The sequence below is a fragment of the Hymenobacter fodinae genome, assembly GCF_004745825.1.
GTDB lineage: Bacteria > Bacteroidota > Bacteroidia > Cytophagales > Hymenobacteraceae > Hymenobacter > Hymenobacter fodinae.
In genome coordinates, this window is the sequence record NZ_SRLA01000008.1 from 1 (window position 1) to 57,671 (window position 57,671).

47 protein-coding genes (1 of these 47 running past the window's edge) are annotated in these 57,671 nt (G+C 62.3%); 22 read left to right on the forward strand and 25 right to left on the reverse strand.

Features of this window, described 5'->3' with window-relative positions; all coding sequences use genetic code 11:
• The first annotated feature begins 274 nt into the window (after positions 1–274).
• The 18 genes from EU556_RS24950 to EU556_RS26385 all read left to right on the forward strand — a co-directional run bounded on the left by EU556_RS24950 (position 275) and on the right by EU556_RS26385 (position 21,137).
• The gene (locus EU556_RS24950; RefSeq protein WP_135436985.1) at positions 275–4,753 is read left to right on the forward strand and encodes a CusA/CzcA family heavy metal efflux RND transporter; all 4,479 of its coding nucleotides are present in this window, start codon (positions 275–277) and stop codon (positions 4,751–4,753) included.
• A gap of 31 nt (positions 4,754–4,784) precedes the next feature.
• Entirely contained in the window at positions 4,785–5,990 is a 1,206-nt protein-coding gene (locus EU556_RS24955) for an efflux RND transporter periplasmic adaptor subunit (RefSeq protein WP_125433377.1), read from the forward strand.
• A 57-nt stretch (positions 5,991–6,047) separates the two neighbouring features.
• A complete protein-coding gene (locus EU556_RS24960) occupies positions 6,048–6,653 on the forward strand; it encodes a hypothetical protein (protein WP_044019269.1) in 606 nt (201 codons plus the stop codon).
• Between the two features lie 47 nt (positions 6,654–6,700).
• A complete protein-coding gene (locus EU556_RS24965; RefSeq protein ID WP_210116380.1) occupies positions 6,701–8,956 on the forward strand; it encodes a heavy metal translocating P-type ATPase in 2,256 nt (751 codons plus the stop codon).
• Complete coding sequence (locus tag EU556_RS24970) at positions 8,953–9,849, forward strand: cation diffusion facilitator family transporter (protein ID WP_135436986.1); 897 nt, start codon at positions 8,953–8,955, stop codon at positions 9,847–9,849. Before EU556_RS24965 ends, EU556_RS24970 begins: the two co-directional genes overlap by 4 nt.
• A gap of 45 nt (positions 9,850–9,894) precedes the next feature.
• Positions 9,895–10,746 carry a cation transporter gene (locus EU556_RS24975; protein WP_073285483.1) on the forward strand — a complete coding sequence of 284 codons (852 nt, stop codon included), beginning with the start codon at positions 9,895–9,897 and terminating at the stop codon, positions 10,744–10,746.
• A 36-nt stretch (positions 10,747–10,782) separates the two neighbouring features.
• On the forward strand, positions 10,783–12,195 hold the full coding sequence (gene lpdA, locus EU556_RS24980; protein WP_135436987.1) for a dihydrolipoyl dehydrogenase: 1,413 nt from the start codon (positions 10,783–10,785) through the stop codon (positions 12,193–12,195).
• 6 nt (positions 12,196–12,201) lie between these two features.
• Positions 12,202–13,032 carry a ZIP family metal transporter gene (locus EU556_RS24985; RefSeq protein WP_245327904.1) on the forward strand — a complete coding sequence of 277 codons (831 nt, stop codon included), beginning with the start codon at positions 12,202–12,204 and terminating at the stop codon, positions 13,030–13,032.
• 23 nt (positions 13,033–13,055) lie between these two features.
• The gene (locus tag EU556_RS24990) at positions 13,056–13,325 is read left to right on the forward strand and encodes a hypothetical protein (RefSeq protein WP_073285489.1); all 270 of its coding nucleotides are present in this window, start codon (positions 13,056–13,058) and stop codon (positions 13,323–13,325) included.
• 79 nt (positions 13,326–13,404) lie between these two features.
• Complete coding sequence (locus EU556_RS24995; protein ID WP_135436988.1) at positions 13,405–14,073, forward strand: DUF305 domain-containing protein; 669 nt, start codon at positions 13,405–13,407, stop codon at positions 14,071–14,073.
• 4 nt (positions 14,074–14,077) lie between these two features.
• Complete coding sequence (locus EU556_RS25000) at positions 14,078–14,806, forward strand: SDR family NAD(P)-dependent oxidoreductase (protein WP_135436989.1); 729 nt, start codon at positions 14,078–14,080, stop codon at positions 14,804–14,806.
• Positions 14,807–14,858: 52 nt separating this feature from the next.
• Entirely contained in the window at positions 14,859–16,058 is a 1,200-nt protein-coding gene (locus EU556_RS25005) for a family 1 glycosylhydrolase (protein ID WP_135437063.1), read from the forward strand.
• A gap of 12 nt (positions 16,059–16,070) precedes the next feature.
• On the forward strand, positions 16,071–16,748 hold the full coding sequence (locus EU556_RS25010; RefSeq protein WP_135436990.1) for a hypothetical protein: 678 nt from the start codon (positions 16,071–16,073) through the stop codon (positions 16,746–16,748).
• A 31-nt stretch (positions 16,749–16,779) separates the two neighbouring features.
• Positions 16,780–17,481 carry a DUF1345 domain-containing protein gene (locus EU556_RS25015; protein WP_135436991.1) on the forward strand — a complete coding sequence of 234 codons (702 nt, stop codon included), beginning with the start codon at positions 16,780–16,782 and terminating at the stop codon, positions 17,479–17,481.
• Positions 17,482–17,562: 81 nt separating this feature from the next.
• On the forward strand, positions 17,563–18,498 hold the full coding sequence (locus tag EU556_RS25020; protein ID WP_044019258.1) for a bestrophin family protein: 936 nt from the start codon (positions 17,563–17,565) through the stop codon (positions 18,496–18,498).
• The gene (locus tag EU556_RS25025; protein WP_135436992.1) at positions 18,485–19,468 is read left to right on the forward strand and encodes a DUF2279 domain-containing protein; all 984 of its coding nucleotides are present in this window, start codon (positions 18,485–18,487) and stop codon (positions 19,466–19,468) included. Before EU556_RS25020 ends, EU556_RS25025 begins: the two co-directional genes overlap by 14 nt.
• Positions 19,469–19,569: 101 nt before the next feature.
• Positions 19,570–19,953 (forward strand): hypothetical protein, encoded by a 384-nt coding sequence (locus EU556_RS25030; RefSeq protein WP_044019257.1) that lies wholly within the window; start codon positions 19,570–19,572, stop codon positions 19,951–19,953.
• A 449-nt stretch (positions 19,954–20,402) separates the two neighbouring features.
• Positions 20,403–21,137 carry a phosphatase PAP2 family protein gene (locus EU556_RS26385; protein WP_135436993.1) on the forward strand — a complete coding sequence of 245 codons (735 nt, stop codon included), beginning with the start codon at positions 20,403–20,405 and terminating at the stop codon, positions 21,135–21,137.
• A gap of 44 nt (positions 21,138–21,181) precedes the next feature.
• On the opposite strand, the gene EU556_RS25040 is transcribed toward EU556_RS26385, so the two are convergent.
• The 8 genes from EU556_RS25040 to EU556_RS25075 form a co-directional block, all read right to left on the reverse strand.
• Positions 21,182–21,706 (reverse strand): hypothetical protein, encoded by a 525-nt coding sequence (locus tag EU556_RS25040; protein WP_135436994.1) that lies wholly within the window; start codon positions 21,704–21,706, stop codon positions 21,182–21,184.
• Positions 21,707–22,444, reverse strand: a complete 738-nt coding sequence (locus tag EU556_RS25045; protein ID WP_135436995.1) for an adenylate/guanylate cyclase domain-containing protein — start codon at positions 22,442–22,444, stop codon at positions 21,707–21,709.
• Positions 22,445–22,536: 92 nt separating this feature from the next.
• Entirely contained in the window at positions 22,537–23,298 is a 762-nt protein-coding gene (locus tag EU556_RS25050; protein ID WP_135436996.1) for an SMODS-associated NUDIX domain-containing protein, read from the reverse strand.
• 27 nt (positions 23,299–23,325) lie between these two features.
• Positions 23,326–24,210 carry an AAA family ATPase gene (locus tag EU556_RS25055; protein WP_135436997.1) on the reverse strand — a complete coding sequence of 295 codons (885 nt, stop codon included), beginning with the start codon at positions 24,208–24,210 and terminating at the stop codon, positions 23,326–23,328.
• Positions 24,210–24,710, reverse strand: a complete 501-nt coding sequence (locus tag EU556_RS25060) for an HORMA-1 domain-containing protein (protein ID WP_135436998.1) — start codon at positions 24,708–24,710, stop codon at positions 24,210–24,212. The genes EU556_RS25055 and EU556_RS25060 overlap by 1 nt, the downstream gene beginning before the upstream one ends.
• Before the next feature lie 8 nt (positions 24,711–24,718).
• A complete protein-coding gene (locus EU556_RS25065) occupies positions 24,719–25,684 on the reverse strand; it encodes a CBASS oligonucleotide cyclase (RefSeq protein ID WP_135436999.1) in 966 nt (321 codons plus the stop codon).
• A 54-nt stretch (positions 25,685–25,738) separates the two neighbouring features.
• Positions 25,739–28,123 carry a S8 family peptidase gene (locus EU556_RS25070; RefSeq protein ID WP_135437000.1) on the reverse strand — a complete coding sequence of 795 codons (2,385 nt, stop codon included), beginning with the start codon at positions 28,121–28,123 and terminating at the stop codon, positions 25,739–25,741.
• Positions 28,124–28,125: 2 nt separating this feature from the next.
• Positions 28,126–29,223, reverse strand: coding sequence for an AAA family ATPase (locus tag EU556_RS25075; protein ID WP_135437001.1), 1,098 nt, complete (start codon positions 29,221–29,223; stop codon positions 28,126–28,128).
• 610 nt (positions 29,224–29,833) lie between these two features.
• Between EU556_RS25075 and EU556_RS26730 the strand changes: the two genes are divergently transcribed.
• The 3 genes from EU556_RS26730 to EU556_RS25090 all read left to right on the forward strand — a co-directional run bounded on the left by EU556_RS26730 (position 29,834) and on the right by EU556_RS25090 (position 34,488).
• Positions 29,834–30,700, forward strand: coding sequence for a DUF6122 family protein (locus EU556_RS26730; protein ID WP_262709686.1), 867 nt, complete (start codon positions 29,834–29,836; stop codon positions 30,698–30,700).
• Positions 30,701–31,150: 450 nt separating this feature from the next.
• Positions 31,151–33,424, forward strand: coding sequence for a TonB-dependent receptor family protein (locus tag EU556_RS25085; protein WP_135437002.1), 2,274 nt, complete (start codon positions 31,151–31,153; stop codon positions 33,422–33,424).
• 137 nt (positions 33,425–33,561) lie between these two features.
• The gene (locus EU556_RS25090; protein ID WP_135437003.1) at positions 33,562–34,488 is read left to right on the forward strand and encodes a toxin-antitoxin system YwqK family antitoxin; all 927 of its coding nucleotides are present in this window, start codon (positions 33,562–33,564) and stop codon (positions 34,486–34,488) included.
• A gap of 623 nt (positions 34,489–35,111) precedes the next feature.
• Here EU556_RS25090 and EU556_RS25095 read toward each other — a convergent pair.
• From EU556_RS25095 to EU556_RS25170, 17 genes are all read right to left on the reverse strand, one after another.
• Complete coding sequence (locus EU556_RS25095) at positions 35,112–36,050, reverse strand: bestrophin family protein (protein WP_135437004.1); 939 nt, start codon at positions 36,048–36,050, stop codon at positions 35,112–35,114.
• An 89-nt stretch (positions 36,051–36,139) separates the two neighbouring features.
• Positions 36,140–38,599 carry a multicopper oxidase domain-containing protein gene (locus EU556_RS25100; protein WP_135437005.1) on the reverse strand — a complete coding sequence of 820 codons (2,460 nt, stop codon included), beginning with the start codon at positions 38,597–38,599 and terminating at the stop codon, positions 36,140–36,142.
• Between the two features lie 7 nt (positions 38,600–38,606).
• Entirely contained in the window at positions 38,607–39,749 is a 1,143-nt protein-coding gene (locus tag EU556_RS25105; protein ID WP_052381922.1) for a DUF2231 domain-containing protein, read from the reverse strand.
• Between the two features lie 320 nt (positions 39,750–40,069).
• A complete protein-coding gene (locus EU556_RS25110; protein ID WP_135437006.1) occupies positions 40,070–40,279 on the reverse strand; it encodes a heavy-metal-associated domain-containing protein in 210 nt (69 codons plus the stop codon).
• A gap of 255 nt (positions 40,280–40,534) precedes the next feature.
• Entirely contained in the window at positions 40,535–43,372 is a 2,838-nt protein-coding gene (locus EU556_RS25115) for an alpha-amylase family glycosyl hydrolase (protein WP_135437007.1), read from the reverse strand.
• A 619-nt stretch (positions 43,373–43,991) separates the two neighbouring features.
• Positions 43,992–44,327: a four-helix bundle copper-binding protein gene (locus EU556_RS25120; protein WP_071884653.1), complete on the reverse strand. Its 336-nt coding sequence runs from the start codon at positions 44,325–44,327 to the stop codon at positions 43,992–43,994.
• A 176-nt stretch (positions 44,328–44,503) separates the two neighbouring features.
• On the reverse strand, positions 44,504–45,100 hold the full coding sequence (locus tag EU556_RS25125; RefSeq protein ID WP_071884652.1) for an AraC family transcriptional regulator: 597 nt from the start codon (positions 45,098–45,100) through the stop codon (positions 44,504–44,506).
• A 10-nt stretch (positions 45,101–45,110) separates the two neighbouring features.
• Positions 45,111–48,332 carry an efflux RND transporter permease subunit gene (locus tag EU556_RS25130; RefSeq protein WP_135437008.1) on the reverse strand — a complete coding sequence of 1,074 codons (3,222 nt, stop codon included), beginning with the start codon at positions 48,330–48,332 and terminating at the stop codon, positions 45,111–45,113.
• A 102-nt stretch (positions 48,333–48,434) separates the two neighbouring features.
• Positions 48,435–48,947: a YybH family protein gene (locus EU556_RS25135; protein ID WP_135437009.1), complete on the reverse strand. Its 513-nt coding sequence runs from the start codon at positions 48,945–48,947 to the stop codon at positions 48,435–48,437.
• A gap of 39 nt (positions 48,948–48,986) precedes the next feature.
• Positions 48,987–50,132 (reverse strand): efflux RND transporter periplasmic adaptor subunit, encoded by a 1,146-nt coding sequence (locus tag EU556_RS25140; protein ID WP_135437010.1) that lies wholly within the window; start codon positions 50,130–50,132, stop codon positions 48,987–48,989.
• A gap of 11 nt (positions 50,133–50,143) precedes the next feature.
• The gene (locus EU556_RS25145; RefSeq protein ID WP_135437011.1) at positions 50,144–50,773 is read right to left on the reverse strand and encodes a hypothetical protein; all 630 of its coding nucleotides are present in this window, start codon (positions 50,771–50,773) and stop codon (positions 50,144–50,146) included.
• Positions 50,774–50,785: 12 nt separating this feature from the next.
• The gene (locus EU556_RS25150; RefSeq protein ID WP_044019241.1) at positions 50,786–52,027 is read right to left on the reverse strand and encodes a TolC family protein; all 1,242 of its coding nucleotides are present in this window, start codon (positions 52,025–52,027) and stop codon (positions 50,786–50,788) included.
• 103 nt (positions 52,028–52,130) lie between these two features.
• Positions 52,131–52,688 carry a heavy metal-binding domain-containing protein gene (locus tag EU556_RS25155; RefSeq protein ID WP_052381920.1) on the reverse strand — a complete coding sequence of 186 codons (558 nt, stop codon included), beginning with the start codon at positions 52,686–52,688 and terminating at the stop codon, positions 52,131–52,133.
• An 86-nt stretch (positions 52,689–52,774) separates the two neighbouring features.
• On the reverse strand, positions 52,775–53,503 hold the full coding sequence (locus EU556_RS25160) for a DUF305 domain-containing protein (RefSeq protein WP_052381919.1): 729 nt from the start codon (positions 53,501–53,503) through the stop codon (positions 52,775–52,777).
• 42 nt (positions 53,504–53,545) lie between these two features.
• Positions 53,546–54,508: a heavy metal-binding domain-containing protein gene (locus EU556_RS25165; RefSeq protein ID WP_052381918.1), complete on the reverse strand. Its 963-nt coding sequence runs from the start codon at positions 54,506–54,508 to the stop codon at positions 53,546–53,548.
• A gap of 69 nt (positions 54,509–54,577) precedes the next feature.
• Positions 54,578–54,709 carry a hypothetical protein gene (locus EU556_RS26735; protein ID WP_262709687.1) on the reverse strand — a complete coding sequence of 44 codons (132 nt, stop codon included), beginning with the start codon at positions 54,707–54,709 and terminating at the stop codon, positions 54,578–54,580.
• Between the two features lie 130 nt (positions 54,710–54,839).
• Entirely contained in the window at positions 54,840–55,337 is a 498-nt protein-coding gene (locus EU556_RS25170) for a hypothetical protein (RefSeq protein WP_135437012.1), read from the reverse strand.
• A gap of 396 nt (positions 55,338–55,733) precedes the next feature.
• On the opposite strand from EU556_RS25170, the gene EU556_RS25175 reads away from it, so the two are divergent.
• Positions 55,734–57,671 carry the 5' portion of a heavy metal translocating P-type ATPase gene (locus EU556_RS25175; protein WP_317128735.1) on the forward strand. 393 nt of this gene lie beyond the right edge of the window, so only the first 1,938 of its 2,331 coding nucleotides appear in the window; the start codon lies at positions 55,734–55,736; the stop codon falls past the right edge of the window.

Sequence of the window (57,671 nt, forward strand, 5' to 3'; positions counted from 1 at the left end):
TTCTTCCGGCCACCCACCCGGTAGGCGATGCTGCCCGGCCGTTTGCAACGTTGACGAGCCCGGCCCCGCAGCCGCGGGCCTTTGCCGTCTGGCAGCCTCCGCAAGCCTAGTTTCCTGTTTTTTCGGTTCCGTCCGCGGGACCGGGCACGCTGCCGTGCCCGGTCCCGTCGGCGCATACGCACCTTGCTGTGCGCTGTCGAACCCTGCCGTCGTCGAGCCCCGCGGGCTCCGACCGCCCTTTTCTCAGGATTTCTAGTCTTACCCCTCAGCCAGTATGTTCGACCGGCTCATTCACTTTTCCATTCACAACAAGCTCATCATCGGGCTGCTGACCCTGGCTTTGATTGCCTGGGGCAGCTACTCGCTGAGTCGGCTGCCCATTGACGCGGTGCCCGACATTACCAACAACCAGGTTGTGGTCTACACGGTGGCACCCTCGCTATCGGCCGGCGACATCGAGCGGCTGGTGTCCTTTCCCATCGAGCAGAGCGTGGCCACGATTCCGGGGCGCGAAGAAGTACGCTCCTTTTCCCGCTTCGGCCTCTCGGTCGTGACCATCGTCCTGGAAGACGGCATCGACATCTACTGGGCCCGCCAGCAGGTGGCCGAGCGCCTGCGCGAGGCCGAAAGCCAGATTCCGGCCGGCGTGGGCCGGCCGGAACTAGCCCCGGTCAGCACCGGCCTGGGCGAAATCTACCAGTACCTGGTACGGGCCAAGCCCGGCTACGAGAAAAAATACACGGCGCGGGAGCTGCGCACGATTCAGGACTGGATTGTGCGCCGCCAGCTGCTGGGCACGCCCGGCGTGGCCGACGTCAGCTCTTTCGGGGGCCAGCTCAAGCAGTACGAGGTGGCCCTGGACCCGGAGCGGCTCCGTTCCCTGAACGTGACCGTGGACCAGGTGTACCAGGCCGTCAGCCGCAACAACCAGAACACGGGCGGAGCCTACCTGGATCAAAACCCGACGGCCTACTTCATCCGCACCGAGGGCCTGGCCCAAAACGCCCAGGACATCGGCAACATCGTGGTGCGCTCTACCAGCACCGGCTTGCCGGTGCTGGTGCGCGACGTGGCCGAGGTGCGCCTGGGCTCGGCCGTGCGCTACGGGGCCATGACCCGTAACGCGGAGGGCGAGGTCACCGGCGGCATCGTGCTCATGCTCAAAGGCGCCAACGCCAACGAGGTTATCAAGGCCGTCAAGGAGCGCATGGAAACCGTGCGCAAGTCCCTGCCCGAAGGCGTGACCGTGGACGTGTACCTGGACCGCTCGGAACTGGTGGGCCGGGCCATTCATACGGTAACCAAAAACCTGATTGAGGGAGCGCTCATCGTGATTTTTGTGCTGGTGCTGTTCCTAGGCAACCTGCGCGCGGGGCTGGTGGTGGCCTCGGTGATTCCGCTGGCCATGCTCTTTGCCATCAGCCTGATGCGCGTGTTCGGCGTGTCGGGTAACCTGCTCTCGCTCGGGGCTATTGATTTCGGACTGGTAGTGGATGGGGCGGTGATTATCGTGGAGGCCATCGTGCACCGCCTGCACACCCACTCGGGAATTGCCGCCCACCCCGACGGGGCCCACGGCAAGCTAACCCAGGACCAGATGAACGAGGCCACCTACGAGGCAGCCTCCAAAATCCGCGCCTCAGCCGCGTTCGGGGAAATCATCATCCTCATCGTGTACCTGCCCCTGCTGGCCCTGGCCGGCATTGAGGGCAAGATGTTTAAGCCCATGGCCGAGACGGTGGCCTTCGCCATTATCGGCGCTTTCATTCTCTCGCTCACCTACGTGCCCATGATGGCGGCACTGGGGTTGAGCCGCAACACGGAGCACAAGCGCAACTTCTCGGACCGCATGATGAGCTGGCTGGAGGCCCGCTACCGGCCCCTGCTGGAATGGGGTCTGCGCCGCAAAGCCCTGGTGCTGGCTTCGGCCGTGGGGCTGTTCGTCGGGGCCTTGCTCGTGTTCCGCACTCTGGGCGGGGAGTTTATCCCCCAGCTTTCGGAAGGCGACTTCGCCATTGAGATGCGCGTGCTCACGGGCTCGTCGCTAAGCTACACCATCGAAAAAAGCCAGCAGGCCGGGGCCATCCTGAAACAGCAGTTTCCGGAGGTCAAGGAAGTGGTGGCCAAAATTGGCGCGGCCGAAATTCCCACCGACCCCATGCCGGTGGAAGCTGGGGACGTGATGGTAATTCTGGAAAAGGACCAGAGCAAGTGGACTTCGGCCAAGTCCCGCGAGGAGCTGGCCGAGAAAATGGCCCACGCCCTGAGCGTAATTCCGGGCGTCACCTTCGGGTTCCAGCAGCCCATTCAGATGCGCTTCAACGAGCTCATCAGCGGGGCCAAGCAGGACGTGGTGATGAAAATCTACGGCGAAGACCTGCAGCAGCTGGCCGACTACGCCCAGCGGGCCGCGGCCCAGGTGCGGCAGGTGCAGGGAGCCGAAGATGTGTACGTGGAGCAGGTGACGGGCCTGCCCCAGATTGTGGTCCAGCTGGACCGCAACAAGCTGGCCCAGTTCGGTCTGAACGTCGAGGACGTGAACCGCACGGTGCAGACTGCCTTTGCCGGCCAGGCCGCCGGGCAGATATTTGAGCAGGAGCGCCGCTTTGATTTGGTGCTGCGCCTGCGCCCGGACCTGCGCCAGGACATCAACGCCGTGCGCCAGCTCTTCATTGCCACCCCGCGGGGCGAGCAGGTGCCGCTGGAGCAGGTGGCCACCGTGGCCCTGCAGGAGGGTCCGAACCAGGTGCAGCGCGACGACGCCAAGCGCCGCATTACGGTGGCCTTCAACGTGCGCGGGCGCGACGTGGAAAGTGTGGTGGAAGAGCTGCAGGGCAAAGTGGACCAGCGCCTGAAGTTCGCCCCCGGCTACTACGCCACCTACGGCGGGCAGTTCGAGAACCTGCGCGAGGCCTCGCAGCGCCTGAGCGTGGCCGTGCCGGTGGCCCTGACCCTGATTTTTGTGCTGCTCTTCTTCACCTTCGGCTCCCTGAAGCAGTCCGTGCTGATTTTCACGGCCATCCCCTTATCGGCCATTGGCGGGGTGGCGGCTCTGTGGCTGCGGGGCATGCCGTTCAGCATCTCAGCGGGCGTGGGCTTTATTGCCCTGTTCGGCGTGGCCGTGCTCAACGGCATCGTGCTCATCGGCTATTTCAACCAGCTCAAGGACGAGGGCTGGGCCAACCTGCACGAGCGAATTCTGGAAGGCACGCAGGTACGCCTGCGGCCGGTGCTGATGACGGCTACGGTGGCCTCGCTGGGCTTTTTGCCGATGGCCCTGAGCACCTCGGCCGGGGCCGAGGTGCAGCGCCCGCTGGCTACGGTCGTCATCGGCGGGCTGGTCACGGCCACGCTGCTAACCCTGCTGGTGCTGCCGGTGCTCTACGCCCTGTCGGAACGCACCCCGGCAGCCGGGCCGGACCAGCAGCCCGAGGATCCAACCCACCACGGCACCCGGTCGGCACCCCTGCTGGCCGGCGGCGCAGCCGTGCTGTTGCTGACACTGCTGGTGCCCGGCACCGGCCGGGCCCAGCAAGTGCAGCTGACGGCCGGTGGCACGCCCTTCACGGCCCAGCAGGCCGTGACCCAGGCCTTGCAGGCCAACACCACGGTAACGGCTGCCCAGCGCAGTTTGGAGGCCCAGCAGGCCCTGCGGCGCACCGCTACCGACGTGGGCCGCACCACCGTGGGCGTTACCTACGGGCAGTACAATTCCTACCGCAAGGACAACCAATTCAACGTCAGCCAGAGCTTTTCGCTGCCGCGGGTGTACCGCAGCCAGCGCCAATTGCTGGAGGCGCAGGTCGGCGGGCAGCAGCTCACGCTGGCCCAGGTGCAGGCCGAGCTGCGGCGGCAGGTGCGCCTGAATTATGAGCAGGCCGTGTACGCCCGCCACCGGGTGCAGGTGCTGCGCGGGCAGGACAGCCTCTACAGCGAGTTTTTGCGGGCCGCTCAGCTGCGCTTTAAAACCGGGGAAGTAGCCCGCCTGGAGCCGGCCACCGCCCTGGTGCAGCAAGGCGAAACCCGCGCCCTGATTGCCCAGGCCCGCACCGGCTACCAGGTGGCCCAGCGCCAGCTGCAAGCCCTGCTGCAACAAAGCCAGGCGGTGGGCGTGGCCGACAGCCTGCTTCGCCCGCTGGAACCCGTGGTGCTGCCCGCCACCGGTGACACGGCGCGCCTGACCCAGAACCCGGAGCTGCAAGTGCAGCGCCAACTCATCGCCCAGCGCCAGGCGGCCACCCGCACCGAGCAGGCCCTGGGACTACCCAACGTGACGCTGGGCTACTTCAACCAGTCGCTGATTGGCCCCCAGACCATGGGCGGCGTGGGCGGCGCGGAGCGGTACTACGCCGGGTCGGACCGCTTCCAGGGCGTGCAGGCTTCGGTGGGCATTCCCCTCCTGCGCGGGCCGCAGAAGGGTCGGGTGCAGGCCGCCCGCCTGCAGGAGCAGGTGGCCGACGCCGGCTACCAGCGCCTGCGGGCCGAGCTCTCGGGCCGGCTGGACGAGCTAGTGGCCCGGCACGCCGAGCAGCAGCAGCGCCTGGCTTTCTACCAGCAGACGGCCCTGCCCCAGGCCGACGTCATCGTGCGCCTGAGCACGCGGGCCTTCAAGGCCGGTGAAACCGGCTACGCCGAATACCTGCTCAACCTGGAGCGGGCCCTGACCCTGCGCACCGCCTACCTGGACGTGCTGCTGGAACACAACCAGACCGTCATCGAGCTGGACTACCTGCTGGGCAGCACCCCCCAGTAATCATCCCTGACTTTTCTTGCCTCCCCCTTTCATGACAAAATACGCATTGCTGGCCCTGCTGGGCCTGACGCTGGCCGGTTGCGGTCAGGAGAAAACGGATACGGCGGCACCGGAAGCGGCCGGGGCCACCACGGAAACAGCGGCTGGCGGCGCCAAGGCCGCGGGCAACGAAGCCGCCGCCGAAGAAAACGCCACCGAAACCACCCTGTCGGCTGCCGAGCAGCGGGCGGCCGGCATCCGGCTGGGCCGGGTGGAAGACCGGGTGCTCAGCGGCACGCTCAAAGTCAACGGCACGCTCGACGCGCCCCCGGAAAACGCGGTGGCCGTCAGCGCCCTGCTTGGGGGCATCGTGGAGCGGACGACCCTGCTACAGGGCAGCCGCGTGCAGGCCGGGCAGGTGCTGGCGACGGTGCGCAACCCCGAGTTTGTGCAGCTCCAGCAGGATTACCTGGAAACCAGCAGCCAGCTGGAGTTTGCCCGCGCCGAGTACGAGCGCCAGCAGGAGCTCTACCGCCAGGAAGTAGCCCCGCAGAAAAATTTCCAGAGGGCCCGTGCCGAATACCGAGCCATGCAGACCCAGGTGGCGGCGCAAGCCGCCCGCCTGCGCCTGGCGGGCCTGCCGGTGGGCGGCAAGATTACCACGACGGCCCCGGTGCGGGCCCCGCGCGGCGGCTTCCTGAAAACCGTGAATGCCAGCGCCGGGCAAAGCGTGACCTCGACCGACGTGCTGTTTGAAATCGTGGACCCGGCCCACCTGGACGTGGTGCTCACTGTGTTCGAGAAGGACGTGCCGCAGGTGCGCGTGGGCCAGACCGTGCGCTACACCCTGGCCAATGATTCGGCCGGGGCCGAGCACCGGGCGAAGGTGTATGTGATTGGCCGCGCCGTGAGCGAGGACCGCACGGTGCGCGTGTACGCCCACCTGAGCCGGGAAGACGCCAGCCGCCTGCCCGGCACCTACGTGCGGGCCACTATCGAAACCAACTCGGCCACGTTGCCCTCCCTGCCCGACAAGGCCCTGGTGCAGTTTGGGGGAAAGAGCTACGTGTTCGTGGCCGAAGGTCCGGCAGGAAAAAACCAGGAAACGCACTACCGCATGGTGCCCGTGACGGCGGGGGTAAGCGAAAACGGCTACACCGAAGTCCGTCTGCCGCAAGGCACTGCGGCGGCGCAGGTCGTGGTGGAGGGCGCGTACTCGCTGCTGGCCAAGCTCAAAAACGCGGAAGAAGAAGAATAGCCGCGCATTTTCTCCCCTAATCCGGCCGCGTTCCTGTCGCGGCTCTTCGCCCTGCCCATGTTCCATCTGCTCACCGGTTGCCTGCTGTTAAGCCTGCTGCACGCCGCGATTCCCAACCACTGGGCGCCGGTGCTGGCCGTGGCGCGCGCCGAGCGCTGGCCCCTGCGCCGGGCCGTGGGCGTGACGCTGGTAGCCGGCCTGGCCCACGTGCTGAGCACGGTGCTGCTGGGCCTGGGGCTGGGGCTGCTGGGCTGGCGCTTGTCGGCGCAGTTCTCCCACCTGGCCCGCGGGGCGGCCCCGGCCCTGCTCGTGCTCATTGGCGTGCTGTACGCCTTGTCGGGGCCGGGACACGCCCACCCGGACCCGGCCCCGACCCGGCCCCGCGGCCGGGTGGTACTGGGGCTGGCGGCGACCATGTTTCTGGCGCCCTGCCTGGAAATTCAAACGTTTTTTCTGGCCGCCGGCACCCACGGCCCGGCGGCGCTGGCCCTGCTCATGGGGGTGTACCTGCTGGCTTCGGTCTCGGCCATGTGCGCGCTGGTCGCGCTGGCTCACCGGGGGCTGGGTCGCCTGAACCTGGACGGGCTGGCGCACCACGAGCGTCGCCTGACCGGGGCCGTGCTCGTGCTGGTAGGCCTGGCCGGCTTTTTCGTGGACTGGTAGCGGCCCGCCGGCTGCTGTCTTCATTTTTCACCGGATGCATCTTTCCTATGCCTGATCCAACCCCTTCCAATACCGACGAAGAGCTCAACACCGCCAAGCAGGTGCAGCTCGACAACGTGGGCGCCCTGAGCCGGGACCAGCTCACGCCTGAGGCCGCCGCCGCGCCCGAGGGCCACGACGTGCCCGGCCACGACCACGCCACCCACGACCACACGGGCCACCACCATCCCCCCGGCAAACAGGTCGTGGACCTGGCCGGCCAACCGGCCGACGAGCACGCCGGCCACTCCCACGGGGACGGCGACGACCACGACCACGGTCCGGCCGGGGACAACCCCTACCTCTGGCCCGGGGTGAGCCTGGCCCTGCTGCTGGCCGGCATTGCGCTCGACTACTATACGGTGGGCTTTTTTACCGGCTACGTGCGCCTGCTCTGGTACGGGGTGGCCTTCCTGCTGGTGGGCTGGAAAGTCATCCGCTCCGCCGTGCAAAGCATTCCGTCGGGCAACGTGTTCAACGAGTTTCTGCTCATGAGCATCGCCACGCTGGGGGCGTTTGCCATCGGCGAGTACCCGGAAGGGGTGGCCGTGATGCTGTTCTACACAGTCGGCGAATTATTCCAGGACGCGGCCGTGAACCGGGCCAAGCGCAGCATCAAGGCCCTGCTGGAAATCCAGGCCACGGAAGTCACGGTGCTGCGAGGCGGGCAGTCCCTGGTGCTGGATCCCAAACAGGTACAGGTAGGCGATACCATTGAAGTGAAGCCCGGCGAGAAGGTAGCCCTGGATGGGACGCTGACCAAGGGACCGGCTTCCTTCAATACGGCGGCCCTGACGGGGGAATCCGTGCCCCAGACCAAACAAACGGGGGAGCCGGTGCTGGCCGGCATGGTCAACCTGGAAAGCCTGATTCAGGTGGCCGTCACGGCAGGCTACCAGGACACGAAGCTGGCCAAGATCCTGGCCATGGTGCAGGACGCGGTGGGCCGCAAGGCTAAAACCCAGCAGTTCATCACCAAGTTCGCCAAAATCTACACCCCCATCGTCGTGCTACTGGCCACGCTGCTCATCGTGGTGCCCTACTTCGTGGTCGACGATTACGTGTTTCGCACCTGGTTGTACCGGGCCCTGGTGTTCCTGGTCATTTCCTGCCCCTGCGCGCTGGTCATCAGCATTCCGCTGGGTTACTTCGGCGGCATCGGCGCGGCCTCCAAAGCGGGCATCCTGTTCAAGGGCTCCAACTTCCTGGATGCCATGCGCGAATTGGATACGGTGGTGATGGACAAAACCGGCACCCTCACGGAGGGGGTGTTTGCCGTGCAGCAGGTGCAGGCGGTGGGACTGGAGAAAGCCCAGCTGCTGCGGCTGCTCGGGGCGCTGGAAACCAAATCGACGCACCCGATTGCCAAAGCCGTCGTGGCCCACGTCGGCGCGGCTACCGCCGGCGTGGCAGTAGAGAACGTGGAGGAAATAGCCGGCCACGGCCTACGGGGCCGGGTGGACGGGCGCGACGTGCTGGCCGGCAACACCAAGTTGCTGCGCAAGTTTAACGTGGCCTACCCGGCCGAAGTAGACCAGGTGGTGGACAGCATCGTGGTGGGGGCCGTGGACGGGCAGTACGCAGGCTACCTGACTGTGGCCGACGCCCCGAAAGAGGACGCGGCCCGCGCCGTGCAGGAGCTGCGCGCCGACGGCATCAGCAAGCTGGTCATGCTCTCGGGCGACAAGGACAGCATCGTGCAGCGCGTCGCCCGGGAGCTGGGCATCGACGAGGCCCACGGCGGCCTGCTGCCCGAGGACAAGGCCCGCTACGTGCAGCAGTACAAAACCGAAGGGCGGAAGCTGGCCTTCGTGGGCGACGGGGTAAACGATGCTCCGGTGGTGGCCCTGGCCGACGTGGGCATTGCCATGGGCGGGCTGGGCTCGGATGCGACCATTGAAACCGCCGACGTGGTTATCCAAACCGACCACCCCAGCAAGATTGCCACCGCCCGGCGCATTGCCCGCGCCACCCACCGCGTGGTATGGCAAAATATCTGGCTGGCCTTCGTCGTGAAGGGTATCGTGCTGGTGCTGGGCGCGGGCGGCCTGGCGACCATGTGGGAGGCCGTATTTGCCGACGTGGGCGTGGCCCTACTGGCTATTTTGAATGCCGTGCGCATTCAGCGCATGGACTATTCCTCACCGGGTACCGGTAGCCCGTCGCCCGCTGCCCCGCCAGTTACAGAAAACCTGTCGGTGGTTGAGCCCATGCCCCGCGAACTGCGTGAAGGCCCGCACCACTCTAACGACCAAACGAAATGAGCGGGTCCCACGGCATGAGCGGCAGCGCCGCTTCGCGCAATAAGCGCGCGTTAACCATCGTCTTCTTCACGACGCTGACTTACCTGGTGGCCGAAGTCATCGGCGGCTGGTGGACCGGCAGCCTGGCCTTGCTGGCCGATGCGGGCCACATGCTCACCGACGTGGCCGGCGTCGGGCTGGCGCTGCTGGCCATCCGCTTCGGCGAGAAACCGGCTACGCCGGCCCGCACCTACGGCTACTACCGCTTTGAGATTCTGGCCGCCCTTACCAACGCGGTGGTGCTGATTCTGATTTCGATTTATATTCTCTACGAGGCCTATCTGCGGTTTTTGAACCCGCCCAAGGTGGAAAGCACGACCATGATGTGGGTAGCCGGCGTGGGCCTGCTGGTCAACCTCTACGGGGTGTACCTGCTGCGCAAAAGTTCGGGCGAGAGCCTGAACATGAAGGGCGCCTATTTCGAGGTGCTGTCGGATATGCTCACCTCCGTGGGCGTCATGGTCGCGGGGGCTATCATGATTACCACCAAGTGGTACTACGCCGACCCGCTGCTCTCGACCGGTATTGGCTTGTTCATCCTGCCCCGCACCTGGGCCCTGCTCAAGGAGTCGGTGAACGTGCTGCTGGAAGGTACCCCGGCCGATGTGAACCTGGAGACGTTGCGGCAGGGCCTGCTGCAGGTGCCCGGCGTGGCGGCCGTGCACGACCTGCACGCCTGGGTGCTGACCTCTGGCGTGAATGCCCTGAGTGTGCACGTGGTGCTGACCGACGAGGCCCGGCACGAGGACGTGCTGACCCGCGCCCAGGACTACGTGACCACCAAGCATCCCATTCAGCACGCCACCATTCAGGTGGAGCGCGGCGACTTTGCCCAGCACGAAACCCATCTGTAGTGACTCTCGGGTCACTATTGCGTGGCGATAACACCTTCACTCGCTATGTCCTTCACTTTCGTTGAGTTGCAGCCGAACCAGCGTACTCCACTGCCAGCGTGGGTAACGGCTGCGGCTCTGGCGTTGCTGGTTTTTAGCAAGTGGGCCGTTGGGGTGCAAGCAGCCTCGCACGCACTGCTGGCCGATGCCCTGGCATCCGCGGCCCAGCTAGGGCTTCTTCTGATGAGCCGCACCGGCCGGTGGTCAGTCGCTGACTCTCCACAGGGGCTGGCCGCCCGGCAACGCGTGTGGACAACCGTCGGCGCCGGGGCATTGGTTACCGCAGCATTCGGTGCCGCCTGGTACTGCATTCGGGTGATGAACGTTCCGCACCCGCCGCCGACCATTGTATCAGCGTGCGTGGCCGGGGTAGCCATCGTGCTGGAAAAAGGCGCGTACCGGCAGCTGTTTGGCCCCCCTAACTTGGGTGAGTTCCGGGCGTGGTATCACCCCAGCAATGCGTTGCCGTCCAACCTCGCGCTCGTCGGCATCAGCCTGTCCATTCTGGGCGGCCCTGGCTACGAATGGGCCGATGACTGGGCGGCCCTGGGCATTTGCGCGCTGCTCGTGGGCAATGCCTACCGCCTATTGCAGCCAGCCTCGGTTGCCGGGCCAACGGTACGCCGGCAAGAATGGAAAGCCCGGCTGCAGTGCTGTACTCAGACGATTCCGGGCATCACCCTCGCCGAGGCCCATCTTGAGCCGTCCGAAACCGGTTCCGTTCTGCATGTATGGGTACGCGTATCCAGCCCCCTGACGGTTGCGCAAGAGCACGCCATAGCCCAACAGGTGCAGACTGTTCTGGCACCCGTCCAACCGCCTTCATCAACGCTGCTCGTGCGCATAGTCCCTTCGTAAGCCTGCACAACCACTCTCCCCCTTTTCTCCACAACCATGACCTCCTACGACGTAATTATTATCGGCTCCGGCCCCGGCGGCTACATCGCCGCCGTGCGCTGCGGGCAGTTGGGCCTGAAAACGGCCATCATCGAAAAGTATCCCACCCTGGGCGGCACCTGCCTCAACGTGGGCTGCATCCCCAGCAAGGCCGTGCTCGAATCCACCGAACTCTACCAGAAAGCCACCCACCAGTTCGCCGAGCACGGCATCGACGCCGACAACCTGCGCGCCGACCTGCCGCGCATGATGGCGCGCAAGGACCAGGTGGTAAAGAAGGTGTGCGACGGAGTGGTGTTTCTGATGAAGAAAAACAAGGTGGACATTCTCCACGGGGTGGCCTCGTTCGTGGATGCCACCACCGTGCAGGTCGTGCCTATGGAAGGGGGCAGTGGGGAAGCGCAGCAGCTTACGGCAAAAAACATCATCATCGCCACCGGCTCCAAGCCCAGCACCCTGCCCTTCATCACCCTGGACAAGGAGCGCATCATTACCAGCACCGAGGCCCTGGCCCTGCGCGAGCTGCCCCAGCATTTGATTATTGTGGGGGGCGGGGTTATCGGTCTGGAACTGGGCTCGGTATACGCCCGCCTGGGCAGCAAGGTCTCAGTGGTCGAATACACCGACGCCATCATCCCGACCATGGACCGCACCCTGGGCAAGGAGCTGCTACGCTCCCTCAAGAAGCAGGGTCTGGAGTTTTACCTCTCGCATAAGGTGACGGCCGTGGTGCGGACCGGCGACACGGTGAAGCTCACGGCCCAGGGCGGGCCATCGGCCGAGCTGCAGCTGGAAGGCGACTACTGCCTGGTATCGGTGGGCCGCCGGCCCTACACCGACGGGCTGAACCTGCCCGCGGCCGGCGTGGAGCTGGATGAGAAGGGCCGCGTGAAAGTCAACGAGGACCTGCAGACGACGGTGCCGGGCATCTGGGCCATCGGCGACGTGGTGCGCGGGGCCATGCTGGCCCACAAAGCCTCCGACGAGGGCGTGTACGTGGCCGAGCTCATTGCCGGCCAGGCCCCGGAGGTGAACTACCTGCTCATTCCGGGCGTGGTCTATACCTGGCCCGAAGTAGCCAGCGTGGGCTACACCGAGGAGCAGCTCAAGGAGCAGGGCAAAGCCTATAAGGTGGGTTCCTTTCCGTATTCCGCCTCCGGCCGGGCGCTGGCCGGGGCCGACACCGAAGGGGTGGTGAAGGTGCTTACCGACGCGCAGACCGACGAGATTCTGGGCGTGCACATGATTGGAGCCCGCATTGCCGACATCATTGCCGAGGCCGTGGGCATCATGCACTTCCGGGGCGCGGCCGAAGACGTGGGCCTGATGTCGCATGCCCACCCCACCTACGCCGAAGCCTTCAAGGAAGCCTGCCTGAACGCGGCCGGCATCGGTGCCCTCAATATGTAACCCCGTATGCTACTCGCCTTTCTGCTGGCTGTTACGCCGGACGCGCCCCCTTCCTGGACCCAGGTGCTACTGTATTCCCTGGTGCCCGCCGCCATCATGGTCGTGGGGGCCGTTGTGGCCGTGCTGCGCCCACCCGGGGCGGCCATTCGCAGCGCCATTTTGCACTTCGCCGCCGGGGTGGTGTTTTCCGTGGTGGCCGTCGAGCTGCTGCCCGACATTGTGGCCCGACACCGTCCGCTGGAGGTTGGCCTGGGCTTCGCCATCGGCGTCGGGGTTATGCTGGTTCTGCGCTCGCTCACCCGCAAGGCGGCCGAAAAGGAAAAAGCCGGGCCCACGCCGGCCCTGCCGCCCGGGGTGCTGTGGGCTTCCCAAACCGCGCCGGACGAGGCCGTCCGTCCCGGCGCGCTGCCGATGGGCCTGCTCACCGGGGTCGGCATTGACATCCTCATCGACGGGCTGCTGCTGGGTATCGGCTTTGCCGCCGGGGCCGAGGAAGGTATGCTGCTGGCCATTGCCCTCACCATTGAAGTATTGTCGCTGGGCTTGGCCACGGCCGTGGAGCTGCGCCAGGATGGACAGGGCAAAGCCCGCACCGTGGGCATCGTGGCCGCACTTTCGGCCCTGCTGGTCGTGGGGGCCGGCGTGGGCATTACCGTGCTCAAGGGGGCCTCCGACAACGTCATGGAGTTGGTGCTCTCCTTTGGCCTGGCCGCGCTGCTGTTTCTGGTGACGGAAGAGCTGCTGACCGAGGCCCACGAGGAGCCGGAGTCGCCCTGGCTGACCTCGGCCTTCTTCCTGGGTTTTCTCCTGTTTCTACTTCTGGGCATGCTCGTGTAGCCGGCCCTTTTTACTTACCTCCTATGGATTCGCACAAGCTTCTTATCGAACTCACCCTGGTGCCGGCGGGCCGGCATATTGCCTTTTCCAAAGACATGCTGGAAAAGGTGCACGTGTACCGCCGGGTAGGGACAGCCGGGGACGCCTGGCAGCAAGTGGCCACCAACGCCCGCTCGCCCTTCATAGATACGGAATCCTTTCCGGCCGGCACCACGCTGGAGTACCACGTGCAGCACTTCAATCAGCAGGATGCCTTTGAGGGACACAGCAACATCGTGCGCACGACCCTGTAGCCACTGAGCTACTCTTTTTTCACATTCCCGTCACCGCTGGGCTTGTGCCCAGGCGGTGATAAGCTACTTTGCTCGCTGCATGATACCTCGTTTCGTTGTGGGTGTGCTCACGTTGCTGCTGCTGGGCGCGTGCCGGGAGTCGACGCCGGAAACGCCGGTGCACACGGCCGACACGCACCAGCGCCATCCGGCCCCGGCCCAACCCGAACTCAACTCCGCACCAGCCGTGGCCGCCCGGGCGCGGCAGCGCCTGCGCACGGTGGCCCGCTCAGGCAACATCGACCACGACGTGGCCTCGCTGCTGCTGGAGCATCACCGCGGGGCCCAGCAGCTGGTTGCCGTGGAACAGGCCACGGGACGGGATGCGGACTTGCGGGCGCTGGCCGATTCGCTGCGCCGGGAGTGGCAGCAGGAAAGTCTGGCGCTGGGCCGGCTCGCGAGCCGCACCCACGACAAGGCCTCCGAAGAAAACACCCGCTTCTACCAGGAATTTTCCCGCGACGTACAGGCGGCCTGCGATTCGGCGGCCCGGTACTCCCGCCCGCCGACGGGCAACCCGGACGCCGACTTTGCCGCGGTCCTCTCCGCCCACCTGCGCACCGGCCTGCTGCTGGTGCAGGAGGGCATCGCCCACGGCAGCGACCCGCCCCTGATTGCCCTGGCCCACCGCTTTCACCACGACCAGCTCCGGCACCTGCGGCAGGTGCAGGCCTGGACTTCCGCTCACGCTTCTCCCACCAAGCACTGACCCCATGCGCTTTACCGACAAAATATGCCTCGTCACCGGCGGCGGCTCCGGCATCGGCCGGGCGGCCTGCCTGCAGCTGGCAACTGAAGGCGGCACCGTCGTGGTCTTGGACCGCGACGAAACCACGGCCCAGCAGACCGTGGACCTGATTGAAAAAGGCGGCGGTCAGGCCCGGGCCATCCGGGTTGATTTGGGCCTGGTGGCCGAGATAGAAGCGGCCATGGGTACCGTAGTAGCCGCCTACGGCCGGGTGGATGTGCTGGTCAACAACGCGGCCATGATGACCTTCAAGCCCCTCACCGAACTGGCGGTAGCGGAGTGGGACCTGGTTATGGCCGTGAATTTGCGGGCCGTTTTCCTGCTCAGCAAACTGTGCCTGCCCCACATGCAGGGCGGGGCCATTGTCAACATCAGCTCCGTGCATGCGCAGGAAACCACGGCCAACGTGATTCCCTACGCGGCCAGCAAAGGCGCGCTGGAGGCCTTCACCCGGGGCATGAGCCAGGAGTATCCGGCTGCCCGCGTGCGCACCAACTGCGTGGCCCCCGGAGCCGTGGACACGCCCATGCTGTGGAACAACCCGAACGTGAAAAGCGGCAAGGAGAAGGTAGAGGGCGAGGTTGGCCACCCCGCAGACATTGCCGGCGCCATCTGCTACCTGGCCTCGGCCGATGCCCACTACATCAACGGCACCACCCTGGTCGTGGACGGCGGCCGGCTCAGCATCCTGTAACCGCCTCCCCGCACCCACCTTTCCATTTCCGCTTAAACTTATCCCCAAGCCCATGAGCGCCTTCATGTTTGCCACCGGCATCGAAAACAGCTACCCCACCATCCGGCTGCCCGACGGCACGATGCAGCGGGTGGACGAGCTGGAGAAAACCGGCCATTACGAGCGCTGGCGCGAAGACTTCGCCCTGGTCAAGGAAATGGGCATTGAGTTCCTGCGCTACGGCCCGCCCTACTACCGGGTGCATACCGGCCCCAGCCAGTATGACTGGGCCTTTACCGACGAGACCTTCGGCGCCCTGCGCGAGTTGGGCATCACGCCCCTGGTGGACTTGCTGCATTTCGGGCTGCCCGACTGGCTGGGCAACTTCCAGAACCCGGCCTTTCCCGAGCACTTCGCCGCCTACGCCGGGGCCTTTGCCGCCCGGTTCCCGGACCTGCAGTTCTACACCCCCATCAACGAAATCTTTGTCACCACCATGTTTTCGGCCCAGTACGGCTGGTGGAACGAGTGCCTGGCCAGCGACCAGGCCTTTGTGACGGCCCTCAAGCACGTGTGCCGGGCGGGTGTGCTGGCCATGCAGGCCATCCTGGCCGTGCAGCCGGGAGCCACCTTCATCCAGAGCGAGTCGGCCGAGTACTTCCACCCCGAAACGCCCGCCGCGCGGCCCCTGGCCAACTTTCTCAATCAGAAGCGCTTCCTGAGCCTCGATTTAACCTACGGCTACCCCGTGAGCGTGGCCATGTACGAGTTCCTGCTCAAAAACGGCATGACGGATGCCGAGTACCACTGGTTTGACGACCAGCACATCAAGGCCAAGTGCATCATGGGTACGGACTACTACCGCACCAACGAGCGTATGGTGCGCGAGGACGGCAGTACCTACCCCGCCGGCGACGTGTTCGGCTACTACGTCATTGCCAAGCAGTACTTTGACCGCTACCGCATGCCCCTGATGCACACGGAAACCAATCTCTGGGAACCCGACGCCGTGAACTGGCTGTGGCGGCAGTGGGCCAACGCCTACCGCCTCAAGCAGGACGGCATTCCCCTGGTGGGCTTCACCTGGTACTCCCTGCTCGACCAGGTGGACTGGGATACGGCCCTGCGCGAGAATAACGGCCGCGTCAACCCCCTGGGCCTCTACGACCTGGACCGCAAGATACGGCCCGTGGGCCGGGCCTACCAGCGCCTGATTGCCCAGTGGAAAGACGTTCTCCGGGACGAGAGCTACGGTGTGCACATCAACTATTAGCCCCCTCTTGCCATGCCTGCTTTCTTAGCACCTTTGCGCCGGGTACGCATCCTGTTGCTGGGGGCCGGGGCCCTGCTGCTGGGCTTTTGCGGTCACCCCCGCAACGAGCAGCACGCGGAACCCGCGCGCCCGGCCGTGGCCCCGGCCGACTCGGGCCACGTAGACGCGCCCGTGGAGCACGCCACCGCCACCGGCATTCTGCAGCGGTTGCAGGAGAGCCTGGACGGCCTCTCGCTGAACGGCCGGGCCGACCATGACTTTGCCCACCTGGCGCTGGAATACACCCACGCCGGCCTGGATCTGGCCAACCTGACGGTGGAGCGGAGCGCTTCCGATTCCCTACGGGCCCTGGCCCGGCGGGTGCGCCCCGGCCAGGAGCATCTACTCCCCGAATTGGAAGCCATTGTTTCCCGCCAGCATCATCTTCACACCAATCACCGCCTGGATCCGGCTACACCGTTTGCCCGCGCCACCGCATTGCTACGCCGCGATTTGGCGCACGCTTGCGCGGCACTTCCTGCTTCCAAGGCAGATTCTGCCGCTCAACTGGCGGCCGCATGGCGCGTGTACCAAACGAGCCTCACCCGTTTGGCACAGCTGCAATTGCGTTACGGGCAGGATTTCCGTCTACGAGAAATAGCCCGCTTGCTAAGCCCGCTGGCTGCCAGCCCTGGGCGGAGGCATCCCTAACATACCAAGTGGCCATTGTTTACTCGGACCTATGCCTGTTTTACGCCTGCTTTCCCCCCGGCACCTGCTGGCCCATCTGCGTCACCTCTCGGCCCGGCAGCGCCTGCTCGTAGCCGCCGGCCTGGGCGGCCTGAGCTGGCTGCTGCTGCTGCCGTTTTCCTTGCAGGCGGCCACGCGCCTGGTGGCCGCCTGGGACGTGTTTTGCTCCGGCATTCTGAGTTTGCTGTGGGCCGCCATGTACCGGGCCGACGCGGCCCATATCCGGCGCGTCGCCACCCGGCAGGATCCCGGCCGGACCTGGACCTTCGTGGCCGTGCTGGCCGGCAGCAGTGCCGCGCTGCTGGCCGTGGTGGTGCTGCTTTCGGGGCTGGCTTCCATGCGCGGGCCCGAAGTGAGCTACCATGTGGGGTTGTCCGCCGGGGCAGTGGTCGGGGCCTGGCTGCTGGTGCACACCGTGTTTGCTCTGCGCTACGCCCACGCCTACTTCAGCGAAAACCCCGCGACCGACCCGCCGGATACGCTGGGGGGACTGGAGTTTCCCGGGGAGCCGCCCACCTCGTACTGGGACTTTGCCTACTTCGCCTGCATCGTGGGCATGACCGCCCAGACCGCCGACGTGGCCGTGTCCTCGGCCCGTCTGCGGCGGCTGGTGATGCTGCACGGCCTGTTGGCCTTTGCTTTCAATACCAGCATCGTGGCGCTGGCCATCAACCTGCTGGCCGGACTGCTCTGAGGCGGCGGGCCGTCCAGTTCTCCGGCCAGTGGCTTGCTCACGGCCTGATGATCCTTCGTTGTTTTACCCCGCTGTTACCGCATGTATATCCGTAAGCACATTCACTGGCGTGTTATCTGGGCCTATTCCTGGAAAGACGTGCTGATTTTTCTTGGCTACGATACCCTGCTGGCCGTATTGCACGGGCCGCTGCAGGTACGCTGGCTGGACATTCCCTGGCAGCTCATCAGCATCCTCGGCGTGGCCGTCTCCTTTTACGTGGGCTTCAAGAACAGCAGCTCCTATAATCGGTTTTCCGAGGCCCGCCAGCTGTGGGGCGGTATCGTGAACCGCAGCCGCAGCTGGGCGATGCTGGTACTGGGCAATACCGACCCATTGGGGCCGGCCCTGACGCCGGCGCAAGTGGCCGCACAGCAGCGGCTGATCTACCGGCACCTGGCCTGGGTGAATGCCCTGCGCCTGCACCTGCGCCGCCAGCCTGAGCGGTGGGAGGCGGAGGTGGCCCCTTTCCTGGGCCCGGACGAGTCCGTGTACTTGCGGGCAGTAGCCAATCGGCCGGCCCAGTTGTTACTGCGGCAGACCCATGACTTGCGCCAGGCAGCCGGTCTCTACACCGAGTTGCAGCAGCGCACCCTTACCGAAGACCTGCGGGAGCTCACCAATCTGCAGGGTGGCTGCGAGCGTATTAAGAACACCCCGTTTCCCCGGCAGTATGCCTTTTCCAGCGCTGCGTTCGTCTGGCTCTTTATTGCCCTGCTGCCCCTGGGCTTGCTGGCCGAGTTCGAGAAGCTGGGCCACGGGCAGTACTGGATGACGATTCCGTTCTCGGTGCTGGTGTCCTGGGTGTTTGTGACCATGGAATTGGTGGGCCACATCAGTGAGGACCCGTTTGAGAATCGCATGAACGACGTGCCCATGACGGCGCTCTGCCGCACCATCGAGATTGACCTGCGCCAGATGCTGGGCGAGCAGCAGGTGCCCGCGCCCGTACAGCCCGTGGAGGATGTACTGCTGTAACCTGACTGGCCGCCTACCCTGCGGGGCGGGGTGGCGGCGGGCCGCAGGTGGACCCTTGTTGAGCGCGGCCTGGCTAAGCGCGGCTCTGCTGCAGCCCTCCCCCGCCGCCGCCCAAGTGCCCCGATCAAAGAACGAGGACGTCCCCAGTCTGGCCGACTCCAGTCGTCACGCCGCTCGGTTGCCGGTGCTGGCCGGCAGCGTGGCGGTGGTCTATCCCGCGGGGCTGTACCTGCTGGGGCGTAGCTGGTACACCGGGGAGCGGGTTCCGCTGCATTGGTTTAACGACTGGCCCGAATGGAAGCAGCTAGACAAAGCCGGCCACTTCTGGACCGCGTTTCACGAAAGCCGCGCCGCGGTTGACCTGCTGGGCTGGGCCGGGGTGGCCGAGCGCCGCTCCCGCTGGTACGGGAGCTTTGTAGGATTTCTGCTGCAAAGCCCGATTGAGCTGCTGGACGGCCGCTCTCCCGCCTACGGCGCCTCGCCCGGCGACCTGGCGGCCAACCTGGCCGGATCGGTGGGCCTGCTGACCCAGCAGCTGGCCTGGGGCCAGGTGCGGCTGATGCCCAAGGTATCGTTTCACCGCAGCCCCTACGCCGCTCTGCGCCCCGACGTGCTGGGGCGTACCCTGCCCGAGCGCTTGCTCAAGGACTACAACGGCCAAACCTACTGGGTGTGTGCCGACGTGGGCGCGTGGCTGCCGGCCGGCAGCCGCTGGCCACGCTGGCTCCAGCCGGCAGTCGGCTATGGGGCCGACCAATTGCTCTACAACGACCCGGCCCGCAACCAGGCGGCCGGACTGCGCGCCTACCGCCAGTACTACCTGTCGGTGGACGTGGACCTGCGTCGGGTGCCCACACGCTCCCAGGTGCTACGGCGCGTGTTCTACGTAGCCAGCCTCGTGCACCTGCCCGCCCCGGCGTTAGAATGGAACGCCCGGCGGGGCTGGCATGGCCATGGCCTCTATTACTAACGCTGTCCGGGCGGCTTCGCGCCCTTTCCGGGTGTTCTCCTACCTCCGGTTTCCCTCCTTATTTACTGGCCGGGGCGCTGCTCATTTTTAGCTCGTATGGCATGAAGACGTATCTGCCCTTTAATCGGTTCATCGGCCTGGCCGGTCTGGCAGCCGCACTGTTGCTGCCCGGCTGTGGCAATCTGGGCTCGCATAGCCTGACCCTCCGCTTGCAGGTTGCCTTCGACAGCACGGCCATCCGGATCCATAACCCCACCCGCGCAACGTACTACCACGCGCAAGTGGAAGTAAATGATGCCTTTGCGGCCGCATTAGGCACCCTTGCCCCGGGCGCCCACCGGCGGCTTTCCTTGGACAGCCTGCGCACCGACCAGGGCCAAGGGTTGTCAAGGGAAGTGCAGCTGGAGCGGCTTACGCTCTACGCCCAGGACAGCGTCGGCAACTATGATGCGCTTATCCTGGATCCCGTTCCTGCCGGCCGATGAAGTCCGGCGTAGGAGTCAGCGTTTTATACCGGGGCAGAACGCCAGAAACTCGTAGCGGTCCAGCAGCACCGCGCGGCAGGGCAGCTACGAGTAAGCGGCCCGCCACGGCCAAACGACCTGTGGCTTTGCGGGGTTCGTGCTCAGCCCCAGCGACGGCAGCTCGTTGCAGACGGCGTCTTTGCTGCTGTGCGCCAGGGGAACTACGCCCGCTCTCATTATGGTTAGGCGGGTATGTGTGCGCATCATACCCCGACTCGAAAACTGCTCCGACTAGGCCTCTACGCGGCGGTCGGCGCCTGGATCCTCTACTCCCAAGCCGGCGGTTTCTAGCCCGGCGCATGGGGCCGTTTTTGGGAATGCGCTACGCAGGAACCGGGTGCACAACGCACCTAGCATAGGCCAACGGTGCCGCTACCTTGTGTATCTTCCGGGGTTGTCCCCTGCACTGTATGCTCCCTGTTCGTCTTTGCTGGCCCGCTGTCGGCGTGGCCGTCTGCCTGCTGACGCCAGCGCCCGTCGCGGGGCAGGTGCTGCATTCCCCTGTTGTGCCTGATTCCGTGGGCCGGCGCCTGGAGGTAGAGCCCCGGCCGTCGCCGCTCCGGCGCGCGGCGCAGTGGGCCGGGCGGCCGGCCACCTGGCGCGTGCTGGTACCAGGGCTGTTGGTGGGGGTCGGCCGCCCGGCCCACCACACGCTGGAGCTCAAGACCGATTGGGCGGTGCGCGAGGAACTCGGTGAGCACGTGCCGGCCGTGCGCACCACCCTGGACGACCAGTTGCGCCACGTGCCGGCCGCCGCGGCCCTGGGGCTCAGCCTGGCCGGCGTGCGGGGCGAGCACAGCACGGTGAACCAGACGTTGCTGTTTGCCCTGACCTACACCATCAACAATACGCTCACCAGCAACCTCAAGCGCCTGACGCGGGTAGAGCGCCCCTACGGCGGCGGCGATTACAGCTCGTTCCCGAGTCAGCACGCCAGCGCGGCGTATTCGGCCGCCTGGCTGTTGGACCGCGAGTACGGGACGCGCAGCGGCTGGTACCGCGTAGGCGGCTACACCGTGGCCACCAGCGTCGCGGCCCTGCGCCTGATCAACGGCAAGCACTGGCTGTCGGACGTCGTCACGGGGGCGGGAATAATGAGTTTCATGTGCGAGGGATTGTTGTCGTTAACTAATCGGGTGTGTTAACCTGCGCGAGTATACCGCCATCCGATGGGCCGGCAGGCAATTCACTAGCAGATCGCTTTTGCCCACCGAATCAGCCAAAAAGCAGTAAAACAGCCCAACAGAATGCTGAAAGTGCAGGTGATAGCCCAGTGAAACAGGCGCTGTTTCGCGTAAGCAATGCAGGCATTGGTGTGAATCTGCTGGGTCAGCAACGCCTGGCTTTCGGTCATAGGCAGGGACAGGCCGGTCACACGCGCCAGCTCGGCCTGCAGGCTCGTTACGCTCAGGGCGCTGATGTAGCCAAAGTACAGGGCATTGGGCACGAGCAGCCGCTGGCCGCGGTGCCAAGGCGTTACCAGGCTGGCCCATTTAGTCATGGCAAACAGGGAAGTGAGTACGGCCAGTACAAGACCCGGAATTAGCCAATACGGAATCAGCAGCAGCAAAGAAGGGTTACCAATGGAAGACAAGCTCTGCACGAGGCCAATGATAGCGGCTCCGTTCAGGGCAATGAGCGCGGTGTGTTTGGCTTCCAGAAACCGCAGCCACTCGTTGACCGTGGTGAGCAGAAATTTCAGGTTCTCGTCCATTTAGTATAAATCGATTACCTGCGTGAAAGCTACTCCTTTCAGCTGGACCGGGCGAGGGGCGCGGGCCAGCCACCACCGGTCCAAAACCGAGAGGCCCGCGCGGCGGTGTAGGTCATAGCCTCCGTTGACGTAATAAGAAATTTCCTTGTCCACGCCTTCGCCCTCGAGCCGGAACAGCTCGGTCATGGGCTGGCCGATAGCATAGAATTCGTCCACCGTGGTCTTGCTGTTGTGGTAGTAGAGGAGCTTGCCGTAGTGCAGCGCGATTTTTACGGAATAAGGACTGCTGTGGCGAGCTCGCCCAATCTTTCCCGCACACTGCTCAGCTGCCTGCAGCCACTGATACGCGCTGTGACCCGGAGTAAAGGGCTTGCCAAAAACGGCGATAATCCCATCGCCGATAATCTTTTCGACTTCTCCGTCAAACTCATAAATAATGGGCAGCACCTGAGCGTAGTAAGCATCCAAGATGGTGGCAATCTGGGCGGCTGACATCGTCGCAGTTTTCGTGGAAAAACTGGTGATATCAATGAAGAGCATCGCCAACTCTACGTTCGGATTCGTCACCAGCTGTCGGACAGTGGGTGAAACGGCCTGTAACTCAGAAAAGGCCCGCACATTTTGCACGCCATAGCGATTAAGCGACTCGAGAATGACCCGTCCTTCCTGGCGCATAGCAGACTTGGTAGAGGGGGCAAAGTTTTGGCGTAACTCAGCGGAAAGAGCAAAATTGGGCATAGTATAAAGTGTAGTGCGCAGCCATACATAGGAGGCTAGGCCGATCAATTTTGAAGGAGAATAAGTTTTAGAATGGCGGGCGGGTATCAGGCCTACCCCTCCGAAGAAAGCAGGTAACAGGCATGCTGGCCAATGCGAAAGGGGTCCAGATGCTTGAACTGGTCGTCGCCCAGTCGCTTGATTTGTTCCTCCGTCACCCAGCGCAGCTCGCCCGAGGCGGGCAGCTGCAAATGGCGCAACTCGTGCTCCTGAGCCGCAGTTAACTTTAACTCGAACACCTGGTAAACCATCAGTTCTGTGGCCTGGGTGTGAGGTGAATACGTGAGGGGCCGCCAGACGGTGTACAGGTAGCGGGGGTCGATGGTGGCGAAAGCTTTTGACAGATAGCCAGGCTCCACTAACTCTTCCTGAAACTCGCGTTGCTGCGTAGTCTCCCGGTCTTTCTCGGACACAAACCAGTTGAGAAAGGGAATCAGGTTTTTGCCTAGCACCCGGACCCGTAGGTCGTCACGGCTGTGGATGTCGATGGGCATGATTTCATCTTCCCGCACATCCCACTTGGTAAACTGATCGCGCACCGCCTGCGAGTCGTGCTTATAAACACCTCCCACCGGCTGGTATTGGTTGATGCGCCGGCCTTTAACCAGCAGGTAACGCCCATCAATTCTGATGCGAAACAGATAGGAAATCGATACCCGTACGTGCGTAGAAGCCAACTGACGCTTGCTGGTGTAGAGCAGCTTCATCCGTTTCCAAAAGCTGGGACCACGCTTTTCCCGCTCGGATTCAAACAATTTAGGAGCTAACCACGCACCGCTTTTCAAGAGCGGCACTAGTACCTGAAGAAACGTCATAGGGGGCAAGGCGGAGTTAATCGTACGCTACTTAATAGCCGGACTAGGCTGCATGTGCTGCAAGGTGCTTTTAAGAATAGCTGCCGTCAGCGGTTGGGTTGGATAGGCCTGTGCGATGGCTTCGGGTAAGAAGCGAAGGCGCAAATCCGAGAAGGAATAGCCCAGACCCTGATTTTTCTCCGGACCGGTTAGGTGTACCAGCTCTTCCATTTCCTTGCTGGTTAGCTTCACTCCTTGGAGTTCCTTTTGCAGCAGTTCCCGGCGCTCGTCCTCGGACGGGCGATCAAAGGTCATAATAACCGCGGCCCGCCGCACGATGGCCTCATCCAGGAAGTGCAGCCGGTTGGTGGAGAGCATCACCACGGCCCGCCCCTTGAGGCTGCGCAGGTCGTCAATTTTCTGAATCAGCGTATTGACGGCTGCTTTCTCTTCCTGGTGCATCTGACTGGTCGAGCGAGTAGTAGCAATGGCATCGGCCTCGTCAATGAGCAGGAAGGCAATGCCCTCTTTCGATTCTTTTTTCAAGCGGTCAAAGGCCTCGTTTACTAGTTGGGCCATCTGCCCGTGCAGTCCCTCGCCCCGCACCCGGGTGCTGAGCTTAATGAAGTAGCCGTCGCGCTTGAGTTCGCGGGCAATCTGGTCGGCAATGGCCTCGGCCGAGGCCGTCTTGCCGGTGCCCGCGTCACCTTCCAAAATTACCAGCGGGTAGCGGTCAGTCAAGGAGGAGAGAATGGGCAGCGCGGCCCCATGATGCAGCTGGCTCCAGCTACGCAACCCATCCGGGTCCAGCAGCAGGCGCAGGTTGAAGTGGATGCGTTCGAAGCGCTTGGTAAAGCCAATAAGCGACGCGGCCCGCTGCTGGATCTCGCGGCTGGGTATTTCGGTAACGTTGTCGAAAATAGTAGTCGCCATTACTGGAAGTTTTCTTTGTTGAGTTCGTAGCCCTTGCTGGCGTAGCCCTGCGCCGACGAGCGCTGCAGGTGCGAGTAGGACGTGTCGATGCTGGACACGCCCCAGTTTATATTCATTTTCTCCTGCAGGGCCTGCTTTTTCGTGGCGTCCAGCCCTTGCCAGGTTGCGTTAGGGCAAATGACCAGGTTCAGCGAACTGCCTGCTACGTCCGGCCAGTCGTTCCCACCGGCCCGGTCGCCGCTCAGAGCGCTACCCGCTTCATTGACTGTGTAGCGAGCGGCCTGTAGCACTTTACCCAGGGAATTGGTCAGCACAATATCTACCCGGTCCAAGTAGTATCCTTCGGCCCAGGTCAGCACATCCTGACAATATTCTTCTACCTGGGTCTGGGTGAGTTTGCCGGTGCGCCGGGCAATCATGCGCAAGTCAGCTTCGAAATTGCCGAAGGTTTTGCGGACGTCAGTTACCGTGTAGGTGGCGGTTTGCGTGGTCGTATACATGGAGGCAGTTAGTTTTCTTCTATCGTGAAGCTGGGGCCGAATAACTCGGTCCACTCCTCCGTGGTAGCTCCCAGTGTCGGGCAGGACTGCGCGATGTTCAGCCCGTCAAAAGCCGTATCGGCCGCCTTGACCACGGCGGCCCAGGCATCGTTGTCCATCTTACTGGCGGCGTTGTTTTCGTTGTTGGTGGGATCCGCAATGAAAACCGGGTTGGTAAAGCGCGGCACGCTGTTGATGGCAGAAGGGAAAGTGATAACCGGGAAGTTGCGGCCGCTTACGAACTGAAAGAAGCGAATCAGGCCTTCTTCGATATTGGTTTCAGCCCCGTAGGTATCGTCCAGATAGGCCGCGATCAACTCAATGGTAAATGAGGTGAGGCCCGGCTTTAGGCCCTGGCGGTTGCGCCACCATTTCAGAGCCCGCACGATGGAAGTGTACGAGGCGTTTTGCTTGCGGGCCTTTAGGTTGGCATCGAGTTGCTTGTCGATGCTGGTGATGAAACGCCCGCCCCCACCCCGCTCCGGCTGCCAGACGTAGGTGCTGGGCGTGTCCGGCACCACCGGCACGATGTCGACTTCCAGTCCAGTCCCCACGAATTTGATTTTGATGGCCTTGGTCTTGCCTTCGGCTTCCACGTCACCCTCATCCTTGGTAGGGTAAATTTCGCGTAGGTACTGAGCCACGTAGTCGTGCAGCTTGTCCACATCGCTTTTCAGCGTGTCGTCGCCGTCCACAAATAGTACCAGGTCAACGTCCACTGGGTGCTCGCCCTTGGGACGCAGCACGGTGTGCTTTTTCCAGGAGCCGGCAATCACGAAGCGGGTAACTTTCATGCCGGTGCTGGTGTCGTCCTTGATTTTGGCTTTAAGCCGGTCCCGCAGGTTTTCAATCTGGTCCCGGTACTTGCCCATGTCGTCGCGATGGAGCTTGATGCGGTTAATGAAATGGCCCAGTTGGGCGTTGTCGAGCTTCATAGGCGGAATAAGAAGTAAAGCAGGCGGTTAGTGATAGAAAAGCAAGTTGGTAAGCTACTCCGTAGTTGGCTCGGGTGCCGGGCCGCCACTGGTGTTGCGCAGATTCAGGTTGACCTCGTTGCGCAGCTGGATGTTGTTATGCTGGAAGTTGTTGAGTGTCAGGCTGCGGGTTACGGAGCTATACACGTCGTGACGCTGCAGGGGATCGCGGATGGTCACAATGAGGCAGAACTCCTGGGAGAGCACCTCGCCGTCGGCCGCGGCGGCCGCTTCCGCCGCGTGCGAAAACAGGCCCTTGAGCTCGAGGTACCACTTCTTGGGCGCCGTCAGCCCGCGTACCCGGTGCGCCTCGGTCATTTCCTGCAGGTTGATGGCGAATTTCTTAATCGGGTGGTACTTGCCCAAGTCGTCGCGCAGTTGCCGCTCGGCCGTGAACGGGTGGTCGATGTAGCGCTGGAACTTGGCGGCGTAGTTGCTGGAGAGCAGCAGATTGTAGGGATTAAGCTTGCCGATGGGGTTGGAGATGGTACGCTTGGTCGTGTCGCGCAGGCGAATCCGGTCGTAGGTGCCGAAGGACACGTCAATGTTGGACTGGCAGTACTCGGCGCCCTGGTTGCCGTCCAGGCGCGGGTCGGTGACCAAGGTGACCGTAACCTCCCCGTAGAACTGGCCCTCGTCGTTGAGTAAGACGTCGGGAAACGGAAAGTCGAGGATCTCAATGTAGCCCCCGCGCACGATGTTGTCCTGCAGGATCAGCGTGCTTTCGTGGGGCGAATTGAAAATGATGTCGTCCACGGAGCTCGGCAACCCGAAGCCCAGTTCGCGCAACCGGTCGCTCGGACTCAGGCTCAGGCCCGGGTGGTATTTAGCCGAGTGAATGGCCAGGGCTTTCAGCAGCAGGGGGTTGAAGTCGCCGGCCACGCGGTGCGAGAGGCCGGCCATCAGCGCCGACACCCGGGGGGTGGAAAAACTCGTGCCGGCTTGCTGCACCACCCCCCCGGTGAGGGAAAAGGAGTTGACGCCGGTCAGTTTCATGCGCCCGCCGGCCGTGACGCCACCATTCCCCCCGTAGTGCACCAGTTCGGGCTTGATGAGCTTGTTGGGGCCAAACCCCGAGCGCGAGAAGGGCGAGGCGTGGCCTTCGGGCACCAGGTCGTCCGGCCCCTGGCTGTGCGCTACACTGCCCACCACTAAGGAGCGCACGGAATCGGCCGAAATAGGAATGCGCCGCTTGGGGGCAGCTGAAACGAAGTTGGTGCAGTTGCCCGCCGATTTGCAGATCAGGGCCCCCGTGCGCTGCTGCAGCTCGTCCAGTGACTTGCCGAAGTCCGAGAAGTCCCGGGCGCTGCATTCCATCGTGCCCCCGCCGGACAGGTTCCACAGCAGCACGTCGGGGTGGGCCAACACCGCGTTCTGGATGTTTTCCAGCAACTCATCCTCGTCAATTTCCAGCCCCGGCCGCGGAAACACGGTGGCATCGAGCAGCTTAAACTCGCCAACCCCCACCCAGCTGCGCTGCTCCAGCTCGTCGCCGTATAGCAGCACGCCGGCCACAAAAGTGCCGTGGGAGCGGTCAACTTCTGGTTCGCGATAAGCGCTATAGCGCCGCGCGTCCAGCCACGGGGCCAGGTGGGGAATAGGAGCAATGCCCGAATCCAGTACGCCGACCGTCAGGTAGTCCTGACCTGCCACCGGGGTTTTCACCGGCAGCTCCAGGCCGCTGCTCAGCTCGTCGAGCGTGATACGGTAAGCCGGCATGGGGTCGATCGAGTACAGCGCCTCAAACTCCTGCACCGTCACGAGGGTATCGGGCCGGACATGCTCCAGCTTGAAAACGGTCAACCCGGAAGTGTAGCGCGTCTTGCGGTAGGCAACCTGGCCCTCGCGCAGGGTCTGCTCAAAGGCACTTTCCACCTGGGCATTCATTTGCCGATCCTGGTAATTCACCAGCTTGACTTTTAGCGGCGTGGAGGTATCCTGGGGTAAATCAATGCGCGGCTGAAATGGTCGAATCTCGTCAATGGCGGATAAACCGATGGAGAAAGCCAGCGGGCGCTCCAGGTTATGGTCGATGAAGGCCACGTGCTCCGGCGAGTCCACTTTGACCAGGAAGTCCAGGTCTTCAGACAGCCCGATGAAGTTGTATTCTTCCTTGCGGTTAAAAATTTTACCTACCTCACCCCGGTGCGACTTGGCCATCGCATCTTCCCGCACTGTTACCTGCACCACGGCCGGAATAAAGCTGCGCTCGGGTCGCCGCGCAGCGATGGATTGGGCCGTAGCGCCCAATGATTGCCGAAACTCGGTAGCCCGGGCTTCCAGCACGTCTTCGGGCAATAACCAGCTGGGTTGGGGGCCGCCGCCCCCAGCTTCGGTTTTGCGCTCGTCCTGGGTGCCGCGCTTGCTAAACAGCTTAATGGGAAGATTCTTGGGTTCCATAACTAGCCTTTCGGATTAAAATAGTTGCGCACCTGGCGCAGGGAAATGTCGAGTAAGTCCGCAATAGCGGCCTGTGACACCCCATGGGCACTCAAAAAGCCGAGCAGGGCTTCCTGAGAGGCTGCTTCATGGTGCTTGTAGTAGTAGAATTGCAACAGCAGGTGTTCGTACTCCAGCTTTGACTTTTTGGCCAGCACGTTCTGGGCAATGGCATTCTGACAGATGGACTTGATGTCGGCCGGGCTGTTGCCCTGTAGCAGTTCGGCCAGGGCCTCCCCTTTTTTGCTGTCCAGGTCAAACCCCAACTCCACGGATTTTAGAAATAGCTGAAGCAGGCGCTGAATGTCGGCTGGCTGGGGCAGGGACACGTCGATGATGCTGTTAAACCGGCGCCAAATGGCCTTATCCAGTAGCTCCTGATGGTTGGTAGCTGCAATCAGGATGTTGGATTCCACAAACTCATCAATGTTTTGCAGCAAGCTGTTGACCACCCGCTTCAGTTCCCCGAGTTCATGTTGGTCGTCCCGGGCCTTGGCGATGGCGTCAAACTCATCCAAAAACAGGATGCAGGGCTGGCGACTGGCGAATTCGAAAATTTTGCGGATGTTCTTGGCCGTGTTACCCAGCAGCGAGGAAACCAGCGAGTCGAGCCGAGCTACTACCAGCGGGAGCTGCATTTGCTGGGCGATGTAATGGGCAATGGTGGTCTTGCCACCGCCGGGGGGGCCGTAGAGTAAAAGAGAAGCCTGCGGAGCTACGCCCGCAGCCTGGAGTTCAGAACGATGCTGCAATCGATTCACAAAGCCGTCGAGCTTGTGACGCAGGTTATCAGAAAGAATAACTGGCAGCTCCAACCCTGGTTGGGGCATCACCAGGTCGGCAATGTTCATGCGGGTCTCCTGATCGACCGGAGCGGTCAGAAGCTGGTCGAGGTACACGGGCTGGGCCTGCTTGCTGTGCAAGGCGCGCAGAATGCGGTCGGCCGCTTTCGTGTCGCCGGCCTTGCGGAGGTTTTCAGCCAGCAGCATAGCGTAACTAAGCACCTTCTGCGAATCCTTGTTAAGGCCGCCTTCAATGATTTTTATGATTTCTGTAAACATGAGTGCTTTTTACGTACTCAAATATACGTAAATCGTTTCCAAAATATCTAAATACGTTTCTAAAAATACGAAATATGTTTCTGGTAGTACTCTGCGCCATGAAAAAGGCCCATGGTAGCCCGCTCACAGCATAACCCGTGTTGCTCGGGGTGTCCCTACCTACGACAATCTGTTGCCTGACCGGCTGGCAGGCGAAGAGCACTGTTTGCAGGCCTATCTATCGGGTAATGGTCAATTATGGCTCATCCGTGAGAGGAGTGCAGTGCTTAGTCACCGCCTTTCCTGTTCGTGTATACTTCTCAGTTTAGCCGAATGACTTTTCTAAACCATCAGGCTGCATCGAGGCAGTTCAGGACCTGGAAATTATGCAAGTAAATCGGCCACACGATGCACGGGCAAAGTGCGTAAGCTCACCTAGCCCTTCCCACCGAATAGCCGACTCTGTGTTGCCTTTCCTGCCCGGAAGGGATAGCAGCGATCTGTTTACGACCTGGGTATTTTAAGCCCGGTAAGGACATTCTGAAGCACAAGCGTCCCCATATAGGCATCGTAGCAAGCTGGGTAACGACATTGGACGCCCCGCTCAAAACGGATGATTCCATCTTTAACTATGCTGCTTCGATGGCGTCGAGCCACGAGGCCGCCCGCAGGGTGCTTGCTCGGGATAAGCTTGCTTACTCGTCCCCAACACGTTTCCTTGCTTCTCTTGCCTGTTTTCAGCTTTATTCGCTATAGCACCGCCGGCCTGATATTGGCACTTGCTGGCTGCCGGTCATCCGCTCTGCCCCCCAAGTTTGCGGCTACTACCGGGTACCGCTCCCCGCGGCCGGTACAGCGCTTTGACACGACGAAATCCCTCTTAGCTCCTACACTGCCCTCTGCGCCGCAGAAGTGGGTACAGCCTGAAGTTCAGCCTGCGACCACAAACACTTCGGTCTACCCCCCTCCGAAAAAAAGGGAGCAGCCGACTCGGCTGGGTAGCTTTCAGCCCAAGCCAACGATTAAGGACACGGTAGGTGGCACCACTCAGCCGTTGGTTTCGCGTAGGCCCCGGGAGTATGCCTCCCCCAAGTTCTTCAGCGTCCAAACGTTGGTGCATTATGGGCTGCACTTTCTTTTTCCGGCTGTGTTGGCGCTTATTTTCTTTCCCGCGGTGTGGCAAACCGCCTACCTGATCATGCTTGCCACCATGATCATGGACCTGGACCATCTGCTGGCCAAGCCTATCTTCGACCCCTTGCGCTGCAGCATCGGGTATCACCCGCTCCACTCTTTTTATGCCATCCCGGTGTATACGCTGCTGCTCCTGCTACCAGTCACGCAAATTGCCGCCGTAGGCCTGCTGTTCCACCTATTCACGGATATGGTGGATTGCTTGTGGAACTTCAGCCACTGCCGCGCGTGCTACCTCAACTCCCGTATTTATGCCTTGCGCAGCTGGGTAAAGCGGCTCCTAGCCCGTGAGAGGGGTAAGTGAATAGGCAGAGAGGAAGCCTGATGCATTCCCAAAAGTCTTCTAACAAGCTTGATCCGAGCCCTGCCCTACTTTGTGGCAACGACCATGATGATGGCTTGGGACCTCATGCCGGCCGCTTTCGTAGCGCTAGGCGCCGGCTTTGGCTTTGGATAATGAGAAGTACCGGGCGGGCGGCGGCGTCCCCACTACGGTACTGGCCAGGCTTGTAGGTAGAGGATGCGACGCAGTCCCGCTTTCCCCCTGCCAAACGCACGGATCTGGTGCTGCCGTTTGCTTAAGCTACCCATTCATCCGGGCTTTGTAGCGCGCTCCGCAGTGCCCGAAGCCTTCCAGGACGAAAGATTACACCTCAGAGCTGGAAATTATGTAAGTAACCGGGGTGATTAGTGTTATTTATAATCTTTCTAAACAAACATACCTTTGTGCCATTATTCCACCTGAAGTCTCCTAATGAGCTGTTCTTTCTACCCGACCATGGCTGGCCTACTGACCAGTTTTGCTTTTTCTATCATTTCCCAGCCCGGGTTGGCTCAGCGACTGTCGGCGCCCGACACCACGCATCACCAGAAGCTGAGCGAGGTCACCGTTACCGGCACGGCTCCCCATTTCGCCGCTCCCGTTGAGGGCACCACGCTCACGGCCGGCCGCCGCAACGAGCTTATCAAGCCGCGCGACGTGAATGCCAACCTGGCTCAGAACAATGTGCGGCAGGTGCTGGCCCGCGTTCCCGGCCTGATGGTGTGGGAAAACGACGGATCCGGTCAGCAAATCAACATTGCTACCCGGGGCCTGAGCCCTAATCGTAGCTGGGAGTTCAACACCCGGCAGAACGGCTACGACATGAGCGCCGACGCCTTTGGCTACCCCGAGGCCTATTACAATCCGCCGATGGAAGCGGTAGAGCGCATTCAGCTGCTGCGCGGCGGGGCCGGCCTGCAGTTTGGACCCCAGTTTGGTGGTCTGCTCAACTACGAGCTCAAACGTGGTCCCCAGGATAAAAAGGTGGAGGTGGAAACCAGCAATACAGCTGGCTCCAACGGCCTGTTCAACTCCTACAATGCCGTAGGCGGCACGGTAGGCAAAGTGAACTACTATGCGTATTACCGCCACCGACAGGGTGACGGCTGGCGTCCCTCCAATCAGTTCACTGTCGACGATGTGCATGCTAACATACACGTAGCCTTGACCAAGCGTTTGACGCTGGGGGCGGAAGTAAGCTATTTGACCGATAAGCTCCAGCAGCCGGGCGGCCTGACCGATGCGCAGTTTGCTCAGGATAGCCGCCAAAGTACCCGCACCCGCAACTGGCTGAGCACTCCCTGGCTGATTCCGGCGCTGACGCTGGACTACCAGGCCGGCGAGCGGACTCGCCTGAGCGTGAAAACCTTTGGCCTGGTGGCCTCCCGCAACAGCGTGGGCTTCGTGGCTGGTCTACCCGCGCCCGACACGGTGAGCCGCCGCACCCGGCAGTTCGCCGCCCGCCAGGTGGACCGCGACGACTACCGCAACCTCGGCGCCGAGCTGCGGCTGACGCAGGAGGTCCGTTTCCTGGGCCGCACCCACACCCTGGCCTCGGGCCTGCGGGCCTACCGCGCCACCACCTCCCGTCGTCAGCGTGGTACGGGCACCACCGGGTCGGATTTTGACCTGACATTAACCGGTAACGGGCGCTTCACCAACGAATTTGATTTCACGACTACCAATGCCGCAGCGTTTGCCGAGTTACTGCTCCGCGCCGGTGCGCGGCTGAGCGTTACCCCTGGGCTGCGCTATGACTACCTGCGCAATACTGGCAGCGGCTACTTGGGCCGGGCGGCCGATGGGACGGAAAACCGCCTTGCTGACCAGGCCAGTCGCCGCAACGTGCTGCTCTACGGTCTGGGTACCGAATTCCAGCTGTCGCCCACGACCAATCTGTACGCCAACTATTCCCGCGCCTTCCGTCCCGTGCTGTTCGGTGACCTGGTGCCACCAGCTACCTCGGATGTCATCGACCCCAACCTGCAGGATGCCCGCGGCTATACGGCGGAGGTGGGCTACCGCGGCAGCTTCCGGACCTGGCTGCGTTTCGACGTAGGCTACTTCTTCCTCAACTACGAGGACCGTATCGGTGTCATCCGTCGTCCCGTACCCGGTGGCACGACTGGCCAGACCCAGCAGTTTCGAACCAACCTGGGCCGTACCCAGACCCACGGCCTGGAAGCCTATGCCGAGTTGGACCTACTTCACTCGCTGACCAGCAACGTCAACCTACCCCACCTGGATCTATTCGCCGCGCTCAGCCTGCTGGATGCCCGCTACGGGAACCTGCCCGTGACCACGCTCACGGGCACGGGCACCAGCACCCAAATCGTGGAAACCAACCTGAAGGGCAATTACGTGGAGAATGCCCCGCGTCAGACCCTGCGCATGGGTCTGACTTTCGCCCACAAGGGCTTGTCCGTTACTGGGCAGTTCAGCCACGTCGCCAAAGTGTATGCGGATGCCAGCAACACGGAGACTGCCCCGGCTACTGCCCAGACCGGCGTCATCCCGGCTTATCAAGTCACCGACCTTTCCGCTACCTGGAAGCTGGGCCGCGACAACCGCTACCGGCTGAGCGGGGGCGTGAATAACGTGTTCGACGCGCGCTACTTTACCCGGCGCTCGGGTGGCTACCCCGGCCCTGGCATCCTGCCCGCCGACGGCCGCACCTGGTTTGCGGGACTGGGCCTCACGCTTTAAACAGCGTTCTACCAATTCCCGCAAAAGGGGGTGCTCCGTTGAGCACCCCCTTTTCTGCATAGGTCGGAGCCGTGAATAGTCGGCAGCCTGGTATATTTACCTACCGCATTTTGGCTTGTTCTACCGCCTATTCCTGTATGGCAAAACATTACTTTCTACACGCCTTCTTCTGCTTTATTTGCCTGCCCGTGCTGGCCCAGCGACCCAAGCCGGCAGCTGTCAACTTACCGCCGGCCGACACCGTGTATTTTGACCGTGACTGGGAGCGCACCGAGACCCTGGAAGAGGTTTCCTATGCTCGGATTGCCCGCCATGATGCTGCCGGCAAAACGGTGGGCACCGTGCGCGACTACTTCTATCCTTCCTGGAAAAAACAGTGGGAAGGAAAAATGGCCAGTGAAGCCCCGGACAAGCCCACCGGGCTGTGCTGCGGCTGGCACGAAAACGGCCAGATGAGTTTTCGCGGAACGTACGTGAATGGCGTACAACAAGCTGATTTTCGCAGCTGGCATGAGGACGGCCGCGAAATCAAGTGTACATCCGTGCTGCAGGACGCGCTGCCCTTAAGCACGGCTTCCCTCCACTGCAGCAACTGCATGCACACCAGCCGGAAAGTATTCACGGTAGACCTGCCGGTCGGCACGGTCGGCATTATCTATAAGCTGGACGTGCGCGACGAAGGCCAGCCTCCTATTTCCTGGTCAACGGCGCTGGCGGTGGCAGCCGTGGCCAGCAGTGGGGGAACTGCGGCCCCCACCCTGCTGAGCACCGCGGCCACGGCCCTGACCAAGCAAGGCAACAATGCTCCGCCCACGGTGAGCACCAAATGTCACTGGTACATTACCCCCGACGAGCGCGCGGCCCAGCAGTTTCTCGCTACCAAGGGCACCATTACCCGGGACAAAGTGTGCTTTCGGGCAGCAGAAAATACCCCCCAGGAAACCCGCCCCCTTGCGCTGCCGGCCGGTACCCGCCGTCTCTACGTGTGCGTGAACAATGACAACTATACCACCGATGCTACTGCTACGCTCAGCGTAACGGCACTGCTACAATCCTGTCAGTAATGCTGTCCACCCCTTGCCTGCGTTCAGGGGGCAAGGGGAGCCAGCACCGTTTTTTCCTTACTCGACAGACTGCCGTGCGGCCCCGGCCGGTCCACGTAGTGTTGAGTTACCTGCTCACCACTCCGAGCAGATAGTTGCAGTGCATCGAGGCGGGGTGCCAACTGCTGCCAACCATTGGTTATCTCTGCCCTTGATACGTTGGCCCCCCTGGCAGCCAGTCTACACACTACATTTTCAAGCTGGTTGATCTTCATATAGGGAAGGGTCAATAGTAAAAACAATACGCGAAAAAAGAAGCTTGCTATAGAGCTACTCGCGTTACGCTCCCTTCCCGGTTGCCTAAGGATAAACTATGCAACAAATTCCGGGGATGGTGTATCCGATATCAGGCCTACCTGCCTGCCTGCTCTAGTTGCCACCGCAGGTAGACCGGCTTACAAGCCCTGGCCGCAACAGCCTACGCACCCGAAGCCGGACCGGTGAACCGGTTTGACTTGGCAAGCTTCCCTCGGTTGTCAATCTTCTAACTTTAAACACCTTTTAGCAGGTGGAGTAGCTACAGTCCGTAGGGATATGGGCCTTACTGTCAGGCGCAAGGAGAAAGCAGGGTGTAGTACGGGCGGCTAGTAAAGTATGCCGTGTTCAGCTTGCACGGGCGCGGGCACCTGCTGTTCGCCCAGCATCTGGCGCAAATCAATCTCGATGCTGCGGCAGAGCGCCGTCATGGGCACGTCGTTCATGCGGTTCTCAAACGGGTCCTCGCTGATGTGGCCCACCAGCTCAATGGTGATGAATACCCAGGATACCAGCACGGAGAACGGCACGGTCAGCCAGTAGTGGCCATGACCCAGCTTCTCGAATTCGGCCAGCAAGCCCAGGGGCAGTAGGGCAATAAAGAGCCACACGAACACCAGACTGGAAAAAGCATACTGCCGGGGAAACGGCGTATTCTTGATGCGCTCACAGCCGCCCTGCAGGTTGGTCATCTCGCGTAGCTCTTCACACAGAGTACGCAGCTGCAACTCACTGAACAGCCCTTCGGCCTCGCGCAGGGCCTGCGTTTGCCGCAGCAGCAGCTGAGCGGGTGGATTGGCCAGCTGTTGCAGCTGCGTGGCCTCGGCCGGGTCGAGCAGGGGTGCCACCTCCGCCTGCCAGCGCTCAGGCTGACGACGCAGGTGCAGGCGTAGCGCATTGACCCAGGCCAGCTGCCGGTACACCAGCTGCCGCTGAAACGCCAGCTGCGCCAGCGTGGTGCTCACCAGGTTGGCCGGCCGGGTGTGGCCCAGCACCAGCATCGTCCAGCTGCGACTGCGGTTGACGATGCCGCCCCACAGCTGGCGGGCTTCGGAAAAGCGACTATATGAGCTGCTGTTCTTGAAGCCCACGTAGAACGACACGGCCACGCCCACGATGCTGACCAGCTGCCAGGGCACGTCCAGCCAATGCCAGTGCAGCGGTCCGTAGAGTACGGCCAAGAGCAGATCGTAAGTCAGGAAAAGGAGCACGTCCTTCCAGGAATGGCGCCAGATAACGCGCCAATGAATGTGCTTGCGAATATACATAATGGGGTAAATCAGCCGCGCCAGGATAGACCACTCAAGTAGCGGCTCAGGAGGCAGCGGGCAAAGCAACGCTCTTGAGGGGCGCTTTGCTAGTAATGAAAGGTCAGACCGGCGCCCCAGCCATACTGGTTATCGTAGTTGGTGCTCAGCGAGGCGTACTTGCTGACCATGTAGCGGAAGCCGAGCGTAAACTCCCGGTCCGTGTTGCCCCGGATGTCCATGAACACATTATTACTCAGGGGCAAATCCCGGCGCTCGAGTTGCAGACGCACCTGACCAGTCAGATCAGAGCGTAACTCTGCGCGCACAAGTAGGGGGAGCAGATAGTACACGCCGAGTTCGGTTTGCCGGCGGAAATTGATGTTGTTGTCTCGAGGACGGCCTTTTTCCAGGGGCGACCCACGTAACGTCTTGTTGTCCCGAAAATCATAGCCCACGAAGGCCGCCCAGAATTGCCGCTTATCGAGGTAGCGCAGCAAGTGGGTTTCGGTTTCGTAGTTCCCCAGGTAGTTGACCCGGCCCTCGAATTCCAGCGCGTTGCGGTTATTGGAAAGATTGCCTTCCAGGAAGGCCCCCTGAGAGTGGACCGATAAATCGAGCCAGGGGTAGACCGCATTGTCCTCGCGCTTAAGCATCTTGTAATTCCCCTTCGCGTACTCGTTCTGGGGGCTGGCGTCGTAGCTGATGATGCGGGCCATGCCGGCCATCATGTGGTAGAGGATGTGGCAGTGGAAAAACCAGTCCTGGTACTCGTTGGCCTCAAATTCGATGGTCACCGTGCCCATGGCCGGGATGTCGAAGGTGTGCTTCATGGGCGAGTAAGCGCCCTGGGCGTTGACCAGGCGGAAGAAGTGCCCGTGCAGGTGCAGCGGGTGGCGCATCATGGTCAGGTTGGTGAAGGTCATGCGCACGTTCTCACCCCGGCGGATGGGAATTTTGTCGGCTTCCGACAAGGTTTTGTTGTCAAACGACCAGATGTAGCGCAGCATGTTGCCGGTGAGCGTAAGCTTGATGTCGCGCCACTGCCGGGTAGAATCCAGGGTGGTCGGATTCAGGGCCCGCAACTGGTTGTAGTTAAAGTCGCCGCCCGCGCCCCCCATGCTCATGCCGGCCATTCCACCGCCCATGTCCATGCCGGCCATACTACCCATGTCCTGCGTATTGCCCATGCTCTTACCGCTCTTTTCCTGCATGTTCATGGGCCGGTTTTGGGGAGAGGGGGCCGTGCTGGCGGGCATGGTTCCGTTTTTCATATCCATCCCTTTCATAGAGGGGTCCGCGGGCTGCGTAGACTGCCGGCCGGCCGGCATGTTCATGCCTTTCATCTCCCCACTGCCCCCTTTCATATCCATGCCCTTCATGCCGCCGTTAGGGTCCATCTGGCCGTTGCCGCCCATGTCCATACCGGTCATATTACCCATGCTGCCCATTTCCCGCATCATCTGGAAGTAGTTAATGCGCGGCAAATCGGGCGCTTTCATCGGCTCGCCGGCTCCAAAGAAGCTGGACGAGTAGCCCGTGATGTCGTTGGCGGTGGCCCGCAGTTCGGCCGCGCCCGCGGGTGGAATGGTCACCAGTAGGTCGTAGGTTTCGGCCGTGGCAATTTCAAGCTTGCTGACGGGGAAAGGCTCCACGTTGATGCCATCGGCGGCGATGACCTGCATGGGGCCGCCGGCATACTGCAGGTAGAAGTAGGAGGAGGCGCTGCCGTTAATGACGCGCAGGCGCACCACTTCCCCGGGCTTGGCGTCAGGGTAGTAGCTCTGCTCGCGGCCATTGGTGAGGAACTTGTTATAGTAGATGTCGGTGAGGTCCATGGCCGGCATGCGGCCCCACTCCTGCCGGACTTTGTCCTTGAAATAGCCGGCCGCAACAGCCTCGCCGTAGCTTTGCGTGGCGCCTTTCTGCACGGCAAACCACTCGCCGGCCCGCTTGAGGTAGCGCAGCACTTCCTTGGGTGGGTGGTCGGTCCAGTCGGAGAGCAGGAGCACGTACTCCTTGAGCTCGTACTTCACCTGCTTGGGCTGAATGACGATGGAGCCGTACAGCCCGTTCTGCTCCTGCAGCATGGTATGGGAGTGGTACCAATAGGTGCCGCTCTGGATCAGCGGAAACGTGAAGGTGTGCATGCCGCCCGGCTCAATGGGGGCCGTGTTAAGGTAGGGCACCCCGTCCTGGTCGTTAGGCAGCAGCAGCCCATGCCAGTGAATGCTGGTTTCCACGCTCATCTGGTTGTGTACCCGGATGATAGCCGTGTCGCCCTCAGTGAAGCGCAGCGTGGGGGCCGGAATCTGCCCGTTGATGGCAATAGCCAGGCGGGTTTTGCCGGTGTAGCTTACCTCCCGCTCATCCACGTACAGGTCATATTCGACCCGGTGGCCGGCGTGGCCCGTGCGGGGCGCCACCACGTGGCCCCGCAGGTCCTGATCCGGGGGCGGGGTGGCCGGGCCATTGGCGGCCTTGCTTTTGGGCATGGCCTGGTGCTGGGGCGTTTGGGCGGCCAGGGAAAGCGAACCAAGCAGAAAGAGTAGAAGGGCAAATAATCTCATCGGGTCGCTACTGGTTAGCATGCTTGGGTTTGTTACGGGCGGGGTTGTTGTCCTCGAAGCGGAACTTGTCCAGGGGGTTGGTGGGCATGCGCATGCCCGGCATCGGGCCCATGGCGGGCATGGGCTGGCCTTTTTCCATACCGGGCATATCGCTCATGTTGTCCATTGGCGGCGTGGCTTGCTTGGGCTGCTTTGAACCCGGCGCCTTCATGCCCGGCATATCGGCCATAGTGCCCATGCCCGCCATGCCGGATGGGGCTTTGGCTGGCTTTATGGCGCCTGGTTTCGGCGGGCTCATGCCGGGCATATTCTCCATCCCGGGCATATCGTTCATGGGTTTCTGCCGGGCCGGGCGGCTCCTATCCATGCCCGCGGGCATGGGCTGACTCCTCTTTTCAGCGGGCATGCGCATGCCCGGCATGTCCGGCATGGTGCTGTTAGCGGGGGCTGGCGGACCAGCCGGCTGGCGGCCGGGCATAGCCCTGTTGTCCATCGCGCCCGGGGCCGTGCGGCTGTCCTTGCTGGTGGAGGCGGGCCCGTTCATATCCATGCCGGGCATATCAGCAGAACCCGGGGCCGCGAGTGGGTTGGGTGAAGCGGGAGCCTGGTTCGCGTTGTGGTCGTTGCCCCCTGCCGCCTCGTTGTGCGTATCGGCCTCCATCTCCATAGCGGGCATGGCTTCCCCGCCCCCATGGCCGTGGCTTTTATCGAGCAGGCGGCCCTGCGGCCCCACGCCCTCGACGTACACCAGCTGCGCCCCACGGTGCCCAGCCACCGACAATACCCCGGCCGTGGCTATGGCCAACACCAGCACCAGGATTTCGTAGGCCCGCCGCTGAATCTTGAAAAACGTGCCGACACCGGTCAGCAGCAAGGTAATGCCGGAAAGCCACAGGGTGTAGCCCGCGAACTTTTCGTGGGCTTCAAAAACGGCGGCGGCCCGGGGTGCCAGACCCATGGGCATGGCATGAAACACGGTGCTGGCGGCCAGAGCTCCCAGAAAGCCGCCGGCCATCACGGCCATGGTAATCCACTTCACCGGTGGCCAGTCCTTGTACACGTTCAGCGCCTGCAGGCCCGCGCTGAGCAGCAGCAGGACAATAGGTAGATGCACCACCAGGGGGTGCAGGTTGGGAAAATCTGAGAACATAGAGGCAGGCAAAGAATTGAACAGCAGAAAACCGCCGAAAGAGCGGAGCCCTTTCCGGATTCCCGGCGCCGCAACATTTTCCGGTAGTGCAGCGCCGCTTTTTCCCGGCCACGACGAAGCAAATCAGAGAAGTCGTGTTGCTGTGCCAGCAGGCTAGCAGGACGTGACCGGCGGTTCGCTTTACGCAGAGTGGGTGGGGGCGTGTTTGCTGCTATTGCGCGCGCAGCCTACATAATTTCCATGCTTTCCAGTGCTAGGCACCCTGAAAACCAAAAACGCCCGGCAGAACCGGGCGTTTTACGTGCAGACAACGAAGGCGCTTAAGCAGCCGCAATGTTAAAGCCGGCTTTCTCGACGGCCTGAACCACTTGCTCCGCCGTGAGTTGGTCGGAGGTGACTGTGAGAATCTTGTCGGGGCTAGTCGTGTCTACTTGCCAGTTACCCGCGCCAGCTTCTTGGTTCAGGGTCGGCGTAACGGCTTTAATGCAGCCGCCACAGTTGATATTGGTCTTGAATTGCAGCGTTTTCATGGAAGAAGAAGTAAGGTCCGCCGAGCTAGTCGGTACTGGGTGTATAACGCACAAAAATAGGCTCCAGTGCGGCGCCAGGGGTATAGAATTGCGCTCCGGGCTTATATGATTTGCAGGAGAGTTCATACCATGAACTATTTCGTTAGGATCAAGTAGTTGGAGTCTTTTCAGCCCCGTGAGTCTAGTTTAATCCCCTACGAACAGTGCCACCAAATTGTGATGGTCATTCCATAAGGTAGTAGAAAAGCCTGTTTGTTAGGGTTGGATCAAAAGTCGCGTAGTGGCCGTAAGGTTACCGCTTACCACGTTAACTAAGTATACTCCAGCCGACAAACTATCGAGTTTCAGCGGTATTTCCACGACCGTGCCGGCAGGACGCGGGGACAACTGTACCCGGTGTACTTCACCGCCGAGCAGGTTACGTACGCTCACCGTCACCGGGGCCGTAACAGGCGTAGTCAGTCGCACGGTGGCCCGAGTACCGGCCGGGTTCGGGGCGACGCTCAAGTTCAGCGCGGTGCCTTGTTGCGCCCCCCTGGTGCTGAGCACTATACCGGCACGCCGCACCCGCTGCGTGGTGTACACGCGGTACTCCCCGGGCTGCAGGTTTAGTTGGGCATTCACGTTGGTCACGGTAATACTGTCGCCGCTGAGGTAGTTGTACCACTTGCCGGGCCGTTGAAAGGCTGGGTCAATGGTGATACTGGTCACGTCGAAGTTGCCCAGAACGGTCACTTGCTGCGTGGCATCGCCCAGGTGGATGGATTTGCCCGCGCCGGCCAGCTGTTGGGTATAGCTGGTGGGGTTGTCGAACACGGCCTGACTCTTCTTCAGGGCTATCAGCGCCCGGTAGGTGTCGTAGAGCTTACGGCGGGCGGGTTCCTGGTAGTAGTTCCAGCGGATAGGCTTATTGCCGGTGCGCCCGTTGAAGTCGATGCTCACCTCGTAGCCCAGCTCGCCAAACTGCCACAGCATCTTGGGGCCTGGTACGGTGAAGAAAAACGCGGCCGCGGCCTCGTTGCGGGCCAGAGCAGTGGTGAGGTCGCGCACGTTGTGGGCGGGGTTGGATTGGTTGCCAAAGGTGAGGTTGCGGTACATCAGCCGCTCCTCGTCGTGGCTTTCCATGTAGGTCACCAGGCCCGGCTGCGCCCAGCCGCGGCCACCCTGGGCGGTGCTGCCGTAGTAGCCCCCGCTGAAGTTGGAGTTGGGCAGAAAGCCCATGGTAGCCTCGTTGTAGTTGTAGTTAAGGTTGCCCCACAGCAGCATGCCCGCGTTGGCCAGCACCCGTTCTTCGGTATTATCGGCAAAGTGCTCCAGAATAACGAACGCATTCGGGTCCACTGTTTTAATGAAATTGTTGTACTCCATCCAGATGTTCACCCGGGACTGGTCGTACTGGCTCCACTGACCCACGTTGGTGCCGGAAACGGTCTGGGTGAAGCCTTTGGACAGATCGAAGCGGTATCCATCCAGGTGATATTCCTGCAGCCAGAATTCCATCACCCGTTTGGCGTACGTTTTGGTGAAAGCGCTTTCATGGTTGAAGTCGTACCCCACGTTGAAGGGGTGCGTGGCGTCAGCATTAAACCAGGGTGAGTTCGCGGCCGGCTTGCCGGCTGCCCCGTCGAAGTACAGTTGCACCATCGGGTTCTGGCCAAAGGCGTGGTTGAGCACCATATCCAGCGTCACGGCGATGCCGCGGGCGTGGGCGGAATCGATGAAGCGCTTGAGTTCGTTCTTGGGGCCGTAGTACTTGTCGGGGGCCAGGTGAAAGGAGGGGTTGTAGCCCCACGACTCGTTGCCCTCGAACTCGCCCACCGGCAACAACTCGATGACGTTGACCCCGAGGCGCTGCAGGTAGCCTAACGTGTCCACCAGGGTCTGGTAGTCGTGGCGGGCCATGAAGTCGCGTACCAGCAGCTTATAGATGACCAGCTTGCTTTTTGCCGGCTTCTGAAAGGTAGGCACCTGCCAGGTGTACGCCGGCTGATTGGTTTGCAGCACCGACACGATGCCCGAGGTCTGGCCCGTGGGGTAAGCCTTTAGGTTGGGGAAGGTTACGGCCGGAATGAAGCGGTCGTTATTGGGGTCGAGCACTTTCTCAGCGTACGGGTCGGCCACGCGCAGGCTGCCATCCACCAGGTACTGGTAGGCGTATTCGCGCCCCGGCGTCAGGCCGTTGAGCTGCACCCACCACTGGTTGCCGTCGGGCGTCTGGTTCATGTAGGCCGGCTGGTCGGGCTGCCAGTTGTTGAACTCGCCGAGGGCGTACACGAACTGTTTGCCCGGGGCCGTGAGCACCAGCACGGCGGAAGCTCCCCCAGCCAAGTAGTTGATGCCGTCGCGTACGCCGGCGGGCAGGGCGGCCGTGGTTACAACCGGGCGCACGTACACAATGGCCGAGTCCGACACGGACGTGGTGCCCAGGGTAGCTGTGAGGCGGATGACGTTGCGGCCCGCCCGGGTGGGCGTCACGCTGCCGGTAAAGCTCGTGGCATTGGATTGCTGGCCGACCTGGGTGCCATTAAGACGCAGCGTTAGAGTCGCGGCCTGAGAGGCGACACCCGCCACGTTCACCGGTGCCCCCGAGCTGATAAAGATGGGGTTCTGACCCGTTGCTGGGGCAGTAAGGCGCACGGCCAGGGCGCTGCTCTGGCTTACGTCCACGAAGATATCAGCCCCACCGGTGGCCCGGCCGACCTGGGTGCCGGCGGCGTTGCGAAACACCATGGCCAACTTCAGAACCTGCTCGGCGGCCGGCACGTTGAACCAGGCCCGCACGCTGGGCGTGATGCTTAACGCGTAGGTATTAGGGCCGGTGCGGGTAAGCAGCACCGAGGGGTCAGGAGCGGTAAAATTGGTAAATTTCACATACCTCCAATCCGAAGGTGAAGCGCTAAGGTTAGTGATAACCCCGATGTGAGCGTACACGTCACCGGTAAAGTTGTTCAGGCCCTGGTTGCCTTGCGTGGCATCAAAGGACAGAGTAACTGGGTCAGTCGCCGCAAAGAAAGCCGGAGCGGTTGAGACCACCTGGGCCCGCACAACACCAGTCAGCACCAACAGCCAAGCTAAGAGCAGGAAATTTTTCATGTATCGTGGAGAAAGAGTCGGGGAAACCGCTACACTACTTTTTGTAGAATACCCACACGATTGTCGTGATAAGGGTAAGAGGTAAAAGGCAGTCATCGAAAATCAGTAAGCTTTCAGCCAAGCGTGCGCGCCCCGACATTACCACCTATCGGGCAGTGGCAGGTAAGAGAAGGATAATGCACGGGTCACTACTGCCAGGCATGCCACACCCAAACTCCGAATTATGAGCACAAACCATGGGAGAAGTGGCGTTTACATCTGTAGACCATGCTCTAAGTGGCAAAGCGAGCAGATGAAAAGCGAGCAGATGAAAAGCGAGCAGATGAAAAGCGAGCAGATAAGAAGCTGAGCCAGTTGCTGATTCTTGGGAGATCGTCCCATTCAAGTCACCGCACTGGTCTCCGTAAAGAGCTAACAGCAGGGCTGCGCAGTATCGGGCAAGTCTGGGAAGGGGGTGAGCCGCTACAGGTATTAGGGCACCGCGTGATTAGTTCAAAGGTAAAATCCCGTCAAATAGTAAGAAATGTACTATCGGGTTTATTGCTTGCAACATTACACTCATACAAATGCAAAAAGCCAGCTCAATTCACATGAGCTGGCTTTTTTGGTGTCAGGTAGTCTAGGCGTTCAAACCTTGACGGCAGGCCTGCTCGCAGCGGCGGCAGGCTTCCGCGCACTCCCGGCAGTGCTGCATATGCGCGCCGTGCTTTTCGCATTCGTCACCACAGGCCTTGCAGATTTCGGCGCACTCGCGCAGCAGGTGCTGGGCGTGCTCAGAGCCGCGGGCCAGCAGACGAGCGGTGAGGGCGCAGATGTCGGCACAGTCCCGGTCCAGGCTAATACAGCGGACCATCATGCGCACATCCTGCTCTTGCAGGCAGGCGGTAGCGCAGTGTTCGCACGAGGCGATGCAGGCATTGAGGGCGTCGAGCAGGTTCTGGTTTTGAGTGTGCATGATACTGGAAGGTTAAGGATGAATAATTTCCAGTATATACTTGCCGTGCAGCCAGTAGTTGTGCACGATTAAAGCCGATTACCTGCATAATTTACTCGGCTCCACTTTTGCAAGCCGCTTTCTCGGCTTACCCCGTCAAGGTGCTATTTTAGCAAGAACCCGAACCCTACAAGGCCTTAGCCGCTTGCACCCGAATCAGAAAGTGTAGCGACGGAAGCCTGCAGAAGGCACTGGCGGCGGTACTCGCTGGGAGAAAGCCCCGTTGCGCGCTGAAACTGCCTGGAGAGGTGGCCCAGATTGCTAAATCCCAGTACTGTAGCAATGCGCCCCACGGGCAGCGTACCATCCCGCAGCAGGCACCGGGCCTCTTCCACGCGCTGCCGGATGACGTACTGTTCCAGGCTCAGTCCTTCGGTGGCCGAAAACACGTCGCTCAGGTAAGCAAAGCGTCGCTGCAGGCGCTCGCTCAGCAGTCGGGAGAAGTGTCCGCTACGTAGCGCGGCGGGCTCCTTACGCAGCAGCTCGGCAATTACTTCCTTGATTTGCACTACGAGGCGCTGCTGGGGGGAGAGCCGGTCGAGCAAGGCAAAGCCTTCCGCTTCCAGACGCTGCTGCAGTCGGGCCCAGTCAATGACCTGCTGGGTGCCCAGCAGTTCCACTTCCCCCAGTTCCACGCGTAACGGCACCAGGCCCAACTCCACGAGGAGTTCGCGCACTACCAGGATGCACTTTGAGCAGACCATATGCCGGACATACAGGAGCGTGGAGGCCATGGGACAAGGGCTACAGGGCCGGGGACAAATCGGTCTGATCGCCCGGGGGCGTGAGCGGCTGCGCATCCAGTTCCTGCGGGTGCTCATCCAGGCCTACTTCCCGATGGGCGGCGAAATACTGGGTCAAGGCCTTCTCCCCTACCAGCCAGAACACCACGGGCGTGACGATGATGTCGAGAAAGGTGGACGAGAGCAGCCCTCCGAGGATGACGGTGGCCACCGGGTAGAGGATTTCCTTGCCCGGGGCGTCCTTGGCCAGCGTGAGCGGCACCAGGGCCAGGGCCGCTACCAGCGCCGTCATCAGCACGGGCACCAGGCGCTCCAGCGAGCCGCGGACGATCATCTTTTTGCCGAAGGTCTCGCCCTCATGCTCCACGAGGTGGATGTAGTGGGAAATCATCATGATGCCGTTGCGCGAGGCAATGCCGGTGAGCGTGATAAAGCCCACGAGCGAGGCAATGCTGAACGTGCTGCCCGTGAGCAGCACCGCCACCACCGAGCCAATCAGGGCCAGGGGGATGTTAAGCATAATCTGGCCCACCATGTAGGTGGACTTGAAGTGCGAGTAGAGCACCAGGAAGATGCCGGCCAGCGAAAACAAGCTCAGCCACAGAATCTTTTGCGAGGCCGACTGCTGGCTCTCGAACTGCCCGCCGTAGGTGAGGTAGTAGCCCGCCGGCAGCTTCACCTGCTGGCTGACTTTGGCTTGAATCTCCTTCACCGTGGAGCCCAGGTCGCGCTCGGCTACGTTAAGCGAGATGGTAATGCGGCGCTGGGTATTTTCGTGGTTGACGGTGTTGGGCCCCGGCTCGTAGATGACATCCGCCACCTGGCTCACGGGAATCATGGCGCCCGTGGGCGTCTCAATGCGGGTCTGGCCAATGGCCGCGATGTCGTTGCGCTGCGCTTCCGGCAGTTTTACCACCAAGTCGAAGCGCTTCTGCCCGTCGAGCATCTGCGAGACCACGGCGCCCTGAAACAGGGTTTCCAGGTCACGCACCACTTCGCCCCGGGCCATGCCGTAGGCTCGTAGGGCGTCGTCCTTGGGCCGGATGAGCAGCTGCGGTATCTGCACCTGCTTCTCGACCTGTAGGTCCACCACGCCCGGCACCGTGCCGGCCGCCGTGCGGATTTCATTGGCGTAGCGGCGCAGCTCCAGCAAATCATTGCCGAACACCTTGATGGCCACCTGGGCACGCACGCCCGACAAGAGGTGATCAAGGCGGTGCGAGATGGGCTGGCCGATGTTCACGTTGACGCCCGTGATCAGACTGAGCTTCTGGCGCATATCGGCCAGAATCTCGTCCCGGCTGCGCATGGTCTTGCCCTCCTTCTCTAGCTCTTCCTCCGTTTTGAAGGCTACCTCGATTTCCGAGTTGTTCACCGACTCGGCGTGCTCATCGAGCTCGGCGCGGCCGGTGCGGCGGGCCGTGTAGGCCACTTCCGGAATCTTGAGCATTTGCTCTTCGCCCAGCGTGCCCAACCGGTTGCTTTCCGTTAGCGACGTGCCGGCGGGGGCCGAGAAGTTGACCGTCAGGGAGCCTTCGTTGAAGGGGGGCAGAAACTCCGTGCCGAAGAACGGCACCATGGCCGCGGCCAGCACAAACAGCAAGGCCGTAGAAGTCAGGATAAGCTTAGGGTGAGTCAGGCCCCAGCCCAGCAGGCGCGTATCCTTCTTTTTCAGCCAGCGGACCAGCGGCCCGTCCGTCTCGGCGTGGTCCATTTGCTTCATCTTCGGCAGCAGGTAGTAGCAGAGCACCGGCGTGACGGTCAGCGACACGAACAGCGAGGCCACGATGCTGGTGATGTAGGCGATGCCCAGCGGGGCGAAAATGCGGCCTTCCATACCTTCCAGCGCAAACAGGGGCAGGAATACCAGCACCACGATGATGGTGGCGTACACGATGGAGTTGCGCACTTCCGAGGAGGCGGCGTAGATGACCTTGAGCACCGGCTGCGGATCAGGGCGCTGCTTGTTTTCGCGCAGGCGCCGGTACACGTTTTCCACGTCCACGATGGCGTCGTCCACGAGCTCCCCGATGGCAATGGCCAGCCCGCCGAGCGTCATGGTGTTGATGCTAATGCCGGCCAGGCGAAACACCAGGGCCGTGACCAGCAGGGACAAGGGAATAGCTACCAGGGAAATAAAGGTGGTGCGCACGTTCAGCAGGAAAGCAAACAGCACGATGACCACGAGAATGGCCCCGTCGCGCAAGGCCTCCTCCACGTTGGTAATGGAGGAATCAATGAACTCCGACTGCTTGAACAGGCGCGTATTTACCTGCACATCCTTGGGCAAAGAGGGCTTGAGCTCGACCAGGGCCTTCTCCACGGCCTGCGTGAGACCCACGGTGGCGGCCCCCGGCTGCTTCTCAATGCTCAGAATGACGGCGGGCTTACCGTTCACGCTGCCGTCGCCGCGCTTGAAGCGGGCCCCGAACTCCACGTTGGCCACGTCCGCCACGCGGACCGGGGACTGGTCGCGGTAGCCGACGATGATGTTTTCAATGTCCTTGACCGAGCGCAGGCGGCCCAGGTTGCGGATGAGCACCTCCGAGCCGTTGCGATCGAAGAAGTTGCCGGTGGTGTTCAAGTTGGACTGGCGCAAGGCTTCCTCCACCTGGTTTACCGTCAGGCTGGTGGCATTCAGGCGGGGCATGTCCAGCAAGACCTGGTACTGCAGATTGTCGCCGCCGATGGGAATGACCTGGGCCACGCCGGGTATGGAGAGCAGGCGTTGGCGCACGGTGTAGTTGGCCAGCGTGCGCAAATCAGCCGCATTAGTTTCTTTTCCGCCCGACAGCCCCACCAGCATAATCTGGCCCATAACCGAGGAAATGGGCCCCAGCACGGGCGTAACGCCCTGGGGCAGCTGCTCGCCGGTGGTCTGGAGCTTTTCACTCACAATCTGGCGGGCCGTGAAAATATCGGTGCCGTAGTCGAACTCCACGAACACCATGCCCAGGCCGATGGCCGAGTTGGAGCGCACCGCCGACACGCCGGTGGCTCCGTTCAGGGCCGTTTCCACCGGCAGTGTCACCAGGGCCTCCACTTCCTCGGGCGCCATGCCCGGGGCTTCTAAGAATACCGTCACGCGAGGACGGTCCAGGTCGGGCAGCACGTCCACGGGCAGCTGGCCCGCGGTGTAGGTGCCGGCAATGAGCAGGCCCAGGGCGAAGGCCAGCATCAGCAGGCGGTTCTGCAGGGCAAAGCGAATTATCTGATCGAGCATCGGTTGTTAGCGCAAAAAAGGAAGAAGCGAGGGGGCCGGAAGGCCCCTCCCCTCCCGGAATCGGCAGCGTCCCGGACAAGTAGCCCAGGCCCACCGGACTGCTTATTTTTTAGGACGGGGGGTGCGAGCCGAGGAGTGGGTGCTCATAATCTGCCACTGGCCGGCGGCGTTTTTGCGCAGCACCGACGTGGCCACCCCGCGGCGGACAACAGGCGCCTTGGCCTGCTTATCCTGGGGGCCGTTCTTGAGACTGATCGTGTAGGTGTAAGTCTCCGTCGCGAAGGCGTAGGGACCGTCGACCTGCACGGCGGCCTTGTAGTCGCTAAAGGTGAAGGCGCTGAACTCTTTCAACTCCGGCCCCAGATGGTGCTCGGCATAGTGGCGGTAGGTGCCTTCCACCCCGCCCGACTCAAACACCTGGGAGTTAGGTGCGAACAGGCGGTGGGTGCCCGTCGTATCGAGTTTTTGCACGGCCTGCTGGTACTTGGTCAGCACCATTTTCACGGCGGCCTCATCGGCAGCGGAGCCGGCGGCGGGGGCCGTCTGGGCCTGTGCCGTGGCGGCGGTAAGGATCAGTAGGGCAAGCAAAGCGGCAAAGGCAAAGCGATTTTTCATGGCAAGCGGACGGAGCGTGAGGCCACCGGGTAGGGGGCACTATTGGTTGAGGTAAATGGACTTGAGCTGGTAAGTGCCGGCGGTCACTACCCGGTCATTTTCGTTGACCTGGCCTTGCAGCAGTACCGTTTGCTGCCCGTTGACCGCTCCCGGCTGCACAAAGCGAATCTTAAAGTGCTCGGGCTCGGTGTGCACGAACACGACGGGTTTGCCATTGAGGTCGGTGATAGCGGAAGTGGGTACTACCAGCTGGGGCCGGCCCCCACCCGTCTGACCTACGACCTGCACGTTCACCGCTTGGCCCGCGCGGTAGGCACTACTCTCGGTAGCGTCCAGCTCCAGCACCAATTGGCGGGCCTGGTTCACGGGGTTCACCACGTTGGAGAACACCACGAGCCGGGCCGATACACCGGCCTGCCCCTGCAGGCCTTCCACGCGGAACTGCGCGCCGGGCGTGATCTTAGCCAAGTCCTGGGCAAACACCTGAGCTTCCACCCGCAGCTTACCCGGGTTCAATACCCGCAGCAGCTCGTCGCCCTGGTTTACCTGCTGGCCCACGGCCAGGTTGAATACGTCCACCGTGCCGCTCACCGGCGAGGTAATGGATATTCGGCGCTGCTGACCCTGCCCGTTGTAAATGCTGGCGTTCTGCCGGGCCTGGCGCAGGCGAAGCTCGGCCGCCACCACGTCCTTGCGGGCCGCGATGTCGGCGATGCTCTGCAGCCGGGCATAGTCTTGTTGGGCGGCGCGCAATTCGGCCTGGGCATTAGCCCGCTCGGTGCTGAGTCCAATCTGCTGGGTAGCATCCAGGGTTTGCTCGATAACGGCCAGCGTCTGCCCGGCCCGCACGGATTGGCCCACTTGCGCCGAGAGGCTCACGATGCGCCCCCCCTGGGGCACGACGACTCGCCCTTCGCCCCCGGCTGCCGCCGATACCGTGCCGTAGAGCGTGGCCCGGCTATAGGTGGTGGAGTACTCGGCCAGGTTGGTCCGTACCTGAAACAGAAACTGACTTTCTTTGGGCAGCAATACCTCATCGGTCAAGGCCACGCCGGTGCTGGCTTTGGCTTCGCCACCGTGGTCTTCCCCCCCGTGCGCCTGTACCGTACCCGGCGGAGGCAACAGCACGGTCAATCCGAAGCCAGCTGCGGCTGTGGCCGCCAGGAATTTATAGTGGGTCTTCATATCCTGAATGATTAAGAAATGGGCGTGCGGTGGCGGGCAGTCAAAGCCGGCTCCGAAGTGTGCAGCACTGAATCCGGGGATTGGCGCCGGCGGCGCAGCAGCAACGCTGTCAGGGCGATGCCGAGCACGAAGGCGCCCACCACGGCCAGGATGGTTCTCCAGGAGGAAAAAAGCGATGGGGTCACAGTGGAAGTGGCAGCCGCCACCGGCAGCTTCTCCCCTACGTTGATACCTTCCAGCAGCAGCAAGTCCGCTTTGTCGCCAACCACAATGTTGGCCGCAAAGCTGTAGGTCTTGTTGGCGGGGAACTGGCCTTCCACCAGGTACACCCCCGGCTCCTGTTCGGTCACCGCCCACTTCAGGTTGGCATCTTCCGGGTTGGTAAGCGTGAGCTTGGCGCCTTGGAGAGGGACGTTGGTGGCGTAGTCGGAGAGGAACAGGCGCAGATCGGCCGGCTTACCCCCTTCCAGCGGCTCGTAGCGCAGCAGCGCCTCAAACTGTTCCGAGAGCGCGGCGACGGAAAACGACGTGGCCCCGGCTGGCGTCGATGCTTTGGCGCCGTCGCCGTGGTCTTCGCCCCCGTGAGCGGAGGCAGAGGCGCTTAGCAGCAGGCCCAGCAGCAAAATCAGGAGTTGTTTCATGAGGATTGACGGTTATTCGCCCCGCAGGTAGTTAAGCTCGACCAAAGCCTGGCGGTAGTCGCGGATGGTGGTCAGGTAGGTATTCTGAATGGCGAACGCCTGGTTCAGGCTCAAAATCAGCTGTAGGTAGCTGACTTCCCCGGCGCGGAACAGGCGCTGGGATTGGCTGATAATGGCCTGTGACTGGGGCAGACCGGTTTGTTCGTAGTAGCCCAGCGAGGCCGCAAACTTGCGCGAGTCAGCTAGGGCCTGCTGATACTGTCCACTCAACTCCAGCCGCTGGGCCTGGAGCTGATAGTTGGCGGCCTGGGAGCGAGCCGTAGCCGCCTGCAGCTGCGAGCGGTAGGTCCAGAACCAGATGGGAACCGATACCCCAAACTGGAAGCGGTAGCGAGTAGGCGAATAATCGTACCCCTGATTCTGATAGCCCACCGTCAGAGCCGGTGTGCGCCGGGCTCGAACTAAGCTGATGCCCGACTGGCTCAAGGCCACGTTCTGGGTGGCAGCCGCCAGCGTAGGGCTACGTACCAGGGCGGTGCTGTCTTCGGTGGGCAGACTGCTGAGCAGCGCCCCACCCACCTGCCCCAGTTCGGGGCCGGTGCGGCGCAGGTCGGTGGTGGTGGTCAGGGCCGCAGTGGGTTGGCCCAACAGCAAGCCCAGGCGGCGCTGGGCGGCGCGCTGGTCGGCAGTCGCCTGCTGCAGCTGCACGGTCACCTGCCGCGCCTCGGCGTCGGTGCTGATGCGCTGCAGGGAGGTGACTTCGCCGGCGGCGAACAGGCGCTCGGTGGCCACGCGCAGGGCGCGAAACAGGCTGTCCTGATAGGTAAGCTGTCGCACCTGCGCCTCGGCAAACTGCAGGCTGAGGTAGGCCAGGCGGGTATCGCGCAGCACGCTGGCCCGGCTCACCTCGCGGTTGCGTTCGGCCAGGGTAACACCTGCCTGGGCCACTTGGCGCTGGCGCCGGTAGACGTTAGGCAAGTCGATGGTTTGTACTACGCCGGGGGCCCACATTTCCCCCGTGGGCGCCGAGAACAGAAAGTCCGGGTTGGCGGGTGCGAAGGAGCCCCGTTTGAGCGCGCGCTGCTCCTCGATTTCGCGATCAGACTGCCGCAGCCGTGGGTGCCGCCGCAACGTGAGGGCTTCGGCGCTGTCGAGGCTGATGGCGGTTTGGGCCCGCGCGTCTTCTAGGAGCAACCCAATCAGCGCCAGCACCAGCAGCCCTTGCGCTGCCCATTTCAGGTTTAGAAACTTCATATTGTCAGGTTAGAGCCCGTCATGGGGCCGCCCACCGTTGCAGCGGCGAGCGGCCCGAGACGGAGAGGGTTCGGACGCCGGGCGTCCGAGAAGCAGGCTCCGCCTAGGCCTTTTTCACGAGGGCCATGCCGCACTTTGGGCAGGTGCCAGGCTTCGAGCTGGCGCTGCCTTCGCACTTCATGGGGCACTCGTAAGCGGCGCCAACCGCCTTGCTACCCTGAGCCCCCGCGTCGAGCTTGTCGAAGCGGGTGTTAATGGCTTTGCCATCGGCTTTCAGGCTGACGATGGCCGTGCGCACTTTCGTCCCGGCGGGCAGTTTGGCCACCAGGTGGTCGGTACCACCAGCTACCAGCGTCACGGTCATAGTTTTGTTGTCGGTGGTTTGCACCATCACCGTGCCCGAGAGCGACTTACTGGGCACGGAGGCATTTTTATCGGCCAACAGGTAGATGTGCAACTCACCAGTGTGCTGCACCAGCTCCATGTGGTAGGGGTTGGCCGAGCGTACTACGCCGCCGTGCGGGGCTACGTGGGCGTGGGTTTCGCCAGGTGCGGTGTGGGCATCCGGCTTGCCACCGGCGTGCGAGTGCTGGGCCTGCGAGGCCAGGGGAGCCAGGGCAAACAGAGCGGCGGTCGTCAGGGAAATGCTGAAAAGCTTCATGGAGGAGAAGAATATCGAATGGGCAGTGGGGAGGAGTGAGGTGGTCGGCAATAGGCTTCTTTCGCCAGTGCCGCCGGCCACCCGGATTACATTTTGTCGGCGTTTTTGCCGTGCCAGGCCTTGAATTCGGCGATTTCCTTCTGTTGGGCGTCAATCATCATCTGGGCCATCTCCTTGAGCTTGGTGTCCTTGCCGTGCGCCAGTTCGGCTTTGGCCATGTCCACGGCGCTTTGGTGGTGCACCGTCATCATCATGTTGAAGTTCATGTCCGGGTCGGCCACCATGCTGGGCAGGTTCTGCATCATGCCGTCCATGGAGGCCTTCATCTTGCTGGTGAAGGGGTCGATCGGATCCATTGGCTTATAGTTATTGGGGGCGGAGTCTAGCCGCTCAGCAATGGGCTCCAGCTCACTGATTTCCTTTTGCTGATCAGCCTTGATCTTCTCGGCCATTTGCCGCATGGTGGCGTCCTTGCCGTCGCGCAGCTCGAGGTCAGCCATGGCTAGGGCACCTTTGTGGTGCTCCAGCATCATGTGGGCAAAATCGTGGTCGGTGTTGCCCTTCATCTTCATGGCGTCCATTTTGGCCATCATATCGTTCATGGCCATCAGCATGGGAGATTCACTGGTGGAGGTCTCACTGCTCACCTTTGAATGATCCATGCCTGCCATCGAACCGGAACCCGCCGCAGCATCAGTGGTGGCGGTTTCCATGGTGCTTTCCGTGGCAGTGGTGGCATCAGCTTTCTCATTGTTGCAGCTGCTCAACAGCAACGCGGAACAGAGGGTGGCGAGGAAAAAAGTGGTTTTTTTCATGGGGTTGGATGGTTTGTAAAAAGGGAACTAAACAGGGATGCCTCAGCTAGCGGCCGTGCCCTTCACGTTGATAGTGAAGTCGCCGGTATGGATCTTACCGCCGTGGTTGAACTGCAGGAAGACGCGGTAGAGGCCAGGAGCTTCGAAGTTGGTGTTGAAGCCGATCCGCGGGCCTTTGTCGGCTTGGTCATTGGGATGCACGTGCAGGTAGCGCTCCGTGTCCTGGCTAATGACCACCACGTGGCCCAGGGCACCGAGGTAGTTGTCCAGGTCAGTGACCGGCTGGCCGTCCTTTTGGATGGTGATGCTCATGCCCAGCAGCTGACCCGTGGTGAGCGGCTTGTCAAAGGAGAGCGTGGCCTGGTAGCCATCCTGCTCCCACTGCATGTCATCATTTTTGAACGTTACCGGGGCGTACTTCGGGCCCTGCACCGTGATGGGCTGGCGGCCCAGCTGGTGGCCAGCTCCCGTGGGCGTGTAGTCCTGAAACAGCACGTAGTCGCCGCCCTTGGGGAAAGTGTAGGTGACCTTATAGTTGCCCTGGGCAGTATAGTCGGGGTGTTCGTGGTAGAACTGGCCCAGGTCCTTGCTGACGATGATCAGGTGAATTTTCTTTTCGTGCACCAGGGCCAGGGGCACGGGCGCGGCCTCGTTGCCGACTTCCTGGGGGGTGAAGACGAGCTGCGAGGGCTGCCCGGCCGTGAGTTGCATGGGCTGCGGCTCAAACTTCATGGCGTAGGCTTTGCCGTTGCCGGCCGCCTGATCGTTGTGTTCGAGCTTCATGCCGCACTTGGGGCATGTCTCCCCGGCCTTGGTGCTGGTCACCTCGGGGTGCATGGGGCAGGCATAGGTGTGGCCGGCGCCGTGATCCGCCCCGGCGCCGGCTGGCGCATCCGTGGGCGTGGTTACGGTGTTAGTGGCGCTACTCGACTCGGTTTCGGAAGAGCAGCCGGCCACGGTCAGGACGCTGGCCAGGGCCAGCAGCGAAAGGGGTACGCGATGCATGGGGGAGGAAATGAGTGATGAAAAGGGGGGGGGGCGCTTCTCAGGGCGGCCCAGGGCTCCAGCCAGTGCTTAGGCCTGCCACTGCTGCCAGAGCACGAAGCTCAGCGTGGCGGCCAGCACGGCGTAGAGCAAGTAGGAGAGCAGGCGACGGCCCGGCCCTCGGCGGGGCGGCGTACCAGCTTCTTCGCAACAACTCTTCATTGCCGGGAGGAAAAAACCAGGAAGAAAAAGGGGAAGGGGCGCGGCCGGACCACGCGCGACGGGCAAACGAAAAGGCCCGCCCCGGACATAGCACAGCTATGCCGGCGCGAGCCTTAGCGCGTCGGAAAAATCAGACAGTCAGCGACTGGATGAAAATGCGGATATCGGGTATTTTGGGCTTTAATTGCCGCCGCGCCACCAGCAGCACGGGACGCGAACGGTCCCACTGCTGAAAGCGGAACACTACGGTCAGGGGTGCTGGCGGCAGAGCCACCGGCATGAACGCCATTTTCTCAATTCCCGCCTTGGGCGGATGCGCCAGCGAGGACCATACGGTTGCGGCATCATCCTGGCAGCAGGCACCCTTAGGGCCGTGCTGGTGCGAGGTCCCGGAAGCGGGGGCTTCGCGCTCGTCGTGGTGGTGAGCCGCCGTCGCGTTGAGGCCAGCCCCATGGGAATGGGGCGCTTGGTGCTTGGACGACGCTGGCTGCGGGTGCTCATGCGCCGGCGTGCCGGCCGGGTGCTTGTGCGACGCCATGGCTTGAGCCGGGGCCGCTGGCATTACCAACGCACAGAAGACTTGCCCAAAGAACACGTTGAGGAAGACCACCAGTAAGGAGGTCGCCATCGCGCGTCGGGAATGGGTCTGGAGTCGGAACATTGGTACAGGTCAACTGCAAAATTATGGGAAAGGTTTACATAGTATTCTACTGCTACTCTGGCCTCCCTAGCTCGGCGGCTAAGCCCCTTTCCTCCCCTACCGCCCCAGAAATGGCCTTTTCAGCGTCTGCGGGCCTTCCCAGGCCCCGTTCTGGTTTTGACCCGCTGGGAGTACACCCGGGCTATGCTGGAAATCTTATAAGCTCAGCGACTGAATTGTGTACGTGCCGGCACACTGGACGACGGGGTATGCAAATGTTGTAAGCGCAAAGCTCAATTCTGCACATCTATTGGGTACCGAAGCCAGTTTACTTCGTGTTGACCACAACGAGCAACTTACCGCTCCCCACCAACGCTACTACTCGTGGAAACCATACCCCATCATCACCCCACCCCGGCGGCACCCGCCCAGCCAGCGGCGCCCGCTGGCGGCACCGAGACCGCCACGCTTAACATCGAGGGCATGACCTGCGCGTCCTGCTCCAACTTTGTGGAGAAGGCGCTCAGCCGCACGCCCGGCGTGCAGCGCGCCACCGTAAACCTGGCCAGCGAAAAGGCCACCATCGAGTACCTGCCGGGCCAGATTGACCGCGCCGGCCTGAAGGCGGCCGTGGAGCAGGCCGGCTACGGTGTGCACGAGCCGGTCGCGCCGGCTTCGCCCAACGTGCTGGCTTCCGACCAGGAGCTGGACCAGCGCAAGGCCGAGGCTTACCAGAAGCTCAAACGCCGCTTCCAGGTAGCGGTGGGGCTGGCCGTGGTCATCATGCCGCTGAGCATGCTCATGCTCTGGCCCCGGATGATGAACCTGATCCCGACGCCGGTACTCAACTACGTGCTGCTGGCCCTGACATTGCCCGTGCTGCTCTACAGCGGCCGCGAGTTTTACGTCTCGGCCTGGAACGGCTTCCGGCACCGCACCGCCAGCATGGACACGCTCATCGCCGTGGGCACCGGGGCGGCCTTTCTCTACAGCTTGGCCGCCACGGTGATTCCCCACTGGTTTATGCAGCGCGGCATCATGCCCGAGGTGTACTACGACACCACGGCCACCATCATTGCCTTGATTCTACTGGGCAAGGTGCTCGAAAGCCGGGCCAAGTCCAAGACCTCGGCCGCCATCAAGGCCCTGATGGGGCTGCAGGCCAAAACCGCCCGCGTAGTGCGGGGCGGGCAGGAAGTAGACGTGCCCATCGAGCAGGTCGTGCCCGGCGACGAAGTGGTGGTGCGCCCTGGGGAGAAAGTAGCTACCGACGGCGTGCTGCTCAGCGGCCACTCGGCCGTCGATGAGAGCATGCTCACCGGCGAGAGCCTGCCGGTGGAAAAGAAGCAGGGCGACAACGTGTTCGGGGCCACCCTCAACAAGACCGGCTCGTTCCGCTTTCGCGTCAGCAAAGTGGGCGCCGAAACCATGCTGGCCCAGATTGTAAAGCTGGTGGAAGAAGCCCAGGGCAGCCGCGCCCCCATCCAGCAGCTGGCCGACAAAGTCAGCGCGGTGTTCGTGCCGGTGGTGGTTATGATTGCCATCGTCACCTTTGTGCTCTGGTTTGACTTTGCCCCCGAAGCCACGCGCCTGCCGCTGGCGCTGGTCAACTTTGTAGCCGTGCTCATCATCGCCTGTCCCTGCGCCCTGGGCCTGGCCACGCCTACGGCCATTATGGTCGGCACCGGCAAGGGGGCCGAGCACGGTGTGCTGATTCGCAATGCCGAGGCCCTGGAGAAAGCGGAGAAGGTAACCACCGTGCTGCTCGACAAAACCGGCACTATCACCCGCGGGGAGCCCAGCGTGACGGACTTCGTGCCCGTCACCGGGGAAGCTACTGACCGCCTGCTGCCCCTGCTGGCCGCCGTGGAGCGGCAGAGCGAGCACCCATTGGCCGAGGCCGTAGTGCGCTACGCCGATGCCCAGGGCGCCGCAGCGCTGTCGGCCACCGCGTTTCAGGCCGTGGAAGGCCGTGGGGCCAGTGCCACGGTGGACGGGCAGGCCATTTTGCTGGGCAACCGCCGCTTGCTCATCGAGCACCAGGTGCCGATGACGGCCGCGGCCGAGCAGGCCGCCGCGCAGCTGCTGGACCAAGCCAAGACCGTGCTCTACGCCGCGATGGGCGGGCAGGTGGTGGCCCTGATTGGGGTAGCCGATACCGTACGCGACACGTCGGTGGCCGCGATTCGCCATTTGCAGCAAAAAGGCATTGAGGTGGTGATGATGACCGGCGACAACCCACAAACCGCCGCCAAGGTAGCCGAACAGGTAGGCATCAAGCGCTACTTTGCCGAGGTGCTGCCCGCCGATAAGGCCGGCAAG

What these genes read in the sequence shown, in the direction of transcription:
- EU556_RS24950 (WP_135436985.1), top strand. Translation starts at nt 275, where the DNA reads ATGTTCGACCGGCTCATTCACTTTTCCATTCACAACAAGCTCATCATC.
- EU556_RS24955 (WP_125433377.1), top strand. Translation starts at nt 4,785, where the DNA reads ATGACAAAATACGCATTGCTGGCCCTGCTGGGCCTGACGCTGGCCGGT.
- EU556_RS24960 (WP_044019269.1), top strand. Translation starts at nt 6,048, where the DNA reads ATGTTCCATCTGCTCACCGGTTGCCTGCTGTTAAGCCTGCTGCACGCC.
- EU556_RS24965 (WP_210116380.1), top strand. Translation starts at nt 6,701, where the DNA reads ATGCCTGATCCAACCCCTTCCAATACCGACGAAGAGCTCAACACCGCC.
- EU556_RS24970 (WP_135436986.1), top strand. Translation starts at nt 8,953, where the DNA reads ATGAGCGGGTCCCACGGCATGAGCGGCAGCGCCGCTTCGCGCAATAAG.
- EU556_RS24975 (WP_073285483.1), top strand. Translation starts at nt 9,895, where the DNA reads ATGTCCTTCACTTTCGTTGAGTTGCAGCCGAACCAGCGTACTCCACTG.
- lpdA (WP_135436987.1), top strand. Translation starts at nt 10,783, where the DNA reads ATGACCTCCTACGACGTAATTATTATCGGCTCCGGCCCCGGCGGCTAC.
- EU556_RS24985 (WP_245327904.1), top strand. Translation starts at nt 12,202, where the DNA reads ATGCTACTCGCCTTTCTGCTGGCTGTTACGCCGGACGCGCCCCCTTCC.
- EU556_RS24990 (WP_073285489.1), top strand. Translation starts at nt 13,056, where the DNA reads ATGGATTCGCACAAGCTTCTTATCGAACTCACCCTGGTGCCGGCGGGC.
- EU556_RS24995 (WP_135436988.1), top strand. Translation starts at nt 13,405, where the DNA reads ATGATACCTCGTTTCGTTGTGGGTGTGCTCACGTTGCTGCTGCTGGGC.
- EU556_RS25000 (WP_135436989.1), top strand. Translation starts at nt 14,078, where the DNA reads ATGCGCTTTACCGACAAAATATGCCTCGTCACCGGCGGCGGCTCCGGC.
- EU556_RS25005 (WP_135437063.1), top strand. Translation starts at nt 14,859, where the DNA reads ATGAGCGCCTTCATGTTTGCCACCGGCATCGAAAACAGCTACCCCACC.
- EU556_RS25010 (WP_135436990.1), top strand. Translation starts at nt 16,071, where the DNA reads ATGCCTGCTTTCTTAGCACCTTTGCGCCGGGTACGCATCCTGTTGCTG.
- EU556_RS25015 (WP_135436991.1), top strand. Translation starts at nt 16,780, where the DNA reads ATGCCTGTTTTACGCCTGCTTTCCCCCCGGCACCTGCTGGCCCATCTG.
- EU556_RS25020 (WP_044019258.1), top strand. Translation starts at nt 17,563, where the DNA reads ATGTATATCCGTAAGCACATTCACTGGCGTGTTATCTGGGCCTATTCC.
- EU556_RS25025 (WP_135436992.1), top strand. Translation starts at nt 18,485, where the DNA reads ATGTACTGCTGTAACCTGACTGGCCGCCTACCCTGCGGGGCGGGGTGG.
- EU556_RS25030 (WP_044019257.1), top strand. Translation starts at nt 19,570, where the DNA reads ATGAAGACGTATCTGCCCTTTAATCGGTTCATCGGCCTGGCCGGTCTG.
- EU556_RS26385 (WP_135436993.1), top strand. Translation starts at nt 20,403, where the DNA reads ATGCTCCCTGTTCGTCTTTGCTGGCCCGCTGTCGGCGTGGCCGTCTGC.
- EU556_RS25040 (WP_135436994.1), bottom strand. Translation starts at nt 21,706, where the DNA reads ATGGACGAGAACCTGAAATTTCTGCTCACCACGGTCAACGAGTGGCTG.
- EU556_RS25045 (WP_135436995.1), bottom strand. Translation starts at nt 22,444, where the DNA reads ATGCCCAATTTTGCTCTTTCCGCTGAGTTACGCCAAAACTTTGCCCCC.
- EU556_RS25050 (WP_135436996.1), bottom strand. Translation starts at nt 23,298, where the DNA reads ATGACGTTTCTTCAGGTACTAGTGCCGCTCTTGAAAAGCGGTGCGTGG.
- EU556_RS25055 (WP_135436997.1), bottom strand. Translation starts at nt 24,210, where the DNA reads ATGGCGACTACTATTTTCGACAACGTTACCGAAATACCCAGCCGCGAG.
- EU556_RS25060 (WP_135436998.1), bottom strand. Translation starts at nt 24,710, where the DNA reads ATGTATACGACCACGCAAACCGCCACCTACACGGTAACTGACGTCCGC.
- EU556_RS25065 (WP_135436999.1), bottom strand. Translation starts at nt 25,684, where the DNA reads ATGAAGCTCGACAACGCCCAACTGGGCCATTTCATTAACCGCATCAAG.
- EU556_RS25070 (WP_135437000.1), bottom strand. Translation starts at nt 28,123, where the DNA reads ATGGAACCCAAGAATCTTCCCATTAAGCTGTTTAGCAAGCGCGGCACC.
- EU556_RS25075 (WP_135437001.1), bottom strand. Translation starts at nt 29,223, where the DNA reads ATGTTTACAGAAATCATAAAAATCATTGAAGGCGGCCTTAACAAGGAT.
- EU556_RS26730 (WP_262709686.1), top strand. Translation starts at nt 29,834, where the DNA reads ATGCTGCTTCGATGGCGTCGAGCCACGAGGCCGCCCGCAGGGTGCTTG.
- EU556_RS25085 (WP_135437002.1), top strand. Translation starts at nt 31,151, where the DNA reads ATGAGCTGTTCTTTCTACCCGACCATGGCTGGCCTACTGACCAGTTTT.
- EU556_RS25090 (WP_135437003.1), top strand. Translation starts at nt 33,562, where the DNA reads ATGGCAAAACATTACTTTCTACACGCCTTCTTCTGCTTTATTTGCCTG.
- EU556_RS25095 (WP_135437004.1), bottom strand. Translation starts at nt 36,050, where the DNA reads ATGTATATTCGCAAGCACATTCATTGGCGCGTTATCTGGCGCCATTCC.
- EU556_RS25100 (WP_135437005.1), bottom strand. Translation starts at nt 38,599, where the DNA reads ATGAGATTATTTGCCCTTCTACTCTTTCTGCTTGGTTCGCTTTCCCTG.
- EU556_RS25105 (WP_052381922.1), bottom strand. Translation starts at nt 39,749, where the DNA reads ATGTTCTCAGATTTTCCCAACCTGCACCCCCTGGTGGTGCATCTACCT.
- EU556_RS25110 (WP_135437006.1), bottom strand. Translation starts at nt 40,279, where the DNA reads ATGAAAACGCTGCAATTCAAGACCAATATCAACTGTGGCGGCTGCATT.
- EU556_RS25115 (WP_135437007.1), bottom strand. Translation starts at nt 43,372, where the DNA reads ATGAAAAATTTCCTGCTCTTAGCTTGGCTGTTGGTGCTGACTGGTGTT.
- EU556_RS25120 (WP_071884653.1), bottom strand. Translation starts at nt 44,327, where the DNA reads ATGCACACTCAAAACCAGAACCTGCTCGACGCCCTCAATGCCTGCATC.
- EU556_RS25125 (WP_071884652.1), bottom strand. Translation starts at nt 45,100, where the DNA reads ATGGCCTCCACGCTCCTGTATGTCCGGCATATGGTCTGCTCAAAGTGC.
- EU556_RS25130 (WP_135437008.1), bottom strand. Translation starts at nt 48,332, where the DNA reads ATGCTCGATCAGATAATTCGCTTTGCCCTGCAGAACCGCCTGCTGATG.
- EU556_RS25135 (WP_135437009.1), bottom strand. Translation starts at nt 48,947, where the DNA reads ATGAAAAATCGCTTTGCCTTTGCCGCTTTGCTTGCCCTACTGATCCTT.
- EU556_RS25140 (WP_135437010.1), bottom strand. Translation starts at nt 50,132, where the DNA reads ATGAAGACCCACTATAAATTCCTGGCGGCCACAGCCGCAGCTGGCTTC.
- EU556_RS25145 (WP_135437011.1), bottom strand. Translation starts at nt 50,773, where the DNA reads ATGAAACAACTCCTGATTTTGCTGCTGGGCCTGCTGCTAAGCGCCTCT.
- EU556_RS25150 (WP_044019241.1), bottom strand. Translation starts at nt 52,027, where the DNA reads ATGAAGTTTCTAAACCTGAAATGGGCAGCGCAAGGGCTGCTGGTGCTG.
- EU556_RS25155 (WP_052381920.1), bottom strand. Translation starts at nt 52,688, where the DNA reads ATGAAGCTTTTCAGCATTTCCCTGACGACCGCCGCTCTGTTTGCCCTG.
- EU556_RS25160 (WP_052381919.1), bottom strand. Translation starts at nt 53,503, where the DNA reads ATGAAAAAAACCACTTTTTTCCTCGCCACCCTCTGTTCCGCGTTGCTG.
- EU556_RS25165 (WP_052381918.1), bottom strand. Translation starts at nt 54,508, where the DNA reads ATGCATCGCGTACCCCTTTCGCTGCTGGCCCTGGCCAGCGTCCTGACC.
- EU556_RS26735 (WP_262709687.1), bottom strand. Translation starts at nt 54,709, where the DNA reads ATGAAGAGTTGTTGCGAAGAAGCTGGTACGCCGCCCCGCCGAGGGCCG.
- EU556_RS25170 (WP_135437012.1), bottom strand. Translation starts at nt 55,337, where the DNA reads ATGGCGACCTCCTTACTGGTGGTCTTCCTCAACGTGTTCTTTGGGCAA.